At 73.2% G+C, this 53,975-nt stretch carries 5 protein-coding genes; all 5 read left to right on the top strand.

Translation table 11 applies throughout. The annotated features are described in order from the left end of the window. Positions 1-25 precede the first annotated feature (25 nt). The gene (locus POF43_RS28655; RefSeq protein WP_282704833.1) at positions 26-3,790 is read left to right on the top strand and encodes an SDR family NAD(P)-dependent oxidoreductase; all 3,765 of its coding nucleotides are present in this window, start codon (positions 26-28) and stop codon (positions 3,788-3,790) included. 33 nt (positions 3,791-3,823) lie between these two features. Next, positions 3,824-4,630 (top strand): ABC transporter ATP-binding protein, encoded by an 807-nt coding sequence (locus tag POF43_RS28650; RefSeq protein WP_271325374.1) that lies wholly within the window; start codon positions 3,824-3,826, stop codon positions 4,628-4,630. Continuing rightward, entirely contained in the window at positions 4,615-6,456 is a 1,842-nt protein-coding gene (locus POF43_RS28645; RefSeq protein WP_271325373.1) for a hypothetical protein, read from the top strand. The genes POF43_RS28650 and POF43_RS28645 overlap by 16 nt, the downstream gene beginning before the upstream one ends. Positions 6,457-7,082: 626 nt before the next feature. Beyond that, the gene (locus POF43_RS28640) at positions 7,083-41,306 is read left to right on the top strand and encodes a type I polyketide synthase (RefSeq protein WP_282704832.1); all 34,224 of its coding nucleotides are present in this window, start codon (positions 7,083-7,085) and stop codon (positions 41,304-41,306) included. A gap of 60 nt (positions 41,307-41,366) precedes the next feature. Continuing rightward, positions 41,367-53,975, top strand: a 12,609-nt coding sequence (locus POF43_RS28635) for a type I polyketide synthase (RefSeq protein WP_282704831.1), incomplete at its 3' end; no start/stop codon positions are given.

Raw genomic sequence — 53,975 nt, 5'->3', positions numbered from 1 at the left:
GGATGTGGGTGGGGTGGGGTTGGGTGTGGTGGATCATCCGTTGTTGGGGGCGGGTGTGCGGTTGGCGGGTGGTGGTGGGTTGGTGTTCATGGGTCGGTTGTCGGTGGGGTCGGACGGGTGGTTGGGGGATCATGTGGTGGGTGGTCGGGTGGTGGTGGCGGGGACGGTGTTTGTGGAGTTGGTGGTGGCTGCGGGTGATGTGGTGGGGTGTGGTCGGGTGGAGGAGTTGGTGTTGGAGGTGCCGTTGGTGTTGCCGGTGGTGGGTGGGGTGGGGGTTCAGGTGTGTGTGGGTGATGTGGGTGTGGGGGGTGTTCGGTCGGTTGAGGTGTTCGGTCGGGTTGAGGGTGGGGTTGGTGGTTGGGTGGAGGGTGAGTGGGTGCGTTATGCGTCGGGTGTGTTGAGTCCGGTGTCGGGGGTTTCTGTGGGTTCGGTGGGTGGTTTTGAGGGGTTTGGTGTGTGGCCGCCGGTGGGTGGTTGTGAGGTGGGGAGGGGTGAGGTGTATGGGGTGTTGGGTGGTGGTGGTTTGGAGTATGGGGAGGTGTTTTCTGGTGTGAGGCGTGCGTGGGTGGTGGGTGGTGAGGTGTTTGCTGAGGTGTGTTTGCCGGAGGGTGAGTGGGGTCGGGCGGGTCGTTTTGGGTTGCATCCGGGGTTGTTGGATGGTGCGTTGCAGGCTGCGGCGGCGGGTGTGGTGGTGGGTGGTTCGGATGCGGATGGTGCGGGTGGTTCGGGTGCGGGTGGTTTTGGTGGTGTGGGGTTGCCGTTTTCGTGGTCGGGGGTGTCGTTGTGGGCGTCGGGTGCGTCGGTGTTGCGGGTGCGGTTGTCGCCGGTTGGTGTGGGTGGTTTTTCGGTGGTGGCGGTGGATGGTGAGGGTGTTCCGGTGGTGTCGGTGGAGCGGCTTGCGGTGCGTCCGGTGGTGGCGGGGCAGTTGGAGCGGGCCGGGGTGGCTGCTGGGGTGGGGGACGTCTACCGGCTGGAGTGGTCGCGGGGTGCCGAGGTCGCCGGTGAGTTGGGTGACGTGGTGGTGCTGGGTGCCGATGGCCTGGGCGCCGGTGCGGCGTTGGCCGGGGCGGGTGTCGGGGTGCGTGCGCTGAGCGGGGTGGCGGAGCTGGTGGCCGGAGTGGTGCCGGATGTGGTGGTGTTGCCGGTGGGCGGGTCCCCGGAGCGGACCGGAACGGCGGTGGTGCGGGACGCGGTGGTGGGCGTGCTGGGTGAGGTGCGGTGTTGGGTGGGGGATGAGGGGTGTGGTGGGTCGCGTTTGGTGGTGGTGACGTGTGGTGCGGTGGGTGATGTGGTGTCGGATGTGGCGGGTGCGGGTGTGTGGGGGTTGGTGCGGTCGGTGCAGTTGGAGCATCCGGGGCGGGTGCTGTTGGTGGATGTGGATGGTTCTGCGGCGTCGTGGGCGGCGTTGGGTGCGGCGGTGGGCAGTGGGTTGCCGCAAGTTCTGCTGCGGGAGGGGGAGTTGCTGGCGGGTCGGGTGGTGAGGGACGACGGTGGGTTGGTGCTGCCGTTGGCGGGCGAGGGTGACTGGCGGTTGGAGCCGTCGGAGCACGGTGTGCTGGACGAGGTCGCTCCGGTGATCCAGCCCGCGGCCGGAGAGCTCGGCGCGGGTGAGGTGCGGGTGGAGGTGCGTGCGGCCGGGGTGAACTTCCGGGACGTGCTGATCGGTCTCGGTACCTATCCAGAGCCCGGCTTGATGGGGGCGGAGGGGGCCGGCGTGGTGCTGGCGGTGGGCGCGGACGTTGAGGATCTGGCCGTGGGGGACCGGGTGTTCGGCCTGTTCGCGGGTGGGTTCGGCCCGACCACCGTGACCGATCACCGGTTGCTGGCGCGGATGCCCGTGGGTTGGTCGTTCGTGGATGCGGCGTCGGTGCCGATGGCGTTCATGACGGCGTTCTACGGCCTGTTCGACCTGGGTGGTCTGGGTTCGGGTGAGTCGGTGTTGGTGCATGCGGCTGCCGGTGGGGTGGGGATGGCGGCGGTGCAGCTCGCCCGGTGGGCGGGTGCGGAGGTTTTCGCGACGGCGAGTGAGTCGAAGTGGCCGGTGGTGCGGGGTCTCGGTGTCGGTGAGGGGCGGATCGCGTCGTCGCGTGATCTGGGGTTCGAGGGGGTGTTCCGGGCGGCGTCGGGCGGCCGTGGTGTGGATGTGGTGTTGAACGCGCTGGCGGGGGAGTACGTCGATGCGTCGGCGCGGTTGCTGGCGGATGGCGGTCGGTTCGTGGAGATGGGCAAGGCGGATGTTCGTCGTGCCGAGGATTTCCCCGCTGCTTATCACTCCTTCGATTTGTTTGATGCGGGTGTGGTGCGGTTGCGGGAGATTTTGTTGACGTTGGTGGGGTTGTTCGAGGGTGGGGATCTGTCGTTTTTGCCGGTGCGGGCGTGGGATGTGCGGGAGGCGGTGGGGGCGTTCCGGTTGATGGGTTCGGGGCGTCATGTGGGGAAGAACGTGTTGGTGATGCCGCGCAGGTTGGATCCGCGGGGCACGGTGCTGGTCACGGGTGGCACCGGTGCGTTGGGTTCTTTGGTGGCCCGGCATCTCGTATCGGCGTATGGGGTGCGGCAGTTGGTGTTGGTCAGCCGGAGCGGTCTGGAGGCGCCGGGGGCTGCGGAGCTGGTGGCTGAGCTGTCGGAGCTGGGTGCGCGGGTGAGCGTTGTCGCGTGTGATGTGGCGGACCGGGATGCTCTGGCGGCGGTGTTGGGGGAGATCCCTGGGGAGCATGCGTTGACGGGTGTGGTGCATGCGGCGGGTGTGGTGGATGACGGTGTGGTGGAGTCGTTGACGGTGGAGCGGGTGGAGGGGGTGTTGGAGCCGAAGGCGTTGGCGGCGTTGTATTTGCATGAGTTGACGGCGCGGCTGGATTTGGCGTTGTTCGTGTTGTATTCGTCGGTGTCGGCGTCGGTGGGTTCGGCGGGGCAGGCGGGGTATGCGGCGGCGAACGGGGTGTTGGACGGGTTGGCGGAGTATCGGCGTCGGCAGGGGTTGGCGGGTGTGTCGTTGGGTTGGGGGCCGTGGCTGGGTGAGGACGGCCGGGGGATGCTGGGGAAGTTGAGCGCCGGTGAGCGGGAGCGGGTGGGGCGTTCGGGTCTGGTGCCGTTGGGCGAGGTGGACGGACTGGGTCTGTTGGACCGGGCGTTGGGTGGTGCGGGGGGTGCTGTGCTGCCGATGGCGGTCGACACCGCCGCGCTGGCCGCTGCCGGGAGTGCGTTGCCGGGGCTGTTGCAGTCGCTGGTCCGGCCGGTCCGCCCGACCGCGGGCAGTGCGGCGGCCCCGCGGCCCGCCGTGTTCGCCGAGCGGCTGACCGGCCTGGACCCCGCCGAGGCGTCCGCCCTGCTGCTGGAGACCGTGCGCGGGCATGCCGCCGGCGTACTGGGCTTCACGTCGGGACAGGCGATCGGACCGGCGAAGGCGTTCGCGGCGATGGGGTTCGACTCGCTGACCGCGGTCGAGCTGCGCAACCAGCTCAGCGCCACCACCGGCCTGCGCCTGCCGCCGACGCTGATCTTCGACTACCCCAACCCCACCGCCCTGGCCGGCTACCTGGCCGGCAAGCTGCTTCCGGCGGCGCCGTCCCCGGCCGTGGCGGCGCTGGAGGACCTGGATCGACTCGAAGCCGCCGCACCGGGTTTGAACCGCGACGACCGGGCCAGGATTCGCGCCAGGATGGAAGCGTTGCTCGCCCGGTGGAGTGATACCTCGAACCCGGCAGCGGCCCCCGACGACCGGGACGTCGAAAACGCCACCGAGGCGGACATCTTCGACCTGATCGACAGCGAGCTGGACAGCTTGGAGTAGGAAAGAGATGACAAGGAGAATGAGTTCTTGACTATGCAGAAGGAGTCGGACGGCGGTGCCCCCACGCCCGCCGCCGATGGGCAGGCAGCCGCGTTCGAACTCGTGGGCCTGCGAAAGACGTTCGGCACCTACGAGGCGGTCGGACAGGCCGACCTCACCGTGGCGCCGGGATCGTTCTTCGGACTGGTCGGTCCCAACGGCGCGGGCAAGACCACCATGTTGTCCATGGCGGTCGGGCTGCTGCGCCCGGACGCGGGGCACGCGAAGGTCTTCGGGACCGACGTCTGGAAGGAACCGGAGCGCGCCAAGGAGCTGATGGGCGTCCTGCCCGACGGCCTGGCGATGCCGGAACAGCTGACCGGCCGCGAACTGCTGAGCTATCTGGGGCAGTTGCGCGGTCTGGACAAGGCCACGGTCGCGGGGCGGGTGGACGAGCTGCTGGCGGTCCTGGAACTGTCGGGCGACACCGAGCGGACGCTCATCCTCGACTACTCCACCGGCATGCGGAAGAAGATAGGTCTGGCCGTCGCGTTGCTGCACGGACCGAGACTGCTCGTGCTGGACGAACCGTTCGAGGCGGTCGACCCGGTGGCCGCCGCCATGCTGAAGCGGTTGCTCAAGCGCTTCGTGGCCGGCGGCGGCTCCGTACTGCTGTCCAGCCACGTCATGGCGCTGGTCGAGCAGATGTGTGACACCGTCGCCGTCATGGCCAAGGGCAACGTCGTGGCCCAGGGACCGCTGGACCAGGTGCGGGGCGGCGTGTCGCTGGAGGAGAGGTTCGTCGAACTGGTCGGCGTCGGGGCGGAGAACGAGGAAGGACTGTCGTGGCTGGCGCGCTGATCCACATGAAGCTCGCCGTCATGCGGCGGGACATCAGCGGTCCCCGGTCCAGCTGGGTCTTCGGCGGCGCCCTCGTCGGCCTGCTGCTGGCGGTCGCGACCATCGACGTGGCGACGCTGAACGCGACGCACGACAGCACCGTGAGGGACCTGCTCGCGGTCGTCTTCGCCGTCTGGACCCTCGGATGGATGCTCGGCCCGGCCTACAGCGGCCAGCCGGTGCTGCGCGGCGAGCAGTTCCAGCTCCAGCCGATCCCGCGCCGCAGGCTCGCGCTCGGACTGCTCGGCTCGGCGTTCGTCGGCGTGACCGCACCGGTGACCTTCGTCGCCTTCACCGCGCTGGTGGCGTTCGGAATCCGGCTGGGCGCCGTCCCGGTGGTCGTGGCCGTGCCCGCCGTCTTCCTCCAGCTGCTGTTCGTCGTGCTGCTGTCCCGGCTCACGGCACACCTGTTCGGCGCGCTGTCCCGGTCGCGGATCGGCGGTGCCGTCAGCGCCCTGCTCAACGCGGCGATGCTGGTGGCGAGTTCCTCGTGCTGGGTGGTGTTCATCGCCGTGCACTCCGTGCTGACCACCGGCTTCTCCCACGGGTTCTCGATCACCGTGCGGTCGCTGCCGTCCAGCTGGGGGGTGCTCGCCGTCGAGGCGGCGTCCCGGTCCGACTGGCCGATGACCGTGCTGCCGCTGCTCGGCCTCGCGCTCCTCACCGCACTGCTGTGGGTCGCGTGGACCCGGTCCCTCGGCCCGGCCCGCTGGACCCGGGCGACCGTACGCGGCTCCGGGGCCGACCGCGCCGCGCCGGGCGGCCGGCTGTCGTCCGGTGCCACGGCCGCGGTGTACGTCAAGGAGATGCGTACCTGGGCGCGTGATCCGCAGCGGATGCAGAGCTTCGTCGTCGCGCCGGCCTTCGCGGTGCTGACCTGCCTGGTACCGCTGGCGTTCCACTCCACGGAGTTCCTGCCCTTCCTCGGCGCGCTCACCGCGCTGATGGGCGCGGTCACCGCCGCCAACCTCTACGGCCAGGACGGCACGGCGCTGTGGCTGACGGTCCTCATGCCGGGCAGTGAACGTGCCGACGTCCGGGGCCGGCAGCTGGCCTGGCTGACGGTCTTCGCCCCGATGACCGTCGTGCTGACCGCCGTCGGCATCGCGGTCGGCGGCCACCCGGAGCTGCGGCCCTGGGCGCTGGCCTCGACCGTCGCGCTGCTCGGCGGCGGCGCGGGACTCCTCCCGCTGGTCGCCGTCACCCAGCTGGCCCCCGGCCCCGACCCCCGGGAGATCAGGAACGCCCCGCTCGACCACTCGGACGTGACCGGCCAGGCGTTCGTCATGATGATCATGGCGCTCGGCACCGCGGTACCGGCGATGGCCACCGTCCTGGCCGGCCAGCTCCTCCACGAACCGGCCCTGCGCTGGGCCGGACTGGTGGCCGGCGCCGCCACCGCGGTGGTGTGCTACGCGCTGCTCGGGCGTGCGGCGCACCGGGCGCTGGCCAGGCGCGGACCCGAACTGCTGTACCTGATGCGGACCGGCAAGGAGCAGCGGGGCAAGGCCGGTGAGGGCGCCACCTTCATCCAGGCGATGCCCGCCTACCGTCGGCGGCTGTTCTGGAGCAGCTTCCTGGTCGGCTGCATCGCGCTGTTCCCCCAGGCCCTGGTGCCGTTGCTGATGAAGGTGTCGGGGAAGGTCTCCCGCGTCTGGTTCCTCGCGCTGTACATGCCGAACGCCTGGCAGTGGCCGGTCATCGCCCTGATGTCCGTGATCGGGCTGGGCTCCTTCGCGCTGGCCGCCCGCATCGGCCTCAGCGAGCTGCACGCACAGCGGTCCTGATCCGGCGACCTGCGCGGACACCCCTGAAGAGGCAGCAGAACACGCCCCGCTACGTCTGCCCCGCGGCGACGATTAGGGGCTCGGGCTGCCTCTTTAGGGGTTGGTAGGGACTAGGTCCCTTATTAGCATGAAGATCATCAACATCCAGCTTGACGAGCTGCTTGTGGGAGGTCAGCGCGGCTGCGGGCCGAGAGGGGCGAGAACGTGACTGCCTTTGCGATCGAGCCGAACGGCCGGACCACCGCACCCGTACCGGCGGACGACAGCGCCTGCGGCCGGCTCACGCCGATACCCGCCCCGAGCGCGCCCGCCGCGACGGCCCCGCCGTGCGACCCCGCGAGCCACCCGCGCCACCCGCTGGCCTGGGTCCGGGAACCACACCGCCCCGCCCACCCGCCGACCCCCGCGTACTCCACGGCCGGGCACCTCGCCCCGCACGCCGTTCGCGCGCCGGCCCCGCGCCGCCGGGCCGGCCGGAATGACGGCTGCCGTGCCCCGATCGTGCGCGGCGGCCTGTGCGACAGATCCCCGACCCCGGCCGCGGGCGCCGGGCCGCAGGCCGGGTCGGTCCCGTACGAGAACGCTCTCAGACAGATTCGTCGTACTTGAGCAGATGTGAGCCCTTCATGCCTGAATCGCGCGCCGAAACCGCCGAGCCCGTCGCCATCGTCGGACTCGCCTGCCGACTGCCGGGCGCGGCCGGACCGGAGGCGTTCTGGCAGCTGCTGCGCGACGGGCTCGACGCCACCACCGAAGTACCCGCCGACCGCTGGCGCTCCGCCGACGCCTCGGAGGTGCGCCGGGGCGCGTTCATCGAGCGGATCGGCCACTTCGACCCGGGCTTCTTCGGCATCTCGCCCCGCGAGGCCGCCGCCATGGACCCCCAGCAACGGCTCATGCTGGAACTGAGCTGGGAGGCGCTGGAGGACGCCCGTATCGTCCCGGCCGCCCTGGACGGCAGCGCGACCGGTGTCTTCCTCGGCGCGATCTGGGACGACTACGCCACCCTCCAGTACCGCGGCGGCACCGACGCGCTCGACCAGCACACGATCACCGGCCTGCACCGCGGCATCATCGCCAACCGGATCTCCTACACGCTGGGCCTGGGCGGCCCCAGCATGATCGTCGACGCCGGGCAGGCGTCCTCGCTCGCCGCGATCCACCTCGCCTGCGAGAGCCTGCGCCGCAGCGAGTCGGCCTTCGCCCTGGCCGGCGGCGTGAACCTCAACATCGCCGCGGAGTCGGCCGTCAGCGCGGCCCGGTTCGGCGGACTGTCCCCCGACGGCCGCTGCTTCACCTTCGACGAGCGTGCCAACGGCTTCGTCCGCGGCGAGGGCGGCGTGCTGATCGCGCTCAAGCCGCTCGCGCGCGCCCTCGCCGACGGCGACCGCGTCCACTGCGTCATCCACGGAAGCGCGGTCAACAACGACGGCGGCGGCACCAGCCTCACCGCCCCCTCCGAGCGGGCCCAGCGCGAGGTCCTGCGCACCGCGTACGCGGACGCCGGAATCGACCCGGCCGACGTCGGCTACGTCGAACTGCACGGCAGCGGCACCCGGCTCGGCGACCCGATCGAGGCGGCGGCCCTCGGCTCGGTCCTCGGCGCCGCCCGCCGCCCCGGCGACCCGCTGCCGGTCGGCTCGGTCAAGACCAACATCGGCCACCTCGAAGCGGCCGGCGGTGCGGCCGGCCTGCTCAAGGCCGTGCTCGCCATCAAGCACGGCAGCCTCCCCGCCAGCCTCAACTTCCGCACCCCCAGCCCGAACATCCCCCTCGACGAGCTGAACCTGCGCGTGCAGTGCGACCTCGCCGACTTCCCCCTCACCGACGGCCGCCGCATCGCCGGCGTCAGCTCGTTCGGCATGGGCGGCACGAACTGCCACGTGGTGCTCGCCGGACTCCCCGAGGACGAGACCGCGCGGCCCGGCCGGCCGACGCGACCCGACAGCGACGCCGCGACACCGCTGCCCGTCGTGGTGTCCGGCCGGACGGTCCGCGCCCTGCGCGCCCAGGCCGCCCGGCTGCGCGCGGCCGTGGTCGGCCGCCCGGACCTGCGCGTGGCCGACGTCGGCCACTCCCTCGCCGCCACCAGGACCGCGTTCCCGCACCGGGCGGTCGTGGTGGCCGCCGACCGCGGCGAACTGCTCACCGGCCTGCGCGCGCTGGCCGCGGGCGAACCCGGCGCCGGCCTGGTCGAAGGCCGTGCCCGGGACGGCGAAGTGGTGTTCGTCTTCCCCGGCCAGGGCTCGCAGTGGCTGGGCATGGCCCGCGAACTGCTGGACTCCTCCGAGGCGTTCGCGACCCGGATGGCGGAGTGCGACCGGGCGTTGAGCGCCTTCGTCGACTGGTCCCTGCTCGACGTGGTGCGCACCGACGCCGACGCGGAGTGGCTGGACCGGGTCGATGTGGTGCAGCCGGTGTTGTGGGCGGTGATGGTGTCGTTGGCGGAGTTGTGGTGTTCGGTGGGTGTGGTGCCGTCGGCGGTGGTGGGGCATTCGCAGGGTGAGATCGCGGCCGCGGTGGTGGCGGGTGGGTTGAGTGTGTCCGACGGTGCGCGGGTGGTGGCGTTGCGGAGTCGGTTGATCGGGGAGGTGTTGTCGGGTCCTGGTGGGATGGTGTCGGTGGCGTTGCCGCGGGCGGATGTGGCGGAGTTGTTGGTGCCGTGGGGTGCGGTGGTGTCGGTGGCGGCGGTGAACGGTCCGTCGTCGACGGTGGTGTCGGGTGAGGCGTCGGCGTTGGACGAGTTGTTGGCGGTGTGTGAGGAGCGGGGGATCAGGGCGCGGCGGGTGGCGGTGGACTACGCGTCGCATTCGGTGCAGGTGGAGGGCATCCGGGAGCGGTTGCTGGAGGTGTTGGTGGGGTTGGAGCCGCGTTCGGGGAGCGTGGCGTTCTATTCGGCGGTGACCGGTGGGGTGGTGGACACCGCGCAGTTGGATGCCGGGTACTGGTACCGCAACTTGCGCGAGACGGTGGAGTTCGAGGCGGCGGCGCGGCGGTTGGCGGCGGACGGGTACCGCTTCTTCGTCGAGGCCAGCGCCCACCCGATCCTCACCCACGCCATCGACGAGCTCGACCACGACGACGTGCTCACGGTCGGCACCCTGCGGCGCGACGAGGGCGGCATGCGCCGATTCCTCACCTCCGCCGCCGAGTTGTACGCCAACGGCGTCGCCCTCGACACCGGGAAGCTGTTCGCCGACCAGGGCGCCGTCGCCGTCGACCTTCCCACGTACGCGTTCCAGCGCCGGCACTACTGGCGGGAGGCCGCCGTCGCGCCGGGTACGAGCGCGATCACCACCACGGCGGAACCGGTCCCCGATCCGACGCCCGCCGAGGAGGGCACCGACAGCACGGCGGAACTGCGCGCCCGGCTGACCGGCCTGCCCCGGTCCGAGGGCCGCCGCGTCGTGCTGGACCTGATCTCCGCGCACATCCGGGCCGTCGGCGGGTTCGTCGACTCCGACACCGTCGACACCGAACTGACCTTCCGGGAACTCGGGTTCGAGTCGATGACCGCGGTCGAGCTGCGCAACCGGCTCGCCCTCGCCACCGGACTCCGGCTACCGGCCACCCTGCTCTTCGACCACCCGACCCCGGTCCGGGTCGCCGCCGAACTGCGCGACCGGCTGCTCGGCGCCGGCGAACCGGCCGACCATCCGCCCGTCACCACCGCGGCCGCCGGTGAACCGATCGCGATCGTGGCGATGGCCTGCCGCTTCCCCGGCGGAGTGAACTCACCGGAAGACCTCTGGCGGCTCGTGGCCGACGGCGGCGAAGCCCTGTCCGACTTCCCCACCGACCGCGGCTGGGACCTCACCGACCAGTACCGGGCCGACTCCGCCTCCGCCACGGCCAACGGCACCTCCTTCCCCACCCGCAGCGGATTCCTGCACGAGGCCGGCGAGTTCGACGCCGCGCTCTTCGGTATCTCCCCGCGTGAGGCACGGGCCATGGACCCCCAGCAGCGCCTGCTGCTGGAGAGCGCCTGGGAGGCACTGGAACGGGCCGGCATCGCCCCCCGGTCCGCCCGCGGCAGCCGCACCGGTGTCTTCGTCGGCGCGATGTCGCAGGACTACGGACCGCGGATGCACGAACCCGCCGAAGGTCTGGAGGGATACCTGCTCACCGGCAACACGGCGAGCGTCGCCTCGGGCCGGATCGCGTACACCTTCGGGTTCGAGGGCCCCGCGGTGACCGTCGACACCGCGTGCTCCTCCTCGCTGGTGGCCCTGCACCTCGCCGTGCAGGCACTGCGCAACGGCGAGTGCGAGATGGCCCTGGCCGGCGGCGTCACCGTGATGGCGACCCCGGGCATCTTCATCGAGTTCAACAGCCAGGGCGGCCTGTCGTCCGACGGCCGCTGCAAGGCGTTCTCCGCGGCGGCCGATGGCACCGGCTGGGCCGAGGGTGTCGGCATGCTCGTGGTCGAGCGGCTGTCCGTCGCCCGTCGCAACGGCCACCGGGTGCTGGCCCTGGTGCGCGGTTCCGCCGTCAACCAGGACGGCGCCTCCAACGGACTCACCGCCCCCAACGGCCCCTCGCAGCAGCGCGTCATCCGGCACGCGCTGGCCGGCGCCGGACTGACCGCCCCGGACGTCGACGCCGTGGAGGCGCACGGCACGGGCACCGCGCTGGGCGACCCGATCGAGGCGCAGGCGCTGCTCGCCACCTACGGCCAGGGACGCCCCGCCGACCGCCCGCTGTGGCTGGGATCGGTCAAGTCCAACATCGGCCACACCCAGGCCGCCGCCGGCATGGCCGGCGTCATCAAGATGGTCATGGCCATGCGGAACGGCCTGCTCCCGCGGACCCTGCACGCCGACGAGCCGTCCCCGCACGTGGACTGGTCCGCCGGCGCGGTCGAACTGCTGACCCGGCCCCGGCCCTGGGAAGGCGGCGACCGCCCGCGCCGGGCGGCCGTGTCGTCCTTCGGCATCAGCGGCACCAACGCCCACACCATCCTGGAGGAGTCGCCGGACGCGGCCGGACCGCAGGCCGTCGCGCCGGAGCGGACCCGCCCGGCCACCGGCTGGACCCCGCCGTGGACCCTCTCCGCGAAGACCCCCGAAGCACTGCGTAACCAGGCCGCCCGCCTGCTGACCGTCGTCACCGGGGACGACACGGCCTCCCTGGTGGACGTCGGCTTCTCGCTCGCCACGACCCGCTCGGCCCTCGACCACCGCCTGGCCGTCCCCTGCACCGACCGCGACGCCGTGATCGCCGCCCTGCGCGAGACCGCCGCGGGCGGCCGGGCACCCGACACGATCCACGGCGTCGCCGACCGGGGTCGCACCGCGTTCCTGTTCACGGGGCAGGGTGCGCAGCGGGTGGGGATGGGTGCCGGGTTGTATGCGGCGTTCCCGGTGTTCGCTGATGCGTTGGATGCGGTGTGTGTGCGGTTGGACGCGGTGTTGGAGCGTCCGTTGCGTGAGGTGATGTTCGGCGACGCGGAGTCGCTGGACCAAACGGCGTATACGCAGGCGGGGTTGTTCGCGCTTGAGGTGGCGTTGTTCCGGTTGTGGGAGTCGTGGGGTGTCACGCCGGACTTCCTGCTGGGTCATTCGATCGGTGAGGTGGCGGCGGCGCATGTGGCCGGGGTGTTGTCGTTGGATGACGCGTGTGTGCTGGTGGGTGCTCGTGGCCGGTTGATGCAGGCGTTGCCCGCGGGCGGTGCGATGTTGGCGGTGGAGGCTGCTGAGGCGGACGTTGTTGCGGAGATCGCGGAGCGGTCCGGGGTGAGTGTGGCGGCGGTGAATGGGCCGTCGTCGGTGGTGGTTTCCGGTGATGAGGACATCGTCGCGGAGTTGGAGTCCGTGTGGCGTGCGGCGGGTCGGCGGGTGAAGCGGCTGACCGTTTCGCACGCGTTCCACTCACCCCGCATGGAGGCGATGCTCGACGAGTTCGCTGCTGTCGCCGCCGAACTGACCTTCCGCGCGCCGCGGTTGCCGATCGTGTCGAATGTGTCCGGTCGGTTGGCGGATGCGGCGGAGATCGGTACACCGGAGTACTGGGTGCGGCATGTGCGGGAGGCTGTGCGGTTCGCGGATGGGGTTGCGACGTTGTGGGCCGAGGGGGTGACGCGGGTTGTCGAGTTGGGGCCGGACGGTGTGTTGTCGGCGATGGCGCAGCAGTGTGCCGACCTGACGGCCGTACCGTCGCTGCGGGACGGTCACGACGAGGACCGGGCCGTGTCCAACGCCCTGGCGGCCCTGCACGCGTTCGGCGGCGCGGTGGACTGGCGCGCGGTGTACCGCCCGTTGGGCGCGGTGGCGGTGCCGCTTCCCACGTACGCGTTCGAGCACGAGCGGTACTGGGTGAGTGGTCGTGCGGGGCTCGGTGATGTGGCCGGTGCGGGGTTGGGTGTGGCGGGGCATCCGTTGCTGGGTGCGGAGGTGTCGTTGGCGTCCGGTGGCGGCCTGGTGCTCACCGGGCGGTTGTCGGTGGTGACTCAGCCGTGGTTGGCGGATCACCGGGTGCACGGTTCCGTGGTGGTGCCGGGGACGGCGTTGGTCGAGATGGTGTTGCGGGCCGGTGAGCAGGTCGGGTGCGGGCGGCTGGACGAGTTGACGCTGGAGGCGCCGCTGGTGCTTCCGGAGCGCGGGGCCGTCCAGGTGCAGGTGAGCGTCTCGGGTGACGTCGACGACCGCGTGGTGGGGGTGTATTCGCGGCCCGACGGTGAGGGCGGTTCCTGGATGCGTCATGCCGAGGGGCGGTTGGTGGACGGTGGTGGGGTGGTGGCGCCGGGGATGGATGTCTCGGTGTGGCCGCCGGCGGGTGCTGAACGGGTTGATGTCGAGGGTGCGTACGAGGCGTTGGCGGCGTCGGGATTGTCCTACGGTCCGGTGTTTCGTGGGTTGGGGTCGGCGTGGCGGGCGGCGGACGGTGTGGTGTTCGCCGAGGTGGAGTTGCCTGAGGTGGTTCGGGGGGACGCGGGGTTGTTCGGGGTGCATCCGGCGTTGCTGGATGCCGCGTTGCACGTGATCGGGCTGGGCGGTCTCGTTGACGATGGCGGGGCGGCGTGGTTGCCGTTCGCGTGGTCGGGCGTGTCGGTGTCCGCGGTGGGTGCTTCGCGTTTGCTGGTACGGGTGGCGGCCACGGAGCGCAACACCTTGTCGGTGCAGGCGTTCGACGCCACCGGCGGTGCCGTGGTCTCGGTGGACTCGTTGGCGCTGCGGTCGGTGGATGGTCGGCGTGGGTTGGGTGCGGGCGGTTCCGTGGCGGACGGGCTGTTCGGTGTCGAGTGGTCGCGGGTGTCGCTGGACGCCTCCGCCGCCGGGCCGGTCGCCGTCGTAGCGCTGGACGCCGTCGTAGCGGGGGACGCGGCCGTTGCGGGGGACGCGGCCGGGGACGTCGCCGTGCGCGTGCCGACGGGTGGCGTGGCGGAGGTCGCCGGGCGGGTGCTGGCGGCCGTGCGGTGGTGGCTGGAGCAGGAGAGCTCTGCCCGTCTGGTGGTGGTGTCGCGGGGCGCGGTGGCGGTGGGTGATGGTGGTGTGGTCGCTGATGTGGCGGCGGCGGGTGTGTGGGGTTTGGTGCGGTCGGCGCAGTCGGAGCATCCGGACCGCTTGGTGTTGCTGGACTTGGACACCGAGGAGCCGGATGCGGAGCTCCTGAGCGGTGTGGTGGCGTTGGGTGAGCCGCAGGCGGCGGTGCGCGGCGGTGTGGTGTGGGTGCCGCGGTTGGCTCGGGTGTCGTCGTTGCCGCTGGTGTCGGTTCCGGCGGAGGGCGCGTGGCGTCTGGAGCCGTCGGAACGCGGTGTGTTGGAGGAGATCTCGGCGGTGGCACGGCCCGTCGAGGAGCTCGCCGCCGGTGAGGTGCGGGTGGAGGTGCGTGCGGCGGGGGTGAACTTCCGTGACGTGCTGATGGGACTCGGTACGTATCCGGGGGCCGCGCTGATGGGGTCCGAGGGTGCGGGGGTGGTGTTGGAGGTCGGCGTCGGCGTCACGGGTCTTGCGGTGGGTGATCGGGTCTTCGGGTTGTTCGCGGGCGGGTTCGGTCCGGCGGTGGTGACGGACGCCCGTCTGCTGGCCCGGATGCCCGAGGACTGGTCGTTCGTGCAGGCGGCGTCGATGCCGATCGTGTTCATGACGGCGTTCTACGGCCTGTTCGACCTGGGTGGCCTGGCGTCCGGTGAGTCGGTGTTGGTGCACGCGGCTGCCGGTGGGGTGGGCATGGCGGCGGTGCAGCTCGCCCGGTGGGCGGGTGCGGAGGTCTTCGCGACGGCCAGCGAGTCGAAGTGGCCGGTGGTGCGTGGGCTGGGCGTTTCCGGCGAGCGGATCGCCTCGTCGCGTGATCTGGGGTTCGAGGAGGTGTTCCGGGCGGCGTCGGACGGCCGGGGTGTGGATGTGGTCCTCCACGCGCTCGCCGGTGAGTTCGTCGACGCGTCGGCGCGGTTGCTGGCCGAGGGTGGCCGGTTCGTGGAGATGGGCAAGGCGGACATCCGGCAGGCCGAGGACTTCCCGGGCCGTTCCTACCAGGCGTTCGACCTGTTCGACGCGGGTCCCGACCGGTTGCGGGAGATCCTTGAGCGGTTGGTGGGGTTGTTCGAGGACGGCGTGCTGGAGCTGCTTCCGGTGCGTGCGTGGGACGTGCGGGAGGTGGCGGGTGCGTTCCGGTTGATGAGTTCGGGTCGGCACGTGGGCAAGAACGTGTTGACGATGCCCCGTCGGCTGGATGCGCGGGGCACGGTCGTGGTGACCGGTGGCACCGGCGCGCTGGGTGCGCTGGTGGCCCGGCATCTCGTATCTGCTTACGGGGTGCGGCACTTGGTGCTGTTGTCCCGGCGTGGTGCTGCGGCGCCGGGTGCTGCCGAGCTGGTCGCGGAGTTGGCCGAACTCGGTGCCGAGGCACGGGTTGTCGCGTGTGACGTGGCGGAACGGGCGGCGCTGGAAGGCGTGTTGGCGGAGATCCCGGCCGGGCATCCGTTGACCGGTGTGGTGCATGCCGCGGGTGTGGCGGACGACGGGGTGATCGGGGCGATGACCCCGGAGCGGGTCGCCGCCGTCCTGGCGCCGAAGGCGGACGCGGCGGTGCATCTGCACGAGCTGACGCGGCACCTGGACCTGGCGATGTTCGCCCTGTATTCGTCGGTCGCCGCGGTCTTCGGCACACCCGGGCAGTCCAACTACGCTGCCGCCAACGCGGTGTTGGACGCGATCGCGCAGCGGCGGCAGGCGGACGGCCTGGCCGGTGTGTCGTTGAGCTGGGGACTGTGGGAACGCGAGAGCGCCATCAGCGGTCACCTCTCCGCCGCCGACAAGGCACGGTTGGACGTCGCGGGGCGCGCGCTGTCCGACGAGACGGGGCTGGCGCTGTTCGACGCCGCGCTGGAGACGGGACGGGACCACGTCGTGCTGGCCCGCCTCGACGTCGCCCGCCTCCAGGCCCGGATCGGCGAGGGCACGGTGCCCGCGATGCTGCGGGGCCTGGTGCGTCCGCGGGCCCGGCGGGCGGTGGCGTCCCGGTCGGTCTCGCTGCGCGAGCGGCTGGCCGGGCTGTCGCCGCAGGAGCAGGAGCGGGAACTCACCGGCGTGGTGCTGGGCGAGGTCGCCGCCGTCCTGGGGCACGCCTCCGCCGACACGATCGAGCCGGACCGCACGTACAAGGAACTCGGCTTCGACTCGCTGACATCGGTCGAACTGCGCAACCGGATCAACGCCGTCACCGGCCTGCGGCAGCCCGCCACCCTGGTCTTCGGCTACCCGACGCCCGCCCTCCTGGCCGGGCACCTGCGCACCGAACTGCTCGGCGCCGCACTCACGGACCAGGCGACGCTGACCCCGGTTCCCCCGACCGCGCTCGCACCGGCGGACGACGACCCCGTCGCCATCGTCGGCATGGGCTGCCGGTTCCCCGGCGGAGTGGCATCACCGGAGGACCTGTGGCAGCTGGTCACCGCCGGGACGGACGCCATCGGCGCGTTCCCGACCGACCGCGGCTGGGACCTCGCCGGACTCTTCGACCCCGACCCGGAACGCCCCGGCACCTCGACCGCGCGGGAGGGCGGATTCCTTTACGGCGCCGCGGAGTTCGACGCCGGAGTGTTCGGCATCTCGCCCCGCGAGGCCATGGCGATGGACCCCCAGCAGCGACTGCTCCTGGAGTCGGTCTGGGAGGCGTTCGAGTACGCCGGCATCGACCCGACGTCGTTGCGCGGCAGCCGGACCGGAGTGTTCGTCGGCGCCATGACGCAGGACTACGGACCGCGGCTGCACGAAGCCACCGGAGACCTTGAGGGCTACCTGCTGACCGGCACCACCGGCAGCGTCACGTCCGGCCGCATCGCCTACACCTTCGGGCTCAAGGGCCCCGCCATCACGGTGGACACCGCCTGCTCGTCGTCGCTGGTGGGACTGCACCTCGCCGTGCAGGCGCTGCGCAACGGCGAGTGCGAGATGGCCCTGGCCGGCGGCGTCACGGTGATGGCGAACCCCGGATTGTTCACCGAGTTCAGCCGGCAGAGCGGGCTCGCCCCGGACGGCCGCTGCAAGGCGTTCTCCGCGGCGGCGAACGGCACCGGCTGGGCCGAGGGTGTCGGCATGCTCGTGGTCGAGCGGCTGTCCGTCGCCCGTCGCAACGGCCACCGGGTGCTGGCCCTGGTGCGCGGTTCCGCTGTCAACCAGGACGGCGCCTCCAACGGGCTCACCGCCCCCAACGGCGTCTCGCAGGAACAAGTCATCCGGCAGGCCCTGGCCGACGCGCGCCTGACCCCCGGTGACGTCGACCTCGTCGAGGCGCACGGCACCGGCACCGCGCTCGGCGACCCGATCGAGGCGCAGGCGCTGCTGGCGACCTACGGCCAGGACCGCCCCGCCGACCGGCCGCTGATGCTGGGATCGCTGAAGTCGAACATCGGTCACACGCAGGCCGCCGCCGGCGTGGGCGGTGTGATCAAGACGGTGATGGCACTCCGGCACGGCGTACTGCCCCGGACCCTGCACGCCGACGAGCCCTCCCCGCACATCGACTGGTCCACCGGCGCGGTCGCCCTGCTGACGCGGGCCCGGCCCTGGCAGGACACCGGCCGCCCGCGCCGGGCCGCGGTCTCCTCGTTCGGCATCAGCGGCACGAACGCCCACACCGTTCTGGAGGAGGCACCCGACGGGCTCGCCGCGCCGCGCCGCCAGGAGCCGGCCGCCGACTGGACCCCGCCGCTGACGCTCTCCGCCCGCACCCCGGAAGGCGTACGGGCCCAGGCCGACCGCCTGCTGACGGCACTCACCGCCGACGAGGCGTCCTCCCTGATCGACGTCGGCTTCTCGCTGGCCACGACCCGGGCGGCCTTCGAGCACCGGGCTACCGTTGTCGCCGGTAGCCGCCCCGAGGCCCTCGAAGCGCTCACCGAACTCGCCGCCGGACGAACACACCGTTCCGCACTGAAGGGCCGCTCCGCCACCGGTCGCACCGCGTTCCTGTTCACGGGGCAGGGTGCGCAGCGGGTGGGGATGGGTGCCGGGTTGTATGCGGCGTTCCCGGTGTTCGCGGCGGCGTTGGATGCGGTGTGTGTGCGGTTGGACGCGGTGTTGGAGCGTCCGCTGCGTGAGGTGATGTTTGGCGACGCCGATTTGTTGGGTCAAACGGCGTATACGCAGGCGGGGTTGTTCGCGCTTGAGGTGGCGTTGTTCCGGTTGTGGGAGTCGTGGGGTGTCACGCCGGATTTCCTGCTGGGTCACTCCATAGGTGAGGTGGCGGCGGCGCATGTGGCCGGGGTGTTGTCGTTGGATGACGCGTGTGTGCTGGTGGGTGCTCGTGGCCGGTTGATGCAGGCGTTGCCCGCGGGCGGTGCGATGTTGGCGGTGGAGGCTGCTGAGGCGGACGTCGTCGCGGAGATCGCGGAGCGGTCCGGGGTGAGTGTGGCGGCGGTGAACGGGCCGTCGTCGGTGGTGGTTTCGGGTGATGAGGATGTTGTCGCGGAGTTGGAGTCGGGGTGGCGTGCGGCGGGTCGGCGGGTCAGGCGTCTGACGGTTTCGCACGCGTTCCATTCGCCGCGGATGGAGGCGATGCTCGACGAGTTCGGTGCTGTCGCCGCTGAACTGACGTTCCGGGCGCCGCGGTTGCCGATCGTGTCGAATGTGTCCGGTTGGTTGGCGGATGCGGTGGAGATCGGTACGCCGGGTTATTGGGTGCGGCATGTGCGGGAGGCTGTGCGTTTCGCGGATGGGGTGGCGACGTTGTGGGCCGAGGGGGTGACGCGGGTTGTCGAGTTGGGGCCGGACGGTGTGTTGTCGGCGATGGCGCAGCAGTGTGCCGACCTGACGGCCGTACCGTCGCTGCGCGACGGTCACGACGAGACCCGTGCTGTCTCCACCGCGCTGTCCGGCCTCTGGGCGCACGGCGGCGGCATCGACTGGTCCGCGGTGTACGCGGACCAGGGAGCCGGCCGAGTGCCGCTTCCCACGTACGCGTTCGAGCACGAGCGGTACTGGGTGAGTGGTCGTGCGGGGCTCGGTGATGTGGCCGGTGCGGGGTTGGGTGTGGCGGGGCATCCGTTGCTGGGTGCGGAGGTGTCGTTGGCGTCCGGTGGCGGCCTGGTGCTCACCGGGCGGTTGTCGGTGGGTGTGCAGGGGTGGTTGGCGGATCACCGGGTGCACGGTTCTGTCGTGGTGCCGGGTACGGCGTTGGTCGAGATGGTGTTGCGGGCCGGTGAGCAGGTCGGGTGCGCGCGTCTTGAGGACCTGACGCTGGAGGCGCCGCTGGTGCTGCCCGAGCGCGGAGCCGTGCAGGTGCAGGTCAACGTCTCCGGCGGGGAGTACGACCGCACGGTGGAGATTCACTCGCGGCCCGACGGTGAGGGCGGTTCCTGGACGCGTCATGCCGAGGGGCGGTTGGCGGACGCCGACCGCGTGGTGGTGCCGGGGTTGGATGTCTCGGTGTGGCCGCCGGCGGGTGCTGAACGGGTTGATGTCGAGGGTGCGTACGAGGCGTTGGCGGCGTCGGGGTTGTCCTACGGTCCGGTGTTTCGTGGGTTGGGGTCGGCGTGGCGGGCGGCGGACGGTGTGGTGTTCGCCGAGGTGGAGTTGCCTGAGGTGGTTCGGGGGGACGCGGGGTTGTTCGGGGTGCATCCGGCCTTGCTGGATGCCGCGTTGCACGTGATCGGGCTGGGCGGTCTCGTTGACGGTGGCGGGGCGGCGTGGTTGCCGTTCGCGTGGTCGGGTGTGTCGGTGTCCGCGGTGGGTGCTTCGCGTTTGCTGGTACGGGTGGCGGCTTCGGAGCGCAACACCTTGTCGGTGCAGGCGTTCGACGCCACCGGCGGTGCCGTGGTCTCGGTGGACTCGTTGGCGCTGCGGTCGGTGGACGGTCGTCGGGGACTGGGCGGCACCGGTTCCGTGGCGGACGGGCTGTTCGGTGTCGAGTGGTCGCGGGTGTCGCTGGAGGCCTCCGCCGCCGGGCCGGTCGCCGTCGTAGCGCTGGACGCCGTCGCGCAGGCGGACGCGGACGCCGATGTCGCGGTCCGGTTGCCGTCGGGCGCTGTCGGCGAGGTGGCCGGGGCGGCGCTGGCAGCGGTGCGCGTCTGGCTGGCTCGGGAGGGCGCCGGTCGTCTGGTGGTGGTGTCGCGGGGTGCGGTGGCGGTGGGTGACGGTGGTGTGGTGACCGATGTGGCGGCGGCCGGGGTGTGGGGTCTGGTGCGGTCGGCGCAGTCGGAGCACCCGGGCCGCCTGGTGCTGCTGGATGCCGACATCGAGCCGGACGCGGAACTGCTCAGTGGCGTAACGGCGTTGGGTGAGCCGCAGGTCGCGGTGCGGGGTGGCGCGGTGTGGGTGCCGCGGTTGGCTCGGGTGTCGTCGTTGCCGGTGGTGTCGGTTCCGGCGGAGGGCGCGTGGCGTCTGGAGCCGTCGGAGCGCGGCGTGCTGGAGGACGTGGCCGCCGTCGTGCGGCCGGACGGTGAGGTGTTGGGCGCCGGTGAGGTGCGGGTGGAGGTGCGGGCGGCCGGGGTGAACTTCCGTGACGTGCTGATGGGACTCGGTACGTATCCGGAGCCGGGCCTGATGGGTTCCGAAGGCGCGGGGGTGGTGCTGGAGGTCGGCGCCGGCGTCACGGATCTTGCGGTGGGCGATCGGGTGTTCGGGCTGTTCGCGGGCGGGTTCGGCCCGGTGACGGTGACGGATCACCGGTTGCTGGCGCGGATGCCGGAGGGCTGGTCGTTCGTCGAGGCGGCGTCGGTGCCGATCGTGTTCATGACGGCGTTCTACGGGTTGTTCGACCTGGCTGGTCTGGGTTCCGGTGAGTCGGTGTTGGTGCACGCGGCTGCCGGTGGGGTGGGCATGGCGGCGGTGCAGCTCGCCCGGTGGGCGGGTGCGGAGGTCTTCGCGACGGCCAGCGAGTCGAAGTGGCCGGTGGTGCGGGGTCTCGGGGTTTCGGGCGAGCGGATTGCCTCGTCGCGTGATCTGGGGTTCGAGGAGGTGTTCCGGGCGGCGTCGGACGGCCGTGGTGTGGATGTGGTCCTCAACGCGCTCGCCGGTGAGTTCGTCGACGCGTCGGCGCGGTTGCTGGCCGATGGCGGCCGGTTCGTGGAGATGGGCAAGGCCGACATCCGGCAGGCCGACGACTTCCCCGCTGCCGCGTATCACGCCTTCGATCTCCTGGACGCGGGCCCTGTCCGGTTGCGGGAGATCCTTGAGCGGTTGGTGGGGTTGTTCCAGGACGGCGTGCTGGAACTACCTCCGGTGCGTGCGTGGGACGTGCGGGACGCGGCGGGGGCGTTCCGGCTGATGAGTTCGGGTCGGCACGTGGGCAAGAACGTGCTGACGATGCCCCGTCGGCTGGATGCGCGGGGCACTGTGCTGGTCACCGGTGGCACCGGCACGCTCGGCGCCCTCGTCGCCCGGCATCTCGTATCTGCTTACGGGGTGCGGCACTTGGTGCTGTTGTCCCGGCGTGGTGCTGCGGCGCCCGGTGCTGCCGAGCTGGTCGCGGAGCTGGCCGAACTCGGTGCCGAGGCACGGGTTGTTGCGTGTGACGCGGCGGAACGGGCGGCGCTGGAAGGCGTGTTGGCGGACATTCCGGCCGGGCATCCGTTGACCGGTGTGGTGCATGCCGCGGGTGTGGCGGACGACGGGGTGATCGGGGCGATGACCCCGGAGCGGGTCGCCGCCGTCCTGGCCCCGAAGGCGGACGCCGCGGTGCATCTGCACGAGCTGACGCGGCACCTGGACCTGGCGTTGTTCGTCATGTACTCCTCCGCGTCGGCGACCTTCGGCACCGCGGGACAGGCCAACTACGCAGCCTCCAACGCGGTGTTGGACGCGATCGCGCAGCAGCGGCAGGCGGACGGCCTGGCCGGTGTGTCGTTGAGCTGGGGACTGTGGGAACGCGAGAGCGCGATCAGCGGCCACCTCTCCGCCGCCGACAAGGCACGCCTGGACGGCGCGGGGCTGGCGTTGTCCGACGACGACGGACTGGCGTTGTTCGACGCGGCGTTGCGGACCGGGCTGGCGCACGTCGTGGTGACCCGGCTGGACGTGCCGCGGCTGCGGGCCAGGATCGGCCGGGGGCCGGTGCCCGCGATGCTGCGGGGACTGGTGCGGGGCGCGGTGCGCCGGGCGGTCGGCTCCACCGGCGCGGGTTCGCTGCCGGCGCGGCTGGCGCGGCTGTCGGCCACCGAGCAGGACCGGCTGCTCACCGGGATCGTGCTGGCCGAGGCGGCGGCGGTCCTCGGGCACTCCTCGCAGGACGCGATCGAGCCCGGTCGCGCGTTCAAGGACCTCGGCTTCGACTCGTTGACGGCGGTGGAACTGCGCAACCGGATCAACACCGCTACCGGGCTGCGGCTTTCGGCCACGCTGGTGTTCGACCACCCCAGTCCGCGGGCGCTCGTCGAGCGGCTGCGCGCCGACCTGGTGGGGGCGGATACGGCCGCGCCGGTTACCGCGCCGGCCCTGACGCCGTCGGACGACGACCCGATCGTCATCGTGGGGATGGGCTGCCGGTTCCCGGGCGGGGTGGCGTCGCCGGAGGACCTGTGGCGGCTGGTGGTGTCCGGGAACGACGCGATCGGTGAGTTCCCGACGGATCGCGGCTGGGACCTCGCCGGGCTCTTCGACCCCGACCCGGAGCGCCCCGGCACCTCCACCGCGCACGTGGGCGGCTTCGTCCACGACGCGGACGAGTTCGACGCCGGCCTGTTCGGCATCTCGCCGCGGGAAGCGCTGGCCATGGACCCGCAGCAGCGGCTCCTGATGGAGAGTGCCTGGGAGGCGCTGGAACGGGCCGGCATCGCGCCCATGTCGTTGCGCGGTGAGCAGGTCGGCGTGTTCGTCGGAGCGGCGTCGTCGGGCTACGGCACCGGTCCGGTGTCGACGCAGACGCGCGGCGAGGTCGAGGGCCACCTGCTGACCGGCACCACCACCTCTGTCGCGTCGGGGCGCATCGCGTACACCTTCGGCCTGGAGGGCCCGGCGGTGACGGTGGACACGGCGTGCTCGTCCTCGCTGGTCGCGCTGCACCTGGCGGTCCAGGCGATGCGCGCCGGTGAGTGCGCGATGGCGCTGGTCGGCGGCGCCACCATCATGGCGACGCCGGGGATCTTCACGGAGTTCAGCCGGCAGAAGGGTGTGGCGGCGGACGGGCGGTGCAAGTCCTTCGCCGCCGGTGCCGACGGGACCGGCTGGGCCGAGGGCGCGGGCGTGCTGGTGGTCGAGCGGTTGTCGGAGGCGCGGCGTCGCGGGCACGAGGTGCTGGCGGTGGTGCGGGGCAGCGCGGTCAACCAGGACGGCGCGTCGAACGGCCTGACCGCGCCGAACGGTCCCTCCCAGCAGCGGGTCATCCGGCAGGCGTTGGCCGGTGCCGGGCTGTCCGCGTCCGAGGTGGACGCGGTCGAGGCGCACGGCACGGGCACCGCGCTGGGTGACCCGATCGAGGCGCAGGCGCTGCTCGCCACCTACGGCCAGGACCGGCCCGAGGACCGGCCGCTGTGGCTGGGTTCGCTGAAGTCCAACATCGGGCACGCCCAGGCGGCGGCGGGCGTGGCCGGTGTGATCAAGATGGTCATGGCGTTGCGCAACGGCGTCCTGCCGCGCACCCTGCACGCCGGCGAACGCTCCCCGCACATCGACTGGTCGTCCGGCGCGGTCGAACTGCTGACGGAGAACCGGCCGTGGCCGCGCGCCGGTCACCCCCGCCGGGCCGGCGTCTCGTCGTTCGGCATCAGCGGAACGAACGCCCACACCATCCTGGAACAGGCCCCCGACGCCCCGCGGCCCAGCGGAACGGCACCCTCCCACGACACGGCACCGTCCCTTGGCACGGCACCGGGAACGCCGGAACCGGTCCCGGCCGCCGGCGACAGGGTTCCGCCGCTCGTGCTGTCCGCGCGGTCCGCCGGAGGACTGCGCGAGCAGGCGAAGCGGTTGCTGGCGGTGGTCACCGCGGACGACGCGCCCTCGCTGCTGGACGTGGGCTTCTCGCTGGCGACGACCAGGACGCCGTTGGAACATCGTGCCGCACTCGTCGCCGGTACGGACGCCGGACTCATCGACGCGCTGGGCGAGTTGGCCACCGGCCGTGGCGGACGCGGCGTGCTGGAAGGCCGTGCGGTGGACGGCCGGATCGCCTTCCTGTTCACCGGCCAGGGCGCGCAGCGCGTCGGCATGGGCCGTGAACTCGTCGCCGAATTCCCGGTGTTCGCGGACGCGCTGGACGCGGTGTGCGCGCGGTTGGACGCGGAGTTGGAGCGTCCGTTGCGTGAGGTGATGTTCGGCGACGCGGAGTTGTTGGATCAAACGGTGTACACCCAGGCGGCGTTGTTCGCGCTGGAGGTGGCGCTGTTCCGATTGCTGGAGGCGTGGGGCGTCACGCCGGACTTCCTGCTGGGGCATTCGATCGGTGAGGTGGCCGCCGCGCATGTGGCGGGTGTGCTGTCGTTGGATGACGCGTGTGTGTTGGTGGGTGCTCGGGGCCGGTTGATGCAGGCGTTGCCGGCGGGCGGCGCGATGTTGGCGGTGGAGGCGACCGAGGCCGAGATCGTCGCGGAGATCGCGGAGCGGCCCGAGGTGAGTGTGGCGGCGGTGAACGGGCCGTCGTCGGTGGTGGTTTCGGGTGATGAGGATGTTGTTGCGGAGTTGGAGTCCGTGTGGCGTGCGGCGGGGCGTCGGGTGAAGCGGTTGGCCGTTTCGCATGCGTTCCATTCGCCGCGGATGGAGGCGATGCTCGGTGAGTTCGAGGCCGTCGCGGCCCAACTGGCGTTCCACGAGCCCCGGTTGCCCATCGTCTCGAACGTGACGGGTGGGTTGGCCGATCCGGTGGAGATCGGGACGCCGGGTTACTGGGTGCGGCATGTGCGCCAGGCGGTGCGGTTCGCCGACGGTGTCGCGACGCTGCGGGGCCAAGGGGTCACGACGTACCTGGAGTTGGGCCCGGACGGTGTACTGGCCGCGATGGCCCAGCAGTGCGCGGACGTCACAGCAGTGCCCGCGCTCCGGGACGGCCACGACGAGACCCTCACGGTCCACGCGGCCCTGGCCACCGCCCACACGCACGGCGCCGCGGTGGACTGGTCGGCGGTGTTCGCGGGCCGGGGAGCACGCCGCGTGGCGTTGCCGACGTACGCGTTCGAACGCGGCCGGTACTGGCTGTCCGACGACTCGCCCGCGACGCCGTCCGGGGCGGCCGCCGACGCCGCCGAGTCCGGGTTCTGGGACGCGGTGGAGCGCGAGGACGCCGGGGCGCTCACCGAGACGCTCGGGCTGTCGTCCGGGACCGGGCTGGACGCCTTCCTGCCGGCGTTGTCGGCCTGGCGCAAGGGCCGCAGGGACGAGGCGGCGGTCGACGGCTGGCGTTACCGGGTCGCGTGGGCACCGGTGGCCGAGGCGACCGGGACGCTGGACGGCCGGTGGCTGGTCGTCGTACCCGAGTCAGGCGCCGCCGCGGACGTGACCGAGGCGCTGCGCCACGCGGGCGCCGAGCCGGTGACGCTGGAACTGTCCGGTGCGACGAGCCGGGAGGCGCTGGCCGAACGGCTCAACGCGGCCGGTGAGTTGGCGGGCGTGGTGTCACTGCTCGCCTGCGGCGGGACGGACGGCGCCGAGGCGACGCTGACGCTGGTGCAGGCGTCGGAGGCCGTGGACGCCCCCGTGTGGTGCGTGACGCGCGGCGCGGTGTCGGTGGGGCGGGCCGATCGGGTGACGCGCCCCGAGCAGGCGCGGGTGTGGGGGCTCGGCCGGGTCGCGGCCCTGGAGTTCCCGCAGCGTTGGGGCGGTCTGGTCGACCTGCCCGACACGATGGACGCGCGGGCCGCCGCGCGCTTCGCCGCGGTGCTCTCCGGCACCTGCGGCGAGGACCAGGCGGCTGTCCGGGCCTCCGGCGTCTTCGGACGGCGACTGCGGCACGCGGTGTCCGACCGGAGCGCCGGGGGCACCACGTGGCGGCCCGGCGGGACCGTACTGATCACCGGCGGCACCGGCGCGCTGGGCGGCCACGTCGCCCGCTGGCTGGCGGAACGCGGCGCGGAACGGCTGGTCCTCACCAGCCGCCGCGGGCCGCACGCGCCCGGCGTGGCCGAACTCGTCGCGGAGCTGGCGGCGCACGGTACCGCGGCGACCGTGGTGGCCTGCGACGTCGCCGACCGCGACGCGCTGGCCGCGCTGCTGGCCGAACACCCGGTGACCGCCGTCGTCCACACCGCCGGCGTCGTGGACTCCGCGTCGCTGGCGGATACCTCGGTCGCCGGGTTCGCCGAGGTGGTCCGCGCCAAGGCGCTCGGCGCGGCGAACCTCGACGAGCTGACCGCGGACCTGGCCCTGGACGCGTTCGTGCTGTTCTCCTCGATCGCCGGGGTGTGGGGCAGCGCCGGCCAGGCCGCGTACGCCGCCGCCAACGCCTACCTCGACGCCCTCGCGGAACACCGCAGGGCGCGCGGCCTGCCGGCCACCTCGGTGGCGTGGGGACCGTGGGACGAGGGCGGCATGCTCGCCGACACCGACGAGGGCGAGTACCTGCGCCGCCGCGGCCTGACGGCGATGCGGCCCGGCCGGGCGATCACCGTGCTCGCCCAGGCACTCGACCGCGACGAGACCTGTCTGACCGCCGCCGACGTGGACTGGGCCCGGTTCGGCGCGGTCTTCACCTCGGGCCGGCCGAGTCCGCTGCTCGGCGAGCTGCTGACGGTTGCCGCCCCGGCGGACCCCGGTGAACGGGAGGACGACGAACTGTCCGCGTTCGCACGGCAGTTGACCGGCCTGACCGCGCTGGAGCGGTCGCACGCGGTGCTGGACCTCGTACGCGCGCGGGCCGCGGACGTCCTCGGCTACTCCGAGGCCGCCCTGGTCGTGACCGACCGGCCGTTCAAGGACCTGGGGTTCGACTCGCTGTCGGCGGTCGAACTGCGCAACCGGCTGGCCCGGGCCACGCGGCTGACGCTGCCCGCGAGTCTGGTGTTCGACTACCCGACCGCGCAGGTCCTGGCCGACCACCTGGCCGGGCTGCTCGGCGGCGACGCGACCGAACCGTCGGTGGCATCACCGGCGCCCCGGACCCTCGGCACCGACGAACCGATCGCGATCGTGGGCATGAGCTGCCGTCTGCCCGGCGGAGTCTCCACCCCCGAGCAGTTGTGGGACCTCGTGGCGTCGGGAACGGACGGGATCTCCGCCTTCCCCACCGACCGCGGATGGGATCCGACGGGTGCGGACTACGCCCGGGCGGGCGGATTCATCGACGACGTGGCCGGGTTCGACGCGGCGCTGTTCGGTATCTCGCCGCGCGAGGCGCTGGCCATGGACCCGCAGCAGCGGCTCGTGCTGGAGGCGTCCTGGGAGGCGCTGGAACGCGCCGGGATCGACCCGCACTCCCTGCGGGGCAGCACGACAGGTGTCTTCGTCGGCGCCTCCAACTCCGACTACGGTTCCGGCACCCGCCTGTCCGAGGACGCCGCCGGCCACAACCTCACCGGCAAGGCGAACAGCGTGATGTCGGGCCGCGTCGCCTACTCGTTCGGGCTCGAAGGCCCCGCGGTGACGGTGGATACGGCGTGTTCGTCGTCGTTGGTGGCGTTGCATCTGGCGGCGCAGGCGTTGCGGAACGGTGAGTGCTCGATGGCGCTGGCCGGCGGCGTCGCGGTGCTGGCCACCCCCGGCGCCTTCGACGAGTTCAGCCGGCAGGGCGGGCTGGCCGGGGACGGCCGCTGCAAGCCGTTCGCCGCGGCGGCCGACGGCACCGGCTGGTCCGAAGGCGTCGGCATGCTGCTGGTGGAGCGGTTGTCGGACGCGCGGCGCAATGGTCACCGGGTGTTGGCGGTGGTGCGTGGGTCGGCGGTGAATCAGGACGGTGCGTCGAACGGTTTGACGGCGCCGAACGGTCCGTCGCAACAGCGGGTGATCCGGGCGGCGTTGGCGAGTGCGGGTCTGTCGGCGTCGGACGTGGACGTCGTGGAGGCGCACGGCACCGGGACCCGGTTGGGCGACCCGATCGAGGCGCAGGCGCTACTGGCGACCTACGGCCGGGAGCGTGCGGGCGACCGGCCGTTGTGGTTGGGCTCGGTGAAGTCGAACATCGGTCATACGCAGGCTGCTTCGGGTGTCGCGGGCGTGATCAAGATGGTGATGGCGCTGCGGCACGGTGTGTTGCCGCCGACGCTGCATGTCGACGAGCCGTCGCCGCACGTGGACTGGTCGGTCGGTGCGGTGGAGTTGCTGACCGAGGCGAGGGCGTGGCCCGAGCTGGCGGGGCCGCGTCGTGCTGCGGTGTCGTCGTTCGGGATCAGTGGGACGAACGCGCACACGATCTTGGAGGAGACGGCGGAAACAGCGGAGTTGCCTGCGTCGGCCGGGGTTTCCGTGGGTGTGGGTCCGTCGGTGGTGCCGTGGGTGGTGTCGGCGCAGTCGGCCGCGGGGTTGGGTGCGCAGGCGGGCCGGTTGGGCTCGTTCGTGGGTGAGTTGTCCGGTGTGCGGTCGGTGGATGTGGGTGTGTCGTTGGCGGTGACGCGGGCGGCTCTGGAGCACCGTGCGGTGGTGTTGGGTGCGGATCGGGCTGAGTTGTTGACTGGTCTGGGCCGGTTGGCCGAGGGCGGTGACGGCGTCGGTGTTGTTCGTGGGGTCGCGGTTTCTGGTCGTACGGCGTTCTTGTTCACGGGGCAGGGTGCGCAGCGGGTCGGGATGGGCCGGGAGTTGTATGCCGGGTTCCCGGTGTTCGCGGATGCGTTGGACGCGGTGTGTGCGCGGATGGACGGTGAACTCGATCGTCCGTTGCTCGACGTCATGTTCGGCGACGGGGAGTTGCTGAACCGGACCGCTTATACGCAGGCGGCGTTGTTCGGTCTCGAAGTCGCCCTGTTCCGGCTGTTGGAGTCGTGGGGGATGCGGCCGGACTTCCTGCTGGGTCATTCGATCGGTGAGGTGGCGGCGGCGCATGTGGCGGGGGTGTTGTCGCTGGATGACGCGTGCGTGCTGGTCGGTGCTCGTGGTCGATTGATGCAGGCGTTGCCGGCGGGTGGGGCGATGCTGGCGGTGGAGGCTGCTGAGGTCGAGATCGCGGCGGAGATCGCGGAGCGGCCGGAGGTCAGCATTGCGGCGGTGAATGGGCCGTCGTCCGTGGTGGTTTCCGGTGATGAGGACGTGATCGCGGACCTGGAGACCGCCTGGCGTGCGACTGGCCGCCGGGTGAAGCGGCTCACCGTTTCGCACGCGTTCCACTCGCCGCGCATGGAGGCGATGCTCGACGAATTCCACGCCTCCATACAGCAGTTGGTGTTCGAGGCGCCGCGTCTGCCGATCGTGTCCAACTTGTCCGGTCGCCTGGTGGACTCGGCGGAGATTCGTACGCCGGCCTACTGGGTGCGACACGTCCGCGAGGCGGTGCGGTTCTCGGACGGGGTCGCGACGTTGCATGCGGAGGGTGTGACGCGGTTTGTGGAGTTGGGGCCGGACGGTGTGTTGACGGCGATGGTCGAGGGGTGTGTTGAGCCGGCGGTGGCGGTGCCGGTGTTGCGTGGCGGTCGGGACGAGACCGGGGCTGTGCTGGCGGCGGTGGCGTCGGTGTTCGTGCGGGGGGCGGCTGTCGACTGGGCTGCTGTTTTCGCCACCTGGCAGGGGCAGGTCACGGATCTGCCGACGTACGCCTTCCAGCGCGAGCGGTACTGGCCGAGGCCGCAGGTGGCCACCGGGATCGGGGCCACCGACCACCCGTTGCTGGCCACCGCGGTCGTCCTGGCCGACGGCGAGGGCGCGTTGCTGACCGGGCGGTTGTCCACCCGGACGCACGCCTGGCTGGCGGACCACGTGGTCAAGGGCAACGTGCTGCTGCCCGGCACCGCGTTCGTGGAGATGGCGCTGCGGGCGGGTGAGGCGGTCGGTTGCGCGCGTCTTGAGGACCTGACGTTGGAAGCGCCGCTGGTCCTGCCCGCCCAGCAGGCGTTCGAGGTCCAGGTCGGCGTGGGGGCCGGAACGGCGGACTCCACCCGGCCGGTGTCGGTGTACGCGCGGCCGGAGGGGGCGCGGACCTGGACCCGGCACGCCGTCGGCACGCTGACCGCCGGGCCGACCGAGGCGGCACCGTTCGAGCTGACCGCCTGGCCGCCCGAGGGCGCGGAACCGGTGGCCGTGGACGGCGTCTACGCCCGGCTCGCCCAACGCGGTCTCGCCTACGGGCCGGTCTTCCAGGGGCTGCGGGCCGCCTGGCGTGCGGACGGTGAGCTGTTCGCCGAGGTCGCGCTGCCCGAGGCCGCACGGCAGGACGCCGAGCAGTCCGGCCTCCACCCGGCCGCGCTGGACGCCGCCCTGCACCCCGTCGTCCTCGGTGGCCTGGTCGACGACACCGGCGGCGCGCGGCTGCCGTTCAGCTGGTCCGGAGTGACCCTGCACGCCGCCGGGGCGTCGGTGCTGCGCGTCCGGCTCAGCCCGGTCGGGCCGGACGAGATCGCGGTGCGGGTCGCCGACGGCACCGGGACGGCGGTGGCCGAGGTCGAGTCGCTGGTCCTGCGCGCGGCCTCGGAGGAGCAACTGCGGCAGGTGCGCGACGCGGGCACCGCCGACACGCTCTTCGCGGTCGACTGGGTCGAGACCGCCGTGCCCTCCGCCGCCGGCGTACCGGTGCCGTGGTCGTCGGCGCGCCTGGACGCCGACGGCGTGCTCGTCCTGGAGCCGCCGCTCGGCGCGGACCGGCCCGTTCCGGAGCTGGTGTTCTGGGAGCCGGCCGCGGACGACGCGACCGGTCCCGCCGAGGCGATCCGGCGCCGTACGCACGACGCCCTCGCGCTGCTCCAGGCGTGGGTGGCCGACCCGCGCTTCGGCTCGTCGCGCCTGGCCGTGCTGACCGCCGGCGCGGTCGCCGTCGGCCGGGACGACGACGTGGCCGACCTGGCCGGCGCCGCGGTGTCCGGCCTCGTGCGCAGCGCGCAGAACGAGCACCCGGACCGCCTGGTGTGGGTGGACGTCGACGACGACCCCGCCTCGCGCGCCCTGCTGACCGCACTGCACGGTACGGACGAACCCCAACTGGCCGTCCGGGGCGGGCGGTTGCTGACTCCGCGCCTGGTGCGCGCGGTGCCCGCCGAGCCGGCCCCCGTCCGGTGGAGCGGCACCGGGACGGTGCTCGTCACCGGCGGCACCGGAGCCCTGGGCGCGCTCGTGGCCCGGCACCTGGTGACCGAGCACGGGGTGCGGCACCTGATGCTGCTCAGCCGCCGCGGGCCGGACGCGCCCGGCGCCGCCGAACTGCGGGCCGCCCTGGCCGGGTCGGGCGCCCGGGTCACGGTGCGTGCCTGCGACGCCGCCGACCGGGAGGCGTTGACCGAAGCCCTGGCCTCCATCCCCGCCGCGCACCCGCTGACCGCGGTCGTGCACACCGCCGGCGTCCTCGACGACGGCGTCCTGGAATCCCTGACCCCGGACCGGCTCGACGCCGTGCTGCGGGCCAAGGCCGATTCCGCGCTGCACCTCCACGCGTTGACCCGGGGCGCCGAGCTGGACGCCTTCGTGCTGTTCTCGTCGGCGTCCGCCACGTTCGGCACCGCGGGCCAGGGCAACTACGCGGCGGCCAACGCCGTGCTCGACGCCCTCGCGGCGCACCGCAGGGTCCGCGGGCTCAACGCCCTGTCGCTGGCCTGGGGACCGTGGGACGGCACCGCGGGCATGGCGGGAACGCTGGACCGGGCCGGCCGGGCCAGGATCACCGCGCTCGGCGGCGCGCTGTCCGCGGAGCGCGGCCTCGCGCTGCTGGACCTGGCCCCCGCCGCCGGCCGCGCCCTGGTGGTCCCCATGGCCACCGACCTCGCCGCCACGCCCGTCCCGGACGGCCTGCCGGTGCCCGCCCTGCTGCGCGACCTGGTACGCGTCAAGCGGCGCCGCGCGGTCCACGGCACCGCCGCGACCGGGACCGCGCTCGCCGAACGGCTGGCCGGCCTGGCCGGGCCGGAGCAGACCCGCGTGGTCGGCGAACTCGTCCTCGCCCAGGTCGCCGAGGTGCTGGGCCACGCCTCGCCCGGCGCCGTGGACCCCAAGCGCGCCTTCACCGATCTCGGGTTCGACTCGCTGATCGCCGTCGAACTGCGCAACCGCCTGGCCGCCGCCACCGGACTGCGGCTGCCCGCCACGCTGATCTTCAGTCACCCGAACGCCCTCGCCCTCACCGAGCACCTGCGCGACGAGCTGGTCGGCCGGGCCGCCCAACGGCGCCCGAACACGCCGGCCACCAGGGGGACGGCCGACGACCCCATCGCCATCGTCTCGATGAGCTGCCGTTACCCGGGCGGGGTGGGCAACCCCGAGGAGCTGTGGCAGCTGGCGCTCCAGGGCCGCGACGGGATCAGCGAGTTCCCCGTCAACCGCGGCTGGGACGTCGAGCGGCTCTACGACCCCGACCCCGAGCACAGCGGCACGACGTACACCCGCGAAGGCGGATTCCTGCACGACGCGGACCGGTTCGACGCCGAGCACTTCGGCATCTCACCGCGCGAGGCGCTCGCCATGGACCCCCAGCAGCGCCTGCTGCTCGAACTGTCCTGGGAGACCTTCGAACGCGCCGGGATCGACCCCACCTCGATGCGCGGCACCCGCACCGGTGTGTTCACCGGCGTCATGTACCACGACTACATGTCGAGCCTGCCGTTCGTCCCCGAGGACATCGAGGGCTACCTCGGCACGGGCAGCGCCGCCAGCGTGGTGTCCGGCCGCATCGCGTACACCTTCGGCCTCGAAGGCCCGGCGGTCACCGTCGACACCGCCTGCTCCTCGTCGCTGGTCGCCCTGCACTGGGCGTGCGCCGCCCTGCGCTCCGGCGAGTGCGACATGGCGCTGCTCGGCGGCGTCACCGTGATGGCGAAGCCGGACACCTTCGTGGAGTTCAGCCGGCAGCGCGGCCTGTCCGCCGACGGGCGCTGCAAGTCCTTCGCCGCCGGCGCGGACGGCACCGGCTGGTCGGAGGGCGCGGGCCTGCTCCTCGTCGAACGGCTGTCCGACGCGCGGCGCAACGGGCACCAGGTGCTGGCCGTCGTACGCGGCACGGCCGTCAACTCCGACGGCGCCTCGAACGGCCTGACCGCCCCCAACGGCTCCTCCCAGGAACGGGTGATCCGCCAGGCACTCCAGGAGGCCCGCCTCAACCCGTCCGACGTCGACGTGGTGGAGGGCCACGGCACCGGCACCACCCTCGGCGACCCGATCGAGGCACACGCGCTGCTGGCCACCTACGGACAGGACCGTCCGGAGGACCGGCCGCTGTGGCTCGGATCGCTGAAGTCGAACATCGGCCACACCCAGGCCGCCGCGGGCGTCGGCGGCGTCATCAAGATGGTCATGGCCATGCGCCACGGCACGATGCCCAAGACCCTGCACGTCGACGAGCCCTCCCCGCACGTGGACTGGTCCTCCGGCGGGGTCCGCCTGCTCACCGAGAGCGCCGCGTGGCCCGAGACGGGCCGCCCGCGCCGGGCCGGGGTCTCCTCGTTCGGCATCAGCGGCACCAACGCGCACGCCCTCATCGAGCAGGCGCCGCCGGCGGACCCGCCACAGCCGGCCCCGTCCGCCCCCGCCACCGCGCCGGGCGTCCTGCCCTGGCTGCTGTCCGCCGGTTCCGACGAGAGCCTGGCGGCGCAGTCGCGGCAACTGCTGGCCCACCTCGAAACGGAGTCCGGCGCCGAGGCCGCCCCGGCGGACATCGGCCGCACCCTCGCCGAGACGCGCGCCGCCCTCGACCACCGCGCGGTCGTGCTCGCCGCCCGCCCGGCCGATTTCCGGCGCGGCCTCGCCGACCTCGCCGCCGACCGCACCGCGGCCACCGTCGTACGCGGCGTCGCACGACCGGGCCGCACCGCCTTCCTGTTCACCGGCCAGGGTGCGCAACGCGTGGGTATGGGCGCCGGGTTGTACGCGGCGTTCCCGGTGTTCGCGGAGGCGTTGGACGCGGTGTGCGTGCGGTTGGACGTCGAGTTGGGCCGTTCGGTGCGTGAAGTGATGTTCGGCGACGCGGCGGCGCTGGATCAAACGGTGTACACGCAGGCGGCGTTGTTCGGCCTCGAAGTCGCCCTGTTCCGGCTGTTGGAGTCGTGGGGTGTGCGGCCGGACTTCCTGCTGGGGCATTCGATTGGTGAGGTGGCTGCCGCGCACGTGGCGGGTGTGCTGTCGTTGGATGACGCGTGCGTGCTGGTGGCCGCTCGGGGTCGGTTGATGCAGGCGTTGCCGGCGGGTGGCGCGATGTTGGCGGTGGAGGCTGCCGAGGCGGACGTCGTCGCGGAGATCGCGGAGCGTCCTGAGGTGAGTGTGGCGGCGGTGAACGGGCCGTCGTCGGTGGTGGTTTCGGGTGACGAGGACATCGTCGCGGAGTTGGAGGCGGCGTGGCGGGAGGCGGGTCGGCGGGTGAAGCGGTTGGCCGTTTCGCACGCGTTCCACTCGCCGCGGATGGAGGCGATGCTCGATGAATTCGCTGCCGCCATCGGGCAGTTGGTGTTCGAGGTGCCGCGGCTGCCGATCGTGTCCAACCTGACCGGGCGGCTGGTCGACCCGGACGAGATCCGTACGCCTGCCTACTGGGTGCGGCACGTCCGCGAGGCGGTGCGGTTCGCGGACGGGGTCGCGACGTTGCACGCGGAGGGCGTGACGCGGTTTGTGGAGCTGGGGCCGGACGGCGTGCTGACGGCGATGGTCCAGCGGTGTGTCGAGCCCGCCGTGGCGGTTCCCGTGCTGCGCGGGGAGCGGGACGAGGACGAGGCGCTGATGACGGCGCTGGCGACCGCGTACGCGCACGGTGTACCGGTCGACTGGGCGGCACTGTTCGCTCCCTGGGGAGCGCGGCACGTCCCGCTGCCCACCTACGCCTTCCAGCGCACCCGCTACTGGGTCGACGCGCCCGAGGGCGGCACCGCCGGGCCGGTCGCCGACGCCGAACTCGCCCAGTTCTGGCAGGCGGTGGACACCGATGACCTCACCGCCGTGACCGGGACGCTCCGGCTGGACGGCGACGCGCCGCTGAGCGCGGTGCTGCCCGCGCTGTCGGCGTGGCGCAGGAAGCGGCAGGAGCGGAGCGCGGTGGAGGCGTGGCGGCACCGCTTCACCTGGCGGCCGTCGACGGACGTCCCGGCGGGCACCCCCTCCGGCACCTGGCTGGTCGTGGGCACCGGCGACGGACTGGCATCCACGCTGTCGGAGTCGCTGCTGCGCGGCGGCGCGCGGAACGTCGAAGTACTCGACCCCACCCCGAACGGCAAGGAACTCGCCGCCCGTCTGCGGCAGTTGGCGGAGCGGCACGGGGACATCACCGGTGTGCTGTCCGTCCTGGGGGAGTCCGACGACCGCGACCTTCCCCTCGACGGCTCCGCGCTGCCGACCGGCCTGGCCGGCACCGTGACACTGATCCAGGCGCTCGACGAGACGGACCTGCGGGCCCGGCTGTGGTGCGTGACGCGGGGTGCGGTCTCCGTCGGGCGTTCGGACCCGCTGACCGACCCGGTGCAGGCCCAGGTCTGGGGCCTCGGCAGGGTCGCGGCGCTGGAGTACCCGCAGTGGTGGGGCGGCCTGGTCGATCTGCCGGCGGTGCTGGACGAGCGCGCGGCGGACCGGTTGCTGGCGGTGCTGGCCGACGGCGCCGAGGACCAGGTGGCGATCCGCGCCTCCGCCACGTTCGTGCGCCGTCTGCGGCCCGCCCCGCCGGCCGTGGCCGCGGAGTCCGGCATCGACTGGTCGGCGTCCGGCACGGTACTGCTGACCGGCGCGACCGGCGCACTCGGCGCGCACGTGGCCCGTTGGCTCGCGGAGCGGGGAGTGCGCCACCTCCTGCTGGCCGGCCGGCGCGGCGCGGGGGCGCCCGGCGCGGCGGACCTCGTGGCGGAACTGGCCGAGCGCGGGGCCGAGGCCACCGTGGTGGCCTGCGACGTCGCCGACCGGCAGGCGCTGGCCGCACTGCTGGCGGACGTCCCGGCCGAGCGGCCGCTGACCGCCGTCCTGCACATGGCCGGCATCCTCGACGACGGCGTGCTCGGCGCGCTGACGCCCGACCGGTTCGCCTCCGTACTGCGGTCCAAGGCCCTGGCCGCCCACAACCTGGACGTGCTGACGCGGGAGCTCGATCTGACCGCGTTCGTGCTGTTCTCCTCGCTCACCGGTTCGCTCGGCAACCCCGGGCAGGCCAACTACGCGGCGGCGAACGCCTACTTGGACGCGCTGGCCGAACAGCGCCGGGCCGCCGGACTGCCGGCCACCTCGGTGGCGTGGGGGCCGTGGGCCGACGGCGGCATGGCCGACGACGACCTGATCGCCCAGCGGATGCGCCGGGCCGGCCTGTCGCCGATGTCCCCCCGGCAGGCGGTCACCGCCCTCGGCCACGCCGTCGACCAGGGCGACCCGGCGATCGCGGTCGCCGACGTGGACTGGGCCCGCTTCGTCCCCGGCTTCGTCGCGGCCCGCGACAGCAAGCTGTTCGACGAGTTGCCGCAGGTCCGCGCGGCCCTGGCGGCCGGGCAGGCCGACGGCGCCGGTGCCCGCGACCAGGCGGCCCGGCTCCGCGAGCGGCTCGCCGCCGCCGGGGCCGCGGAGGGCGACCGGCTCCTCCAGGAACTGGTACGCCTCCAGGCGGCCGCCGTCCTCGGCCACGCCTCCGGCGCCACGATCGACACGGGCCGGGCGTTCCGCGACCTCGGGTTCGACTCGCTCACCGCGGTCGAGCTGCGCAACCGGCTCGGTGCCGCGACCGGCCTCACGCTCCCGGCCGGACTGGTCTTCGACTACCCGACGCCCGGCGCGCTGGCCGGCCACCTGCGCGCCGAACTGGCCGGCGGCGTCGTGGCGTTGCCCGCCTCCGGCGGCCCGGCTGCCGGTGCGGCGACCACGGCGCCGCCGGCCGAGGACGCCATCGCGATCGTCAGCATGAGCTGCCGGTTCCCCGGCGGGGTACGCGACCCCGAGGACTTCTGGCGACTGGTCGCCGACGGGGTCGACGCCATCGGTGACTTCCCCTCCGACCGCGGCTGGGACCGCCGGGGCCAGGCCGCCGGCTTCACCCGCAAGGGCGGGTTCCTCACCGGCGCGGCCGACTTCGACGCCGGCCTGTTCGGCATCTCGCCGCGCGAGGCGGTCGCCATGGACCCGCAGCAGCGGCTCCTGCTGGAGATCTCCTGGGAGGCGTTCGAACGCGCCGGCATCGACCCGATGTCGTTGCGCGGCAGCCGCACCGGCGTCTTCGCCGGCACCAACGGCCAGGACTACGTCTCCGTCGCCCTCGCCGGCGAAGGGCTCGAAGGCCACGTCGGCACCGGCAACGCCGCCGCCGTACTGTCCGGCCGGGTCGCCTACACGTTCGGCCTGGAAGGGCCCGCGATGACGGTCGACACCGCCTGCTCCTCGTCGCTGGTCGCCATGCACCTCGCCGCCCAGGCACTGCGCCAGGGCGAGTGCTCGCTGGCGCTCGCGGGCGGCGTGACCGTGATGTCGACACTGAACGCGTTCGTCGAGTTCGGCTACCAGGGCGGACTGGCCGCCGACGGCCGCTGCAAGGCGTTCGCCGCCGGCGCCGACGGCACCGGGTGGGGCGAGGGCGCCGGCATCGTCCTGCTGGAACGGCTGTCGGACGCGCGGCGCAACGGCCACGAGGTACTGGCCCTGCTGCGCGGCAGCGCGGTCAACCAGGACGGCGCCTCCAACGGGCTGACCGCGCCCAACGGCCCCTCCCAGCAGCGCGTCATCCTTCAGGCGCTGGCCGGGGCCGGCCTGTCCCCGGCCGACGTCCACGCGGTCGAGGCGCACGGCACCGGCACCGAACTGGGCGACCCGATCGAGGCGCAGGCCCTGCTCGCCACCTACGGGCGGGAGCGCCGCCAGCCGCTGCTCATCGGCTCGGTGAAGTCCAACATCGGCCACACCCAGGCCGCCGCCGGTGTCGCGGGCGTGATCAAGATGGTGCAGGCCATCCGGTACGGCGCCCTGCCCGCGACCCTGCACGCCGACGAGCCGTCACCGCACGTGGACTGGTCGTCGGGCGCGGTGGAGGTCCTGCGGGAACACGCCGCCTGGCCCGAGTCCGGCGGACCGCGCCGCGCCGGGGTGTCGGCCTTCGGCATCAGCGGCACCAACGCCCACGTCATCATCGAACAGGCGGACCCGGCGCGGCAGCCCGCGCCGCCGCAGGCACCGGCGCCCGCCGGTGCGTACCGCGGCGTGCTGCCCTGGGTGCTGTCGGCCGAGTCCGACGGCGCCCTGCGCGACCAGGCCCGCCGGCTGCGCTCGTACGCCACCGGGCAGACCGCGCCGTCCCCGGTGGACGTCGGATGGTCGCTCGCCGCGTCCAGGGCACGACTCGCGCACCACGCTGTCGTCCTGGCCGCCGACCCCGCCGGCTTCACGGCCGGCCTGACCGCGCTGGCCGACGGCACCCCGGCCGCCGCCGTCGTGCGCGGCTCCGGAACGCCGGGCACACCGCTGGCCTTCCTGTTCACCGGCCAGGGCGCCCAACGCGTCGGCATGGGGGCTGAGTTGTACGCGGCGTTCCCGGTGTTCGCGGACGCGCTGGACGCGGTGTGCGCGCGGTTGGACGCGGAGTTGGAGCGTCCGTTGCGTGAGGTGATGTTCGGCGACACGGCGGCGCTGGATCAAACGGTGTACACGCAGGCGGCGTTGTTCGCGCTGGAGGTGGCGCTGTTCCGGTTGCTGGAGTCGTGGGGTGTCACGCCGGACTTCCTGCTGGGGCATTCGATCGGTGAGGTGGCCGCCGCGCACGTGGCGGGTGTGCTGTCGCTGGATGACGCGTGCGTGCTGGTGGCCGCTCGGGGTCGGTTGATGCAGGCGTTGCCCGCGGGTGGCGCGATGCTGGCGGTGGAGGCGACCGAGGCGGACGTCGTCGCGGAGATCGCGGAGCGTCCCGAGGTGAGTGTGGCGGCGGTGAACGGGCCGTCGTCGGTGGTGGTTTCGGGTGATGAGGATGTTGTCGCGGAGTTGGAGTCCGTGTGGCGTGCGGCGGGTCGGCGGGTGAAGCGGTTGGCCGTTTCGCACGCGTTCCATTCGCCGCGGATGGAGGCGATGCTCGATGATTTCGAGGCTGTCGCGGCCCAACTGGCGTTCCACGAGCCCCGGTTGCCGATCGTCTCCAATGTGACGGGTGCGTTGGCCGATCCGGTGGAGATCGGGACGCCGGGTTACTGGGTGCGGCATGTGCGCCAGGCGGTGCGGTTCGCCGACGGTGTCGCGACGCTGCGGGACCAAGGAGTCACCAACTACCTGGAGTTGGGCCCGGACGGCGTACTGGCCGCGATGACCCGGCAGTGCGCCGAGGATGCCGTCGCCGTACCGGCGCTGCGCTCCGACCGGGACGAGACCGTAGCGCTGCTCACGGCGGTCGCCACCGCGCACGTCCACGGCACCGCCACCCGCTGGACCGCGGTGTTCGACGGCTGGGACGCCCACCGCGTCGCCCTGCCGACATACGCCTTCCAGCACCGCCGCTACTGGCCCGAACTCCCGCAGTCGGACGACACTTCGGGCGCCCCCGACTCCTGGCGTTACCGCGTGTCGTGGACGCCGGTCGCCCCCGCGACGGCCATGCCCCTGTACGGGACCTGGCTGCTGGCGGTGTCCGGCGCCGACCGGCAGGACGACCTGGCCGCGATGCTCGACCGCGCCGGCGCGACCGTCGTACGGATCGGCATCCCGGCGGGGGAGCAGCGGGCCGCACTCGCCGCACGCCTGCGCGAAGCGGTCGTACCCGGCGAGGTCACCGGCGTACTGTGCGCGCTCGCCCTGAGCGACGCACCGGGCGACGGGATGCCGGCCGCCCTCGCCGGGACCATGACGCTGGCCCAGGCACTGGGCGACGCCGGGCTGGACGGCCCGCTGTGGGCGCTGACCCGCGGCGCGGTGTCCACCGGCCCCGCCGACCCGCTGACCGACCCCGCGCAGTCGCAGGTCTGGGGCCTGGGCCGGGTCGTGGCCCTCGAACACCCCCAGCTGTGGGGCGGACTCGCCGACCTGCCCGCGACCTGGGACGAACCGGCCGCCGACCTGCTGGCGGCGCTCCTGGCCGACGGCACCGAGGACCAGGTCGCGATCCGCCCGGCCGGCGCGCTCGGCCGCAGGCTGCTGCGCGCACCGCTCGACGCGGCCGAGCCGGACAGCTGGCAGCCGTCCGGCACGGTCCTGGTCACCGGCGGCACCGGCGCGCTCGGCGCCCGCGTCGCCCGCTGGCTCGCCGACCGGGGCGCGCCGCACCTGCTGCTCACCTCCCGCCGGGGCCCGGCCGCACCGGGAGCCGGCGAGCTGATCGCGGACCTCGCCGAACGCGGCACCCGGGCCACCGTGGTGGCCTGCGACGTCTCCGACCGCGACGCGCTGTCCGGCCTGCTCGCGACAATCCCGGCCGATCAGCCGATGACAGCGGTGATACATGCCGCCGGCATCGTCGACGACGGCGTCCTGGACGCCCTGACCCCGGAACGCCTCGCCGGCGTCCTGCGCGCCAAGGCGGTCTCCGCGGCCCTCCTCGACGAGCTGACCGACGGTCTGGACCTCGACGCCTTCGTGCTGTTCTCCTCCTTCGCCGGCGTGCTCGGCAACCCCGGGCAGGCCAACTACGCGGCCGCCAACGCCTTCCTGGACGGCCTGGCCGAACAGCGCAGGGCCCGCAGCCTGGCCGCGACCTCGGTGGCGTGGGGACCGTGGGCCGGCTCCGGCATGGCCGACGACGTCGCCGCCGCCGGCGTACACCGGGCCGGCGTCGCCCCCCTCGACCCCGAACTGGCCCTGGTCGCGCTGGCCCGCGCCATCGACCACCGCGACACCTGCGTCGCCGTGGCCGACCTCGACTGGGCCGCACTCGCGCCCGAACTCAACGCCCTGCGCCCGACGCCGCTGCTCGACGCGCTCCCCGAGGCGCAGCCGCCGGCCGTCGCGGCAGCGGACGGGGAGGCGACCGCCACGCCCGACCGCGGGAAGGCGCTGCGGGAGGAACTCGCCGCGATGTCCGAGGGCGAACGCGAGCAACGCGTCCTGGATCTGGTCGGCGAACAGATCGCGCTGGTGCTCGACCACCGTTCCGCGGCGGAGGTCGACGCCGACCGGCCGTTCCGGGCCCTCGGCCTGACGTCGCTGGCCGCGGTCGAACTGCGCAACGCCCTGTCCGCCGCCACCGGGCTCGCACTGCCCGCCAGCCTGGTCTTCGACCATCCGACACCGACCGCGGTCGCCGTCCTCATCCGCACCGAGCTCACCCAGGAGCCCGAACACCCGCAGAACGGCTCCCCGTCGGACCGGCTGGACCGGCTGGAGGCGGCCCTGGCGAACCTGGCACCGGGCGGAGAGGAGGCCACCGCCATAGCGGACCGCCTGCGACAACTGGCGTCTAAGCTGCACGGCGCGGGGAGCGGGACCGGCGCCGGCAACGACGGATCGCTCGCCGTGGCCACGGCGGACGACCTCTTCGAGATCATCCAGAACGAATTCGGAAAGTCCTGACCGTCATGCGAGCGGAACCAGGAATGCGAACACAGACGGTCCTTGGTGGGAGACAGTCGAATGTCCAATGAAGAGAAGCTGGTCGAGCACCTCCGCTGGATGACCGGAGAGCTCCGCCAGGTGCGCCAGCGCCTGCGCGACGCCGAGGAGCACGACACCGAGCCGATCGCGATCATCGGCATGAGCTGCCGCTTCCCCGGCGGCGTCCGCACGCCCGAGGCGCTGTGGCGGCTGGTGTCCGACGGCACCGACGCGATCACCGGCTTCCCGGACGACCGCGGCTGGGACCTCGCCACCCTCTTCGACGACGACCCCGACAAGCGCGGCACCTCCTACGGACGCGAGGGCGGCTTCCTCACCGACGCCGCCGACTTCGACGCGGCGCTGTTCGACATCTCGCCGCGCGAGGCACTGGCCATGGACCCGCAGCAGCGCCTGCTGCTCCAGACCTGCTGGGAGGCGTTCGAACGCGCCGGTATCGACCCGACGTCGCTGCGCGGCAGCCGCACCGGGGTCTTCGCCGGCACCAACGGCCAGGACTACGCCACCTTGATGTTCGGCAACCCCGACGTCTCCGACGGCTACCTCGCCACCGGCAGCGCCGCCAGCGTCATGTCCGGCCGCGTCTCCTACTCCTTCGGCCTCGAAGGCCCCGCGGTCACGGTCGACACCGCCTGCTCCTCCTCGCTCGTCGCCCTGCACCTGGCCATGCAGTCCCTGCGCAAGGACGAGTGCGGCCTTGCCCTGGTCAGCGGCGCGACCGTGATGGCGACGCCCACCGCGTTCGTGGAGTTCAGCCGGCAGCGCGGCCTGGCCCCCGACGGCCGCTGCAAGGCGTTCGGCGCGGGCGCCGACGGCACCGGCTGGGGCGAGGGCGTCGGCGTCCTGCTGGTCGAGCGGCTGTCCGAGGCCCGCCGCAACGGACACCCGGTGCTGGCGGTGGTGCGCGGCTCCGCGGTCAACCAGGACGGCGCCTCCAACGGACTCACCGCGCCCAACGGCCCCTCCCAACAGCGCGTCATCCGGCAGGCGTTGGCCGGCGCCGGACTCACCCCTGCCGACATCGACGCCGTCGAGGCCCACGGCACCGGCACCACCCTCGGCGACCCGATCGAGGCGCAGGCGCTGCTCGCCGTCTACGGCCAGGACCGCCCCGCCGACCGGCCCCTGTGGCTGGGCTCGGTCAAGTCCAACATCGGGCACACCCAGGCCGCGGCGGGCGTGGCCGGCGTCATCAAGATGGTCATGGCCCTGCGCCACGGCGAACTGCCCGCGACCCTGCACGCCGACGAGCCCTCGCCGCACGTGGACTGGTCGGCCGACACCGTGCGGCTGCTCACCGAGGGCCGGCCCTGGACCGGGACCGACACCCCGCGCCGGGCGGGCGTCTCCTCCTTCGGCGTCAGCGGCACCAACGCGCACGTCATCCTCGAACAGGCCCCGGAACCCGAACCCGCCACCGACGCCGCCCCGGCCGCCGGGCAGCCCTCGCCCGTGCCGCTGCTGCTGTCGGCCCGCTCCGAGGAGAGCCTGCGCGGTCAGGCGGACCGGCTGCGCTCCTTCCTGTCGGACCCCGCCCGGCCCGACCTCGCCGACACCGCCTTCTCCCTCGCCACCACCCGGGCCACCCTGGAACGCCGCGCCGTGGTGTGGGCGCCCGACCGCGACGCCGCCCTCGCCCGCCTCGCCGCCGTCGCCCGCGGCGAAAGCGTGCCCGGCGCCGTCACCGGAACGTCGTCGCCGGGCCGAACGGCCTTCCTGTTCACCGGCCAGGGCGCGCAACGCGTGGGCATGGGCGCCGAGTTGTACGCGGCGTTCCCGGTGTTCGCGCAGGCACTGGACGCGGTGTGCGCGCGGCTGGACGGGGAGTTGGACCGTCCGCTGCGCGATGTCATGTTCGGCGACGCCGAGTTGCTGAACCGGACGGTGTTCACGCAGGCGGCGTTGTTCGCGCTCGAAGTGGCGTTGTTCCGGCTGTGGGAGTCGTGGGGTGTCACGCCGGACTTCCTGCTGGGCCACTCCATCGGTGAGTTGACGGCCGCCCACGTGGCCGGCGTGCTGTCGCTGGACGACGCGTGCGTACTGGTCGCCGCGCGCGGCCGGTTGATGCAGGCGCTGCCCGCCGGCGGAGCCATGCTCGCGGTGGAGGCGGCCGAGGCCGAGATCGCCGCGGAGATCGCCGAGCGCCCCGAGGTCGACGTCGCGGCGGTCAACGGGCCGTCGGCCGTGGTGGTCTCCGGTGACGAGGAGGTCGTCGCGGAACTGGAGACCGCCTGGCGTGCGGCGGGTCGCCGGGTGAAGCGGCTGACCGTCTCGCACGCCTTCCACTCACCCCGCATGACGGCGATGCTCGACGAATTCGCCGCCGTGGCAGGGCGGTTGACCTTCGAGGCCCCGCGCATACCGATCGTCTCCAACGTCACCGGTGAAGTGGCCGATCCGGCGGAGATCCGCACACCGGGCTATTGGGTCCGGCACGTGCGCCAGGCGGTGCGGTTCGCCGACGGTGTCGCCACGCTGACCGCCAAGGGGGCGACCCGGTTCGTCGAGCTGGGCCCGGACGGCGTGCTGACCGCCATGGCACAGCTCTGCCTCGACGACGCCGGGCGCACCGGCCTGATCGCCGCCCTGCGCGACGGCCGCGCCGAGACCGACACCCTGTGCGAGGCGCTGGCCCGCGCCCATGCCCACGGGGTACGGATCGACTGGCCCGCCCTGCTGCGACCGGCCGGCGGCCGGCGGATCGACCTGCCCACGTACGCGTTCGAACCCCGGTCGTACTGGCCGGACGCCCGTGTCTTCTCCGGTGACATGGCCTCGGTGGGACTCGGCGCCGCCGACCACCCGCTGCTGGGCGCCGCGGTCTCGCTGGCCTCCGGCGACGGCGTCCTGCTGACCGGGCGGCTCTCGACCGGCACGCACCCGTGGCTGGCCGACCACGTGGTGACCGACCGGGTGCTGCTGCCCGGCACGGCCTTCGTGGAACTGGCGTTGCGGGCCGGCGAGCAGGTCGGCTGCACGCGTCTTGAGGACCTGACGCTGGAGGCGCCGCTGGTGCTGCCCGAACGCGGCGCCACGCAGATCCAGGTCAGCGTCGGCGCGGCCGCGGACAGCGGTGCCAGGACGGTGGAGATCTACTCCCGCCCCGACGGCGAGGACTCCGGCTGGCTGCGCAACGCCGCCGGGCTGCTCACCGACGAGGACACCGCGCCCGAACGCCTCGACCTCACCGCCTGGCCGCCCGCCGGCGCCGAGCCCGTCGACCTGACCGGCTTCTACGACCGCGCCGCCCGGGCCGGCTACCGCTACGGGCCGGTCTTCCAGGGGCTGCGGTCCGCCTGGCGGGTGGACGGCGACCTGTGCGCCGAGGTGGAGCTGCCGCAGGGCGCCCGGCGCGACGCCGCCCTGCACGGCCTGCACCCGGCCCTGCTGGACGCCGCCCTGCACGGCACCGGCCTGATCGGCGAGGCGGGTCTGCCGTTCAGCTGGACGGGCGTGTCGCTGTTCGCCGCCGGGGCCTCGACGTTGCGCGTGCGGCTGTCACGGATCAGCGGCGACGCCGTGCGGGTGCGGGCGTTCGACGCCACCGGCGGTGCCGTGGTGTCCGTGGACTCCCTGGTGCTGCGGACGGCGGACAGCCTGCGCGGACCGGGCGCGGCTGCGGCCGACGCGCTGTTCGGCCTGACGTGGTCCCGGGCGACGCTCGAAGCCGCCCCCGGGCCCGCGCTGGGCGCGCTGGACGAGGTCGCCCGGGCGGACGCGGACGGCGACCTCGCGGTGCGCGTTCCGGACGGCGGCGTGGCAGAGGTCGCCGGGCGGGTGCTGGACACCGTGCGCCGGTGGCTGGCCGGGGAACGGACCGGCCGGCTGGTGCTGGTGACGCGCGGCGCCGTCGGTGTCGGCGACGGCGCGGTGCCGACCGACCTGGCGGCGGCCGGTGTGTGGGGTCTGGCGCGGTCGGCCCAGTCGGAACACCCCGACCGCCTGGTGCTGCTGGACGCCGACACCGAACCGGACGAAGGCGTACTCGGCGCGGTACTGGCCTCGGGTGAGCCGCAGGTCGCGGTACGCGGCGGCGTGGCGTGGGTGCCGCGGCTGGCGCGGATCTCCTCGATGCCGGTGCTGACCGTTCCGGCGGAGTCCTGGCGGCTGGAGCCGTCCGAGCGCGGCATGCTCGAAGAGGTCGCCCCCGTGCCCTGCCCCGGCGCCGGCCCGGCCGCCGGTGAGGTCCGGGTCGCGATGCGCGCCGCCGGGGTGAACTTCCGCGACGTGCTGCTGAGCCTGGGAACCTACCCGGAACCCGGGCTCATGGGTGCGGAGGGCGCCGGTGTCGTGCTGGAGATCGGCGCCGGCGTCACCGACCTGGCGGTGGGCGACCGGGTCTTCGGCCTGTTCGCGGGCGGGTTCGGTCCGCAGGCGGTGACGGACGCGCGTCTGCTGGCGCGGATGCCCGACGACTGGTCGTTCGTGCGGGCGGCGTCGGTGCCGATGGCGTTCATGACGGCCTTCTACGGGCTGTTCGACCTGGGCGGCCTGGCGGCCGGCCAGTCCGTGCTGGTGCACGCGGCCGCCGGCGGTGTGGGGATGGCGGCCGTACAACTCGCCCGGTGGGCGGGTGCGGAGGTCTACGCGACGGCCAGTGAGCCGAAGTGGCCGGTGGTGCGTGAACTGGGGGTCTGCGCGGAGCGGATCGCCTCCTCACGCGATCTCGGGTTCGAGGACGCCTTCCGGGCGGCGTCGGACGGCCGTGGCGTGGACGTGGTGCTGAATGCGCTCGCCGGTGACTTCGTCGACGCGTCGGCGCGGTTGCTGGCCGACGGCGGCCGGTTCGTCGAGATGGGCAAGGCGGACGTCCGCAGCCCCGAGGCGTTCGCCCCGGCGGTGTACCGGGCCTTCGACCTGTTCGACGCCGGTCTCGACCGGCTGCGGGAGATCCTGCGGTCGGTGCTGGGATTGTTCGAGGACGGCGTCCTGGACCTTCCGCCGGTGCGCGCATGGGACGTACGGGACGTGGTGGGCGCCTTCCGGTTGATGAGCTCGGGCCGGCACATCGGCAAGAACGTGCTGGTCATGCCGCGGCAGCTGGACCCGCAGGGCACCGTGCTGATCACCGGCGGTACGGGCGCGCTCGGCGCGCTCGTCGCCCGGCACCTTGTATCGGCTTACGGGGTGCGGCACTTGGTGCTGCTGTCCCGGCGGGGCGGGGATGCGCCCGGCGCCGCCGAACTGGTCGCGGACCTGGCCGAACTCGGCGCCGATGCAAGCGTCGTGGCGTGCGACGTGGCCGATCGGGCCGCGTTGGCCGGGGTGTTGGCGGCGATACCGGTGGAGCATCCGCTGACCGGTGTCGTGCACGCCGCGGGCGTGGTGGACGACGGCGTCGTGGAATCCATGACACCGGAGCGGATGGACGCGGTCCTGGCCCCCAAGGCGGACGCGGCACGCCATCTGCACGAACTGACGAGCCACCTCGACCTGGCCATGTTCGTGATGTATTCGTCCGTGTCGGCGACCTTCGGCTCGCCCGGACAGGCGAACTACGCCACCGCGAACGCGGTGCTGGACGCGCTCGCGCAGCAGCGGCAGGCCGACGGCCTCGCCGGCGTGTCACTCGCCTGGGCCCTGTGGGAGCGCGACAGCGCCGTCAGCGGACACCTGTCGGACGTCGACCTGGCGCGCGCGCAGGCCGGCGGGAGCGCGCTGTCCGACGCCGAGGGACTGGACCTGTTCGACGCCGCCCTCGCCACCGGCCTCGCCCACCTGCTGCCCATGAAGCTGGACCTCGCGCGCCTGCGGGCCCGGATCGGCGACAACGCCGTACCGGCCCTGCTGCGCGGCCTGGTGCGCCCCCGCGTTCGGCGCGCGGTCGCCGGCCGGCCGGACGCGCTGGCCGACCGGCTGGCCGGCCTGCCGCAGGCGGACCAGGAACGCCTGCTGACCGGCCTCGTGCTGGGCGAGGTCGCCGCCGTCCTGGGCCACGGATCGGCCGACGCCGTCGAACCGGGACGGGCGTTCAAGGAACTCGGCTTCGACTCGCTCACCGCCGTCGAGCTGCGCAACCGGATCAACGCCGTCTCCGGCCTGCGCCTGCCCGCCACACTGGTGTTCGACCACCCGAGCCCCCGCGCACTCGTCGAACGCCTGCGCACCGACCTCGTGGGCGGCGGGACCGCACGGGCGACACCAGCCCGCTCCGCCGCCCCCGTGGCGGACGACCCGGTGGTCATCGTCGGCATGGGCTGCCGGTTCCCCGGCGGCGTCACCTCGCCGGAGGACCTGTGGCGCCTGGTGACCTCCGGCTCCGACGCCATCAGCGCCTTCCCGACCGACCGCGGCTGGGACCTCGGCGCGCTGTTCGACACCGACCCGGAACGCCCCGGCACCTCCGCCGCCCGGCACGGCGGGTTCGTGTACGACGCCGACCAGTTCGACGCGGCGCTGTTCGGCATCTCGCCGCGCGAGGCGCTGGCCATGGACCCGCAGCAACGCATGCTGCTGGAAAGCTCCTGGGAGGCCCTGGAACGCGCCGGCATCGCACCGCTGTCGCTGCGCGGCGAACAGGTCGGCGTCTTCATGGGCGTCGCCAGCTCCCTGTACGCGATCGGCGCACCGCCCCGGCCCGAGGTCGAAGGGCTCTCGCTGACCGGCACGCTGACCAGCGTGGCGTCCGGCCGCATCGCGTACACCTTCGGATTCGAGGGCCCGGCGGTGTCGGTGGACACCGCCTGCTCGTCCTCGCTGGTGGCGTTGCACCTGGCCATGCAGGCACTGCGCAACGACGAGTGCCGGATGGCACTGGTCGGCGGCGCGACCGTCATGGCGACCCCGGGGATCTTCACCGAGTTCAGCCGGCAGAAGGGCGTGGCGGCCGACGGCCGCTGCAAGCCCTTCTCGGCCACCGCGGACGGTACCGGCTGGGCCGAGGGCGCCGGCGTCCTCGTCGTCGAACGGCTCTCCGACGCCCGCCGCCTCGGCCACGAGGTGCTGGCCGTCGTGCGCGGCAGCGCGGTCAACCAGGACGGCGCCTCCAACGGCCTGACGGCACCGAACGGCCCCTCGCAGCAACGGGTGATCCGCCAGGCGCTCGCCGGCGCCGGCCTGTCCGCCTCGGACGTCGACGTGGTGGAGGCCCACGGCACCGGAACCGCACTGGGCGACCCCATCGAGGCGCAGGCCCTGCTGGCCACCTACGGACAGGACCGCCCCGCCGACCGCCCGCTGTGGCTGGGATCGGTCAAGTCCAACATCGGGCACACCCAGTCCGCCGCCGGCGTGGCCGGCGTGATCAAGATGGTCATGGCACTGCGGCACGAGGTACTGCCCGCGACCCTGCACGCCGACGAGCCCTCCCCGCACGTGGACTGGGCCTCCGGCGCGGTCGAACTGCTCACCGGCAACCGGCCGTGGCCGAGCGCCGGCACGCCCCGCCGGGCCGCGGTCTCGTCCTTCGGGGTCAGCGGCACCAACGTACACACCATCCTGGAACAGCCCGGCACCGAACGGATCGAGCGGCCGGCGCAGCGCCCGCCCACCGGCTGGGTCCCCCCGCTGGCCCTCTCGGCGCGCTCCGCGGACGCGCTGCGGGCGCAGGCGGAACGACTGCTCGCCGTCGTCACCGACGACGAGCCGCCCACCCCGCTGGACCTCGGCTTCTCGCTGACCACCACCCGGGAGACGTTCGACCACCGGGCCGCCGTCGTGGCCGGCACCCCGGCCGAGACCGCCGAAGCCCTGGCCGCGCTGGCCGCCGGCCGCGCGCACCGTTCCCTGACCGAAGGCCGCTCCGCCGGCGGCCGTACCGCCTTCCTGTTCACCGGCCAGGGTGCGCAACGCGTGGGCATGGGCGCTGAGTTGTACGCGGCGTTCCCGGTGTTCGCGGAGGCGTTGGACGCGGTGTGCGTGCGGTTGGACGTCGAGTTGGGCCGTTCGGTGCGTGACGTGGTGTTCGGCGACGCGGAGTTGCTGGATCAAACGGTGTACACGCAGGCGGCGTTGTTCGGTCTCGAAGTCGCCCTGTTCCGGCTGTTGGAGTCGTGGGGTGTGCGGCCGGACTTCCTGCTGGGGCATTCGATCGGTGAGGTGGCTGCCGCGCACGTGGCGGGTGTGCTGTCGTTGGATGACGCGTGTGTGCTGGTGGCCGCTCGTGGTCGGTTGATGCAGGCGTTGCCCGCGGGCGGCGCGATGCTGGCGGTGGAGGCCGCTGAGGCGGACGTCGTCGCGGAGATCGCGGAGCGTCCTGAGGTGAGTGTGGCGGCGGTCAACGGGCCGTCGTCGGTGGTGGTTTCGGGTGATGAGGACGTCGTCGCGGAGTTGGAGTCCGTGTGGCGGGAGGCGGGGCGGCGGGTGAAGCGGTTGGCCGTTTCGCACGCGTTCCACTCGCCGCGCATGGAGGCGATGCTCGATGAATTCGCCTCCGCCATCGGGCAGTTGGCGTTCGAGGCGCCGCGGCTGCCGATCGTGTCCAACCTGACCGGGCGGCTGGTCGACCCGGACGAGATCCGTACGCCTGCCTACTGGGTGCGGCACGTCCGCGAGGCGGTGCGGTTCGCGGACGGCATCGGCACGCTGCACGAGCAAGGCGTCACCACCCTGGTCGAGTTGGGACCGGACGGCGTCCTGAGCGCGATGGCGCAGCAGTGCGCCGACTTCACCGCCGTACCGGCCCTGCGCGCCGACCACGACGAGGCGCGGAGCATCGCGACCGCCCTCGCCACGGCGTACGCGCACGGCACGCCGGTCGACTGGACCGCGGTGTTCGACGGCAGGGGCGGCCGCCGGGTGGCGTTGCCGACGTACGCCTTCCAGCGCGAGCGGTACTGGATCGACGGCGCCACCGCGGCGACCGTACCGGTCACCGGCGACGGTGCGTTCACCGAGTTCTGGGAAGCGGTGGACACCGAGGACCTGACGGCGCTGGCCGGCACCCTCGGCCTGGAGGGCGACGCGCCGCTGAGCACGGTCGTGCCCGCGCTGTCCGCCTGGCGGCGCAGGCGGCAGGAACAGTCCGTGGTGGACGGCTGGTGCTACCGGGTCTCCTGGACCCCGCTGCCGGGCGTGGCGGGCGTGGCCGCGGGCCGCTGGCTGGTGGTCTCGGCCGCGGACGGCGGCGACGACGGCGCGGTGGCCGGCGCGCTGCGGGGCGCCGGCGTCGACGTGGTGGAGCTGACGGTCGACGCCTCGGCCGACCGCACCGCGCTGGCGGAGCGACTGGCCGCCGCCGGCCCGGTCTCGGGCGTCGTCTCCCTGCTGGGGCTGGGCACCGGCGGCGTGCTGCCGACGCTCGCACTGGTCCAGGCGATGGGGGACACCGATCAGCGCGGCCGGCTGTGGTGCGTCACCCGCGGGGCGGTATCGGTCGGCCGGTCCGAGGCCGCGGTGTCCGCCGAACAGGCCCAGGTGTGGGGCCTCGGCCGGGTGGCGGCGCTGGAGTACCCGCAGTCCTGGGGCGGTCTGATCGACCTGCCCGAGGTCATGGACGAGCGCGCGGCCACCCGGGTGGCGGCGCTGCTGTCCGGCGCCAGCGGCGAGGACCAGGTCGCCGTACGCGGCTCCGGCGCCTTCGGCCGCCGACTCGTCCGCGCCAGGCCGGGCAACCGTACCGGCGGCACCGCCTGGCGGCCGAACGGAACCGTGCTGATCACCGGCGGTACGGGTGCGCTCGGCGGTCACGTCGCGCGCTGGGCCGCCGAGCACGGCGCCGCCCGCGTGGTGCTGACCAGCCGCCGCGGCCCGGACGCGCCCGGTGTGGCGGAACTCGTCGCCGAACTGGCCGCCCACGGCACCGACGCCGACGTGGTCGCCTGCGACGCGGCCGACCGCGAGGCACTGGCCGCCGTACTGGCCGCCATTCCCGCCGGACAACCCCTCACCGCCGTCGTGCACGCCGCCGGCACCGTCGCCGACAGCGCAATCGACGCGCTGCGCCCCGAAGAGCTGGCAGCGATGCTCCGCGCCAAGGCCGTCGGCGCCACGACCCTCGACGAGCTGACCGCGGACCTGGCCCTGGACGCGTTCGTGCTGTTCTCCTCGATCGCCGGGGTGTGGGGCAGCGCCGGCCAGGCCGCCTACGCCGCCGCGAACGCCCACCTCGACGCGCTCGCCCGCAACCGCGCCGCCCGTGGCCTCGCCGCGACCTCGATCGCCTGGGGCCCGTGGGCCGACTCCGGGATGGCCGCCGGCGACGAGGCCGCCGACTACCTGCGCCGCAGGGGACTTCGCGCCCTGCCGCCACAGCTCGCCGTCGACGCGCTCGGCCGGCTCGCCGGAACCGACGACCCCTGCCGAACCGTCGCCGACGTGGCATGGGACCGGTTCGGCGCGACGTTCACCGCCACCCGCCCGAGCGCGCTGTTCGCCGAACTGCCCGAGGCCGGCCCCGCGGACACGGACGGCACGACCGCGGCGTCCGACGCGGCCGGCTCCCAACTCCGCGCCCGGCTGGCCGCGTTGACACCTGCCGAACGCACCCGCCACCTGCTCGACCAGGTACGGGACACCATGGCGACCGTGCTCGGCCACCCGGACCCGCGGGCGATCGAGCCGTGGACCCCCTTCGCCGACCTCGGCTTCGACTCGCTGACCGCCGTCGAACTGCGCAACCGCCTGGTCGCCGCGACCGGACTGTCCCTGCCCACCACCCTCGCGTTCGACCACCCGAACGTGTCAGCACTGGCCGAACGCCTGGTCGCCCTGCTGACCGACGACCCGGCCGACGGCGAACAGCGCCACCCCGGCCCGATCGCCGCCGACGAGCCGATCGCCATCGTCGCGATGAGCTGCCGCCTGCCCGGCGGTGTGCGGAACCCCGACGAACTCTGGCGGCTCGTCGAATCCGGCGGCGAAGGCATCTCACCCTTCCCGACCGACCGCGGCTGGGACCTGTCCGAGGCCGGCTTCTCCTACGCGACGGCCGGCGGATTCCTCGACCACGCCACCGAGTTCGACGCCGAACTCTTCGGGATCTCGCCGCGCGAGGCGCTGGCCATGGACCCGCAACAGCGCGTACTGCTGGAAAGCTGCTGGGAAGCCTTCGAACGCGGCGGCATCGACCCGCGCTCCGTACGCGGCGACCAGACCGGTGTCTTCATCGGCGCCTCCAACAACGGCTACGGCACCGCGGTGGTGCTCCCCGAAGCCGTCGAAGGACACCTCCTCACCGGCAGCGCCAACAGCGTCATCTCGGGCCGGGTCGCCTACACCTTCGGCCTCGAAGGCCCGGCGGTCACCGTGGACACCGCGTGCTCCTCCTCCCTGGTGGCACTGCACCTGGCCGCCCAGGCCCTGCGCAACGGCGAATGCACGATGGCCCTCGTCGGCGGCGTCGCCGTACTGTCCACCCCCGCCGCGTTCGCCGAGTTCAGCAAGCAGGGCGGCCTGGCCGGCGACGGCCGCTGCAAGCCCTTCGCCGCCGCGGCCGACGGAACCGGCTGGTCGGAGGGCGTCGCCGTCGTCCTCGTCGAACGCCTCTCCCGGGCCCGGCTCAACGGACACGACGTCCTGGCCGTCGTCCGCGGCTCGGCGATGAACTCCGACGGCGCCTCCAACGGCCTCACCGCGCCGAACGGCCCCTCCCAGCAACGCGTCATCCGGCGAGCACTGGCAAACGCCGGCCTCACCCCCGCCGACATCGACGTCGTGGAGGGCCACGGCACCGGCACCCGGCTGGGCGACCCCATCGAGGCCCAGGCCCTCCTCGCCACCTACGGGCAGAGCCACCCGGCCGACCGGCCGCTGCGCCTCGGCTCGCTGAAGTCCAACATCGGCCACACCCAGGCCACGTCCGGCCTCGCCGGCGTGATCAAGATGGTGATGGCCATGCGGCACGGCGTCCTGCCGAAGACCCTGCACGTGGACGCACCGACCCCCCACGTCGACTGGACCTCCGGCGACGTCGCCCTGCTGACCGAGAACGCGCCGTGGCACGCCGACGCCCGCCCGCGCCGCGCTGGCGTCTCCTCCTTCGGCATCAGCGGCACCAACGTGCACACCATCCTGGAAGAGGCGACCCCCGCACCGGCCCCGGCCGCCGCGAACGGCGAACCCACTTCCCCCGTCCCCTCCGCCACGCTCACCACCCTTCCGTGGGTGCTGTCGGCGAAGTCGGACGCGGCTTTGCGCGCGCAGGCGGAGCGGTTGGGCGCGCTCGTTGACGCGTCCGTGGACGCGCTCGCGGGTGCGGGGGCCGACGTGGCGGCCGATGTCGCGTCGCGGCCGCTCGACGTCGCGTACGCGTTGGCGACCGGTCGTGCGGCGCTGGAACACCGCGCGGTGGTGCTCGGGACCGGCACCGAACTGCCCGTCGGCCTGAGCCGGTTGGCGAACGGCGAGACCGGCACGGGCGTCATACGCGGCACGGCGACCCCGGGCCGTACGGCGTTCCTGTTCACGGGTCAGGGTGCGCAGCGGGTGGGGATGGGTGCCGGGTTGTATGCGGCGTTCCCGGTGTTCGCGGATGCGTTGGACGCGGTGTGTGCGCGGTTGGACGGGGAGTTGGACCGTCCGTTGCTTGAGGTGATGTTCGGCGACGCGGAGCTGTTGGATCAGACGGCTTATACGCAGGCGGGGTTGTTCGCGCTTGAGGTGGCGTTGTTCCGGTTGGTGGAGTCGTGGGGTGTGACGCCGGACTTCTTGCTGGGTCATTCGATCGGTGAGGTGGCGGCGGCGCATGTG

The sequence above is a fragment of the Streptantibioticus silvisoli genome (assembly GCF_027947535.2).
Classification (GTDB): domain Bacteria; phylum Actinomycetota; class Actinomycetes; order Streptomycetales; family Streptomycetaceae; genus Streptantibioticus_C; species Streptantibioticus_C silvisoli.
The sequence above is the reverse complement of the archived record's forward strand: the minus strand, read 5'-3'. Positions and strand labels throughout refer to the sequence as shown.

Bases quoted from the DNA above. Each gene is read 5' to 3' on its own strand.
- POF43_RS28640 (WP_282704832.1), top strand. From the start codon at position 7,083: ATGCCTGAATCGCGCGCCGAAACCGCCGAGCCCGTCGCCATCGTCGGA.
- POF43_RS28650 (WP_271325374.1), top strand. From the start codon at position 3,824: ATGCAGAAGGAGTCGGACGGCGGTGCCCCCACGCCCGCCGCCGATGGG.